At 37.7% G+C, this 57,671-nt stretch carries 59 protein-coding genes, 1 riboswitch and 1 other annotated feature (1 of these 61 running past the window's edge); of the genes, 38 read left to right on the forward strand and 21 right to left on the reverse strand.

Annotated features, from left to right (window positions below; translation table 11 throughout):
- The 5 genes from KQI94_RS05280 to KQI94_RS05300 all read right to left on the reverse strand — a co-directional run.
- Positions 1-627, reverse strand: a 627-nt coding sequence (locus KQI94_RS05280) for a phosphomevalonate kinase (RefSeq protein WP_216454329.1), incomplete at its 3' end; no start/stop codon positions are given.
- A 2-nt stretch (positions 628-629) separates the two neighbouring features.
- A complete protein-coding gene (gene mvaD, locus KQI94_RS05285) occupies positions 630-1,625 on the reverse strand; it encodes a diphosphomevalonate decarboxylase (RefSeq protein WP_002355778.1) in 996 nt (331 codons plus the stop codon).
- A complete protein-coding gene (mvk, locus tag KQI94_RS05290; protein ID WP_002368154.1) occupies positions 1,625-2,569 on the reverse strand; it encodes a mevalonate kinase in 945 nt (314 codons plus the stop codon). Before mvk ends, mvaD begins: the two co-directional genes overlap by 1 nt.
- A 269-nt stretch (positions 2,570-2,838) precedes the next feature.
- Positions 2,839-3,474, reverse strand: a complete 636-nt coding sequence (locus tag KQI94_RS05295) for a pentapeptide repeat-containing protein (RefSeq protein WP_002355781.1) — start codon at positions 3,472-3,474, stop codon at positions 2,839-2,841.
- Positions 3,471-4,544: an FUSC family protein gene (locus KQI94_RS05300; protein WP_002355782.1), complete on the reverse strand. Its 1,074-nt coding sequence runs from the start codon at positions 4,542-4,544 to the stop codon at positions 3,471-3,473. Before KQI94_RS05300 ends, KQI94_RS05295 begins: the two co-directional genes overlap by 4 nt.
- A gap of 243 nt (positions 4,545-4,787) precedes the next feature.
- Here KQI94_RS05300 and opp1A point away from each other — a divergent pair, with 243 nt between their 5' ends.
- On the forward strand, positions 4,788-6,458 hold the full coding sequence (gene opp1A / locus KQI94_RS05305; RefSeq protein WP_002390393.1) for an oligopeptide ABC transporter substrate-binding protein Opp1A: 1,671 nt from the start codon (positions 4,788-4,790) through the stop codon (positions 6,456-6,458).
- A 78-nt stretch (positions 6,459-6,536) separates the two neighbouring features.
- Here the strand turns inward: opp1A and KQI94_RS05310 are convergent, their stop codons facing one another.
- Positions 6,537-6,887, reverse strand: coding sequence for a DUF3899 domain-containing protein (locus KQI94_RS05310; protein ID WP_002355784.1), 351 nt, complete (start codon positions 6,885-6,887; stop codon positions 6,537-6,539).
- Positions 6,888-6,977: 90 nt separating this feature from the next.
- Between KQI94_RS05310 and opp1B the strand changes: the two genes are divergently transcribed.
- From opp1B to rplT, 8 genes are all read left to right on the forward strand, one after another.
- Complete coding sequence (gene opp1B, locus KQI94_RS05315; RefSeq protein ID WP_002381304.1) at positions 6,978-7,919, forward strand: oligopeptide ABC transporter permease Opp1B; 942 nt, start codon at positions 6,978-6,980, stop codon at positions 7,917-7,919.
- Positions 7,919-8,971, forward strand: coding sequence for an oligopeptide ABC transporter permease Opp1C (opp1C, locus tag KQI94_RS05320; protein WP_002355787.1), 1,053 nt, complete (start codon positions 7,919-7,921; stop codon positions 8,969-8,971). Before opp1B ends, opp1C begins: the two co-directional genes overlap by 1 nt.
- A gap of 9 nt (positions 8,972-8,980) precedes the next feature.
- Complete coding sequence (gene opp1D, locus KQI94_RS05325; protein WP_002355794.1) at positions 8,981-10,039, forward strand: oligopeptide ABC transporter ATP-binding protein Opp1D; 1,059 nt, start codon at positions 8,981-8,983, stop codon at positions 10,037-10,039.
- Positions 10,039-10,995 carry an oligopeptide ABC transporter ATP-binding protein Opp1F gene (gene opp1F, locus KQI94_RS05330; protein ID WP_002361357.1) on the forward strand — a complete coding sequence of 319 codons (957 nt, stop codon included), beginning with the start codon at positions 10,039-10,041 and terminating at the stop codon, positions 10,993-10,995. The genes opp1D and opp1F overlap by 1 nt, the downstream gene beginning before the upstream one ends.
- Before the next feature lie 40 nt (positions 10,996-11,035).
- Positions 11,036-12,106, forward strand: coding sequence for an RNA-guided endonuclease TnpB family protein (locus KQI94_RS05335; RefSeq protein ID WP_002368159.1), 1,071 nt, complete (start codon positions 11,036-11,038; stop codon positions 12,104-12,106).
- A 214-nt stretch (positions 12,107-12,320) separates the two neighbouring features.
- Positions 12,321-12,452 (forward strand) — a sequence feature (ribosomal protein L20 leader region).
- Positions 12,453-12,506: 54 nt separating this feature from the next.
- Positions 12,507-13,028 (forward strand): translation initiation factor IF-3, encoded by a 522-nt coding sequence (infC, locus tag KQI94_RS05340; protein WP_002355797.1) that lies wholly within the window; start codon positions 12,507-12,509, stop codon positions 13,026-13,028.
- 113 nt (positions 13,029-13,141) lie between these two features.
- Positions 13,142-13,342, forward strand: a complete 201-nt coding sequence (rpmI, locus tag KQI94_RS05345) for a 50S ribosomal protein L35 (RefSeq protein WP_002355798.1) — start codon at positions 13,142-13,144, stop codon at positions 13,340-13,342.
- 60 nt (positions 13,343-13,402) lie between these two features.
- A complete protein-coding gene (rplT, locus tag KQI94_RS05350; RefSeq protein WP_002355799.1) occupies positions 13,403-13,762 on the forward strand; it encodes a 50S ribosomal protein L20 in 360 nt (119 codons plus the stop codon).
- A gap of 47 nt (positions 13,763-13,809) precedes the next feature.
- Here the strand turns inward: rplT and KQI94_RS05355 are convergent, their stop codons facing one another.
- Positions 13,810-14,190 carry an MmcQ/YjbR family DNA-binding protein gene (locus KQI94_RS05355; RefSeq protein WP_002390392.1) on the reverse strand — a complete coding sequence of 127 codons (381 nt, stop codon included), beginning with the start codon at positions 14,188-14,190 and terminating at the stop codon, positions 13,810-13,812.
- A gap of 67 nt (positions 14,191-14,257) precedes the next feature.
- Here KQI94_RS05355 and KQI94_RS05360 point away from each other — a divergent pair, with 67 nt between their 5' ends.
- The 3 genes from KQI94_RS05360 to KQI94_RS05370 all read left to right on the forward strand — a co-directional run bounded on the left by KQI94_RS05360 (position 14,258) and on the right by KQI94_RS05370 (position 15,712).
- Positions 14,258-14,617 carry a DUF1304 domain-containing protein gene (locus KQI94_RS05360; RefSeq protein WP_002368163.1) on the forward strand — a complete coding sequence of 120 codons (360 nt, stop codon included), beginning with the start codon at positions 14,258-14,260 and terminating at the stop codon, positions 14,615-14,617.
- 67 nt (positions 14,618-14,684) lie between these two features.
- The gene (locus KQI94_RS05365) at positions 14,685-15,179 is read left to right on the forward strand and encodes a GNAT family N-acetyltransferase (RefSeq protein WP_002368164.1); all 495 of its coding nucleotides are present in this window, start codon (positions 14,685-14,687) and stop codon (positions 15,177-15,179) included.
- Between the two features lie 17 nt (positions 15,180-15,196).
- Positions 15,197-15,712 (forward strand): GrpB family protein, encoded by a 516-nt coding sequence (locus KQI94_RS05370; RefSeq protein ID WP_002361365.1) that lies wholly within the window; start codon positions 15,197-15,199, stop codon positions 15,710-15,712.
- 15 nt (positions 15,713-15,727) lie between these two features.
- Here KQI94_RS05370 and KQI94_RS05375 read toward each other — a convergent pair whose 3' ends face one another.
- A complete protein-coding gene (locus KQI94_RS05375) occupies positions 15,728-16,903 on the reverse strand; it encodes a SulP family inorganic anion transporter (RefSeq protein WP_002368165.1) in 1,176 nt (391 codons plus the stop codon).
- Between the two features lie 93 nt (positions 16,904-16,996).
- Positions 16,997-18,025, reverse strand: coding sequence for a putative sulfate exporter family transporter (locus tag KQI94_RS05380; protein ID WP_002368166.1), 1,029 nt, complete (start codon positions 18,023-18,025; stop codon positions 16,997-16,999).
- Positions 18,026-18,137: 112 nt separating this feature from the next.
- On the opposite strand from KQI94_RS05380, the gene KQI94_RS05385 reads away from it, so the two are divergent.
- The 9 genes from KQI94_RS05385 to KQI94_RS05425 all read left to right on the forward strand — a co-directional run bounded on the left by KQI94_RS05385 (position 18,138) and on the right by KQI94_RS05425 (position 27,221).
- Positions 18,138-18,968, forward strand: a complete 831-nt coding sequence (locus KQI94_RS05385; protein ID WP_002368167.1) for a LysR family transcriptional regulator — start codon at positions 18,138-18,140, stop codon at positions 18,966-18,968.
- Between the two features lie 64 nt (positions 18,969-19,032).
- A complete protein-coding gene (locus KQI94_RS05390) occupies positions 19,033-19,905 on the forward strand; it encodes a VOC family protein (RefSeq protein WP_002368168.1) in 873 nt (290 codons plus the stop codon).
- Positions 19,906-20,179: 274 nt separating this feature from the next.
- Positions 20,180-20,404: a hypothetical protein gene (locus tag KQI94_RS05395; RefSeq protein ID WP_002368169.1), complete on the forward strand. Its 225-nt coding sequence runs from the start codon at positions 20,180-20,182 to the stop codon at positions 20,402-20,404.
- Positions 20,405-20,492: 88 nt separating this feature from the next.
- Entirely contained in the window at positions 20,493-21,167 is a 675-nt protein-coding gene (locus KQI94_RS05400) for a response regulator transcription factor (protein WP_002358841.1), read from the forward strand.
- 13 nt (positions 21,168-21,180) lie between these two features.
- Positions 21,181-22,206 (forward strand): sensor histidine kinase, encoded by a 1,026-nt coding sequence (locus tag KQI94_RS05405; RefSeq protein ID WP_002361370.1) that lies wholly within the window; start codon positions 21,181-21,183, stop codon positions 22,204-22,206.
- 147 nt (positions 22,207-22,353) lie between these two features.
- Complete coding sequence (locus KQI94_RS05410) at positions 22,354-23,217, forward strand: GRP family sugar transporter (RefSeq protein ID WP_002355811.1); 864 nt, start codon at positions 22,354-22,356, stop codon at positions 23,215-23,217.
- A gap of 40 nt (positions 23,218-23,257) precedes the next feature.
- Entirely contained in the window at positions 23,258-24,649 is a 1,392-nt protein-coding gene (locus KQI94_RS05415) for an amino acid permease (RefSeq protein ID WP_002355812.1), read from the forward strand.
- Between the two features lie 187 nt (positions 24,650-24,836).
- On the forward strand, positions 24,837-26,846 hold the full coding sequence (gene metG, locus KQI94_RS05420; protein WP_002355813.1) for a methionine--tRNA ligase: 2,010 nt from the start codon (positions 24,837-24,839) through the stop codon (positions 26,844-26,846).
- Between the two features lie 99 nt (positions 26,847-26,945).
- Positions 26,946-27,221: a hypothetical protein gene (locus KQI94_RS05425; protein WP_002361374.1), complete on the forward strand. Its 276-nt coding sequence runs from the start codon at positions 26,946-26,948 to the stop codon at positions 27,219-27,221.
- Between the two features lie 58 nt (positions 27,222-27,279).
- Here the strand turns inward: KQI94_RS05425 and KQI94_RS05430 are convergent, their stop codons facing one another.
- Together KQI94_RS05430 and KQI94_RS05435 are read right to left on the reverse strand one after the other, a co-directional pair.
- Positions 27,280-27,885, reverse strand: a complete 606-nt coding sequence (locus KQI94_RS05430) for a hypothetical protein (protein ID WP_002390389.1) — start codon at positions 27,883-27,885, stop codon at positions 27,280-27,282.
- A 120-nt stretch (positions 27,886-28,005) separates the two neighbouring features.
- Positions 28,006-30,228: a UvrD-helicase domain-containing protein gene (locus KQI94_RS05435; protein WP_002368170.1), complete on the reverse strand. Its 2,223-nt coding sequence runs from the start codon at positions 30,226-30,228 to the stop codon at positions 28,006-28,008.
- A 134-nt stretch (positions 30,229-30,362) separates the two neighbouring features.
- Between KQI94_RS05435 and KQI94_RS05440 the strand changes: the two genes are divergently transcribed.
- The 4 genes from KQI94_RS05440 to KQI94_RS05455 all read left to right on the forward strand — a co-directional run bounded on the left by KQI94_RS05440 (position 30,363) and on the right by KQI94_RS05455 (position 33,365).
- On the forward strand, positions 30,363-31,133 hold the full coding sequence (locus KQI94_RS05440) for a TatD family hydrolase (RefSeq protein ID WP_002358846.1): 771 nt from the start codon (positions 30,363-30,365) through the stop codon (positions 31,131-31,133).
- The gene (gene rnmV, locus KQI94_RS05445) at positions 31,130-31,714 is read left to right on the forward strand and encodes a ribonuclease M5 (RefSeq protein WP_002368172.1); all 585 of its coding nucleotides are present in this window, start codon (positions 31,130-31,132) and stop codon (positions 31,712-31,714) included. The genes KQI94_RS05440 and rnmV overlap by 4 nt, the downstream gene beginning before the upstream one ends.
- Positions 31,715-31,732: 18 nt before the next feature.
- Positions 31,733-32,620: a 16S rRNA (adenine(1518)-N(6)/adenine(1519)-N(6))-dimethyltransferase RsmA gene (gene rsmA, locus KQI94_RS05450; RefSeq protein ID WP_002358849.1), complete on the forward strand. Its 888-nt coding sequence runs from the start codon at positions 31,733-31,735 to the stop codon at positions 32,618-32,620.
- Between the two features lie 127 nt (positions 32,621-32,747).
- Positions 32,748-33,365: a hypothetical protein gene (locus KQI94_RS05455; protein ID WP_002368174.1), complete on the forward strand. Its 618-nt coding sequence runs from the start codon at positions 32,748-32,750 to the stop codon at positions 33,363-33,365.
- Between the two features lie 49 nt (positions 33,366-33,414).
- Here KQI94_RS05455 and ugpC read toward each other — a convergent pair whose 3' ends face one another.
- The gene (ugpC, locus tag KQI94_RS05460) at positions 33,415-34,518 is read right to left on the reverse strand and encodes a sn-glycerol-3-phosphate ABC transporter ATP-binding protein UgpC (RefSeq protein WP_002355822.1); all 1,104 of its coding nucleotides are present in this window, start codon (positions 34,516-34,518) and stop codon (positions 33,415-33,417) included.
- A gap of 185 nt (positions 34,519-34,703) precedes the next feature.
- Between ugpC and mgsA the strand changes: the two genes are divergently transcribed.
- Positions 34,704-35,126: a methylglyoxal synthase gene (gene mgsA / locus KQI94_RS05465; protein ID WP_002355823.1), complete on the forward strand. Its 423-nt coding sequence runs from the start codon at positions 34,704-34,706 to the stop codon at positions 35,124-35,126.
- A gap of 66 nt (positions 35,127-35,192) precedes the next feature.
- Positions 35,193-35,360, forward strand: a riboswitch (THF riboswitch).
- Positions 35,361-35,390: 30 nt separating this feature from the next.
- Positions 35,391-35,939: a folate family ECF transporter S component gene (locus KQI94_RS05470; RefSeq protein ID WP_002385065.1), complete on the forward strand. Its 549-nt coding sequence runs from the start codon at positions 35,391-35,393 to the stop codon at positions 35,937-35,939.
- Positions 35,940-35,990: 51 nt separating this feature from the next.
- Here the strand turns inward: KQI94_RS05470 and KQI94_RS05475 are convergent, their stop codons facing one another.
- Together KQI94_RS05475 and KQI94_RS05480 are read right to left on the reverse strand one after the other, a co-directional pair.
- Positions 35,991-37,757: an ABC transporter ATP-binding protein gene (locus KQI94_RS05475; RefSeq protein ID WP_002368175.1), complete on the reverse strand. Its 1,767-nt coding sequence runs from the start codon at positions 37,755-37,757 to the stop codon at positions 35,991-35,993.
- Positions 37,747-39,474 (reverse strand): ABC transporter ATP-binding protein, encoded by a 1,728-nt coding sequence (locus KQI94_RS05480; protein ID WP_002368176.1) that lies wholly within the window; start codon positions 39,472-39,474, stop codon positions 37,747-37,749. The genes KQI94_RS05475 and KQI94_RS05480 overlap by 11 nt, the downstream gene beginning before the upstream one ends.
- A gap of 125 nt (positions 39,475-39,599) precedes the next feature.
- Here KQI94_RS05480 and KQI94_RS05485 point away from each other — a divergent pair, with 125 nt between their 5' ends.
- The 3 genes from KQI94_RS05485 to KQI94_RS05495 all read left to right on the forward strand — a co-directional run bounded on the left by KQI94_RS05485 (position 39,600) and on the right by KQI94_RS05495 (position 42,496).
- Positions 39,600-40,367, forward strand: a complete 768-nt coding sequence (locus KQI94_RS05485) for a putative ABC transporter permease (protein ID WP_002387023.1) — start codon at positions 39,600-39,602, stop codon at positions 40,365-40,367.
- 248 nt (positions 40,368-40,615) lie between these two features.
- A complete protein-coding gene (locus KQI94_RS05490; RefSeq protein ID WP_002390388.1) occupies positions 40,616-41,836 on the forward strand; it encodes a 3D domain-containing protein in 1,221 nt (406 codons plus the stop codon).
- Positions 41,837-41,932: 96 nt separating this feature from the next.
- Positions 41,933-42,496: a GNAT family N-acetyltransferase gene (locus KQI94_RS05495; protein WP_002355832.1), complete on the forward strand. Its 564-nt coding sequence runs from the start codon at positions 41,933-41,935 to the stop codon at positions 42,494-42,496.
- Between the two features lie 45 nt (positions 42,497-42,541).
- On the opposite strand, the gene KQI94_RS05500 is transcribed toward KQI94_RS05495, so the two are convergent.
- Together KQI94_RS05500 and KQI94_RS05505 are read right to left on the reverse strand one after the other, a co-directional pair.
- Positions 42,542-43,066 (reverse strand): hypothetical protein, encoded by a 525-nt coding sequence (locus tag KQI94_RS05500; protein ID WP_002355833.1) that lies wholly within the window; start codon positions 43,064-43,066, stop codon positions 42,542-42,544.
- Positions 43,067-43,117: 51 nt separating this feature from the next.
- Positions 43,118-43,987: a Cof-type HAD-IIB family hydrolase gene (locus tag KQI94_RS05505; RefSeq protein WP_002383369.1), complete on the reverse strand. Its 870-nt coding sequence runs from the start codon at positions 43,985-43,987 to the stop codon at positions 43,118-43,120.
- A gap of 133 nt (positions 43,988-44,120) precedes the next feature.
- On the opposite strand from KQI94_RS05505, the gene KQI94_RS05510 reads away from it, so the two are divergent.
- The 5 genes from KQI94_RS05510 to KQI94_RS05530 all read left to right on the forward strand — a co-directional run bounded on the left by KQI94_RS05510 (position 44,121) and on the right by KQI94_RS05530 (position 47,468).
- The gene (locus KQI94_RS05510; protein ID WP_002368179.1) at positions 44,121-44,801 is read left to right on the forward strand and encodes a uracil-DNA glycosylase; all 681 of its coding nucleotides are present in this window, start codon (positions 44,121-44,123) and stop codon (positions 44,799-44,801) included.
- Between the two features lie 154 nt (positions 44,802-44,955).
- Positions 44,956-45,939, forward strand: a complete 984-nt coding sequence (pta, locus tag KQI94_RS05515; RefSeq protein WP_002355836.1) for a phosphate acetyltransferase — start codon at positions 44,956-44,958, stop codon at positions 45,937-45,939.
- 141 nt (positions 45,940-46,080) lie between these two features.
- Positions 46,081-46,575, forward strand: a complete 495-nt coding sequence (tsaE, locus tag KQI94_RS05520; RefSeq protein ID WP_002387026.1) for a tRNA (adenosine(37)-N6)-threonylcarbamoyltransferase complex ATPase subunit type 1 TsaE — start codon at positions 46,081-46,083, stop codon at positions 46,573-46,575.
- Entirely contained in the window at positions 46,568-47,089 is a 522-nt protein-coding gene (locus KQI94_RS05525; RefSeq protein WP_216454330.1) for a GNAT family protein, read from the forward strand. Before tsaE ends, KQI94_RS05525 begins: the two co-directional genes overlap by 8 nt.
- A 169-nt stretch (positions 47,090-47,258) precedes the next feature.
- On the forward strand, positions 47,259-47,468 hold the full coding sequence (locus KQI94_RS05530; RefSeq protein ID WP_002368185.1) for a hypothetical protein: 210 nt from the start codon (positions 47,259-47,261) through the stop codon (positions 47,466-47,468).
- A gap of 73 nt (positions 47,469-47,541) precedes the next feature.
- Here the strand turns inward: KQI94_RS05530 and bopD are convergent, their stop codons facing one another.
- Genes bopD through KQI94_RS05550 form a run of 4 tightly spaced genes read right to left on the reverse strand, consistent with a single transcriptional unit; the run spans position 47,542 to position 52,528 of the window.
- Positions 47,542-48,552, reverse strand: a complete 1,011-nt coding sequence (gene bopD / locus KQI94_RS05535) for a LacI family transcriptional regulator BopD (RefSeq protein ID WP_002358859.1) — start codon at positions 48,550-48,552, stop codon at positions 47,542-47,544.
- 23 nt (positions 48,553-48,575) lie between these two features.
- On the reverse strand, positions 48,576-49,583 hold the full coding sequence (locus KQI94_RS05540) for an aldose epimerase family protein (RefSeq protein ID WP_002368186.1): 1,008 nt from the start codon (positions 49,581-49,583) through the stop codon (positions 48,576-48,578).
- On the reverse strand, positions 49,573-50,241 hold the full coding sequence (gene pgmB / locus KQI94_RS05545) for a beta-phosphoglucomutase (RefSeq protein WP_002355844.1): 669 nt from the start codon (positions 50,239-50,241) through the stop codon (positions 49,573-49,575). Before pgmB ends, KQI94_RS05540 begins: the two co-directional genes overlap by 11 nt.
- Positions 50,234-52,528: a glycoside hydrolase family 65 protein gene (locus KQI94_RS05550; protein WP_002368188.1), complete on the reverse strand. Its 2,295-nt coding sequence runs from the start codon at positions 52,526-52,528 to the stop codon at positions 50,234-50,236. Before KQI94_RS05550 ends, pgmB begins: the two co-directional genes overlap by 8 nt.
- Before the next feature lie 280 nt (positions 52,529-52,808).
- On the opposite strand from KQI94_RS05550, the gene KQI94_RS05555 reads away from it, so the two are divergent.
- Together KQI94_RS05555 and mapP are read left to right on the forward strand one after the other, a co-directional pair.
- Positions 52,809-54,977 (forward strand): PTS transporter subunit IIBC, encoded by a 2,169-nt coding sequence (locus KQI94_RS05555; protein WP_216454331.1) that lies wholly within the window; start codon positions 52,809-52,811, stop codon positions 54,975-54,977.
- A 214-nt stretch (positions 54,978-55,191) separates the two neighbouring features.
- On the forward strand, positions 55,192-56,016 hold the full coding sequence (mapP, locus tag KQI94_RS05560) for a maltose 6'-phosphate phosphatase (RefSeq protein WP_216454332.1): 825 nt from the start codon (positions 55,192-55,194) through the stop codon (positions 56,014-56,016).
- Positions 56,017-56,075: 59 nt separating this feature from the next.
- Here the strand turns inward: mapP and proC are convergent, their stop codons facing one another.
- A complete protein-coding gene (proC, locus tag KQI94_RS05565) occupies positions 56,076-56,891 on the reverse strand; it encodes a pyrroline-5-carboxylate reductase (RefSeq protein WP_002368192.1) in 816 nt (271 codons plus the stop codon).
- Between the two features lie 126 nt (positions 56,892-57,017).
- Between proC and KQI94_RS05570 the strand changes: the two genes are divergently transcribed.
- On the forward strand, positions 57,018-57,671 hold the 5' portion of the coding sequence (locus KQI94_RS05570) for an AraC family transcriptional regulator (RefSeq protein WP_002390385.1). Its footprint extends 297 nt past the window's final position; the window shows 654 of its 951 coding nt (coding positions 1-654); it begins with the start codon at positions 57,018-57,020; its stop codon lies beyond the right edge, outside the window.

Consider the following 57,671-nt stretch of genomic DNA (forward strand, 5'->3'; position numbering starts at 1 on the left):
TTTTAACGGAAAAATCATTAATTCAGGCCAGTCCATTGCTAACAAATCAGTTAATGTTTCAGTGGCCACTTTTTGATTGACCCAATCATGATCGAAGGTTGAAAAGGCAATCCAGCCCCCGTAACAGCTTGCGGCGATATCTCCACAAGAACCATTTCCTTGAACTGCTAAGTGAGCTAATGCTGATAATTTGAAAATTTCCTCATTTTCCAAACCTAAGTCATAAAAAATATTCAAGGCTTTGACAGTTCCAACGGTTACCGCACCGCTTGAACCAAGACCATATTTTCGTCCATTTGAACTATCTAATTCACTCGTCACTTTTAAATGATAAAATGACAATTCTTTGTTTTGCTCTTGCGCATATTTTTCAGTTAGATGAATCGCCGCTAGAACATAATGAAAAGGATTTTCGCGAATATCTAATACGAGCTCACCATTTCGGCGTGTCCAACGAATAGGTAAAGAGCTGTATTGTGCAGATTGAATACTGCCTTCATCTGTTGTTTCTTCGACAGTTACAGTTACGAATTGATCCACAGCAACGATAATGGCAGGGTGGCCAGGTTCAACAACGGCATATTCTCCTGCAATAAATAACTTTCCTGGCGTAGTAACTTCAATCATGCTTATTTATCCATTCCTTTCGTTTCAAACAATTCAATTCCGGGACCAGCAAAAGCTGGGACTAACTGCTCTTTTGAAAAATGTTCACTTAAAAATGTTTTTAATGCTTCTAAGTTTTTCTTTTCGACTAAGACCTTGACATTCGGACCTGCATCCATTGTAAAGTAGCAAGGAATTCCTTTGGCCCGTGCTTGGCGAACTAAAGCCATCGCTTGTAAGCTGCCTGGGGACCAGTAAGTAAATGGAGGGACAGCGCCTAAGGTTGTTCCATGCATCCTTAACCCATTGGCTTCAATGATTTCTCCTAAACGAGGGAAGTCTTTTGTTTTAATTGCTTCATGAACTTGGGATAAATCTTTTTCCACATTGTCCAACCAACCTTGATAAAAGCTAGAAGTTTCTACTGTTCGTTTCATTCCATCACGGCTGGAAACATCTTTTTCGCCATCATTAATTAAGATAAAGAGCATGGCCAATTCGTTTTCCCAATTATTGGCTGGAATATTTTCAGCAAACGACGTTTCATCAGAGTGGCCTTTGTTCCATTGAGCAAAACCACCAAAAATACTACGACAAGCAGAACCTGAACCACGTCGCGCTAAACGTGATAAGTCTTTTGCTGAAAGATTTAATCCTAAGGCTACGTTACAGGCCCCTGCTAAAGCAGCTAGACCACTCGCTGAAGAAGCCAAACCAGCTGCAGTAGGCACAAAATTTTGACTTTCTACTTTTGCAAACCAAGTACAATCGGCTTGTTGACGAACAAGGTTCAAAAATTCTTTGACTTTTTTTGTTTGTTTTTCGTTTTGCAAGATACCATCTAAAATAAATACATCTTCTGAATAATGGGCATCAAATGTCACAGTTGTTTCTGTGTAAAAGGCATCTAATGTTAATGATAAACTACTATTCATTGGTAAAATGTATTCTTCATTGGCTTTTCCCCAATATTTAATCAGAGCAATATTTGTATGCGCTCGTGCTTTTCCTGAAAGCATTACTTTTTCACCTCTAATGATTGAATCCATGTAGCAACAGCTCCATTTTCTTCTAAAGTCTGTGCAATGGTTTGTGCGGTCTTTTTATTATCTGTTAAGGCAATCATACAGCCACCGCGACCGCCGCCGGTTAATTTTGCTCCTAGAGCGCCATGTTCTTGAGAGAGAGCCACTAGTCGATCCAGCATATCGTTGCTGACGGTTAATTGCTGGAGTTGCTCTTGCGCTAACGTCATTAGCTGACCTAATTTTTGTTTATCATCTTGTAAAATTGCCTGCTTCGCTTCTTTAGTAAAAGAACCTAATTGTTTCATTGTTTCAGCGATTGCTGTGGGATTATTTTGAGCTAGCTGCGCAATGTCTTTCACTGCTTCACGTGTTTGACCTTTAATTCCCGTATCAGCTACTACTAAGTAGGCATTAGATAAATTCATCGAGAAATGTGTGGGCGGAAATCCTCTAGTAAAAAATAAGGGATCAGCGCCGCTTGTTGCTGCGGCATCGATACCACTAGGATTGCCATGAGCAATTTTCTCACTTAAGGAAACAAGCTCAAACAATTCTTGATATGTATAAGCGTAATCAAAATAATCAAAAAGGCTTCGAACGATGGCCACAGCGGTTGCTGCGCTTGAGCCCATTCCTCGTTCAGCGGGAATCGTACTTGTTAAGGTCAAAGTGCCTTTAAACGTATCTTCCTTTAAAAAATGTAAGGTTTGCTGAACAACTTCCTTGATATTTGCTAGCTCTTGGGGCACGTCTTCAAGCAATCCTGTAAAATATGCACAATCAATCTGCATAGTTTTTGCTGGGGTAAAGACGGCTGTGATTTCTGTCGCTTGAAAAGGAAAGGCGATTGCTGGTTCGCCGTAAACAACGGCGTGTTCCCCCATTAAAATGATTTTTCCCGTCGCTTGACCGAGGCCTTGTTTTTTTATATTCATTCACTGACATTCCTTTTGAGTAGAATCGAGTATAGGACAAAAGACGTTCTTGGATTAGAAGAACGTTTGTCATAATCTCTTCATGATTTATAGGAAATGATTCCAAAAGTTTCTCTTGTTCCAAAAAAAGAGATTGCTTAACCTAAGATAGTTTACCTAAAAATAAGGCACAAGTAAAATGGTTCCGTTGGTTTTTCCAAAAAATTAATAACAATTTAATAAGAAAGAACCGACAGAACCAGTTATTCGGCTATTTTTTTAAAATTTTCTTAGGTAATCACCAAACCAAGGGCACTTGCCAAATAAATGGCTTGTTCAGGGGTGACTTTAAGACCTGATAAATAGTTTGGTGAGAAAGTCAAGCGTTCAAAGGTGTTTTGGGAAAAATCCAATCCTTTTAAAGAAGTATTTAACCAATTACTTTCGGTTAAATCGCAAGCTTCTAGAAGGAGTTTCTTCCAAGTGACCTCGAAAAATTCACTTTCGACTAAACGAGTCTGATTAAAGTGAACAAGATTAAAATTTGCAAAACGAAAAGAAGCATAATCGGCTTTGCAATCCTCAAATAGACAATCTTTTAAATAGCTATCTGCAAAATTCGTTCCTGTCAAATTGCAACGAAGGAAAGTCACTCGATGAAAACTGCCAGACAGCCATTCGACGTTAGAAAAATCGCAAGCTTCAAAACGCACATTACTACAATCAAAAGAAGCAAACTGGCCATTTGCTAATGAAAGATGATCGAAAACAGCATCCCGAAAGACTAAGTTACGAACTTCTTGATTCGGTAAATCAATCTGCTGATACAAATGATTTTCTAAGATTGCCTCATCTTCTAATTGACAGTTCGTTAATAGAGGAAGTTGTTCTGGTAGATTTGGTGGCAAGGGATAAGTTATTTTCATAAAACGCCTCTTTCTTCTTGTTGATTTTCAAAGGTTTCATCAATTGAGTAGGCCCGATTATAGAAACGTAGCGCAGTTGTGAAAACATAAGCGCCGGCAAAACCAAGTAAACTACCTAACACAATCCCGACTAATCGATAGTTTAAAAGATTACTAATGACTTGCTGTCGTGCAAGATTTGATAATAATAAGGACATCGGGGTAATAAAAAAGCTGGCAATCGCATAGTTTCTGTTAATGAATCCTTCAAAAGCTGCATATAGAATACTAATGATACCGATTGTTTGTAAAGGTGTAAAGGGAATCATTAATAAAATTGCAGAAAGCAACAAACCGAGACTCGTGCCTAGAATCCGTTGAACATTTCGCTGCATCACAGAATGTAAATTTTCCCCTTGTAAAATGGCTGCGCAAGTAAACGTCATCCAATAGGCGTTGACTAAATGAAGCGATTGACTTAAATAAGCTGCTAAAAATAAAATGGCCGCATAATGCAAAGCATCTAATAAAGAAGCGGGATCGATATAAAGACGTTCTTGAAGAGACATCCGTTTTTGAAAAACGTAGGGGCGCTTGTCGATGAAATGAAGCACAATGCCCATGATAATGCCGGTCACTACTCCTAAAAGAACAAAACTGGCCATGATGGGAATCTTATGTAAAGGAAAATTGTTGCTTGTTCCCATTGCGGTTGACATGATAACTAACAAAGCACCAGGCTTCTCAATGCCATACAATCTAAAAAGTAAGCGTGCAAGAAAAGCGACGATGGCAATTGTAATGGGAATCAACCAAGGTACATGGTGACTTAGCATTCCTAAGCTGTTGCCCAGAACAATAAAAAAGCCAACAATATTCAGTCTGCGCAATAATTGGGGCAAAGGAAGCGGCTGATAATAAATAAACGTATAAATGCCCATCGAGCCAAAGGTCCCAATGAGTAAATTATTGGAAAAATAACCAATTAATAATGGAATTGCCATACAAATTGCGACACCAACTAACCGAAATAATTCGTCATTTGCTTTATCGATAGCAAACAAATCCTTTAAAAACGTAGAATTTTTCATATTTTGTCACTCCTTTACTTCCTAATTTACCATAATGTTTAGAAAACTGACAAAAGAATTGCAATAAAAGACAGGAAGAAAAAGAGTGGTTTCTGATAGGAAGAGAAGAAAAATTAAAAAAAGTTAACATTTTGACTTGCAATTTTAATATGAAAAATGTAAGATATATTCCATAGCAATAAATAATTATTAAATTCTGATTTTTCAGAAAATACAGATTGTATTATTTTAGGAGGCAACACTATGAAATTGAAAAAGTCATTAACATTCGGTGTGATTACATTATTTAGCGTAACAACTTTAGCGGCTTGTGGAGGCGGCGGAACGTCAGATAGCTCAAGCGCGTCTGGTGGCGGTAAGGCAAGTGGCGAACAAGTTTTACGTGTCACAGAACAACAAGAAATGCCAACAGCTGATTTATCACTAGCAACAGACAGAATTAGTTTTATTGCATTAAATAATGTATATGAAGGAATTTATCGTTTAGACAAAGATAACAAAGTCCAACCTGCAGGTGCAGCGGAAAAAGCAGAAGTTTCTGAAGATGGACTAACATACAAAATTAAATTAAACAAAGATGCAAAATGGTCAGACGGTAAACCAGTGACTGCTAATGACTATGTTTACGGATGGCAACGAACAGTTGATCCAGCGACAGCTTCTGAATATGCTTATCTGTATGCCTCTGTAAAAAATGGTGATGCCATTGCTAAAGGGGAAAAAGATAAATCAGAATTAGGAATTAAAGCAGTCAGTGATACAGAATTAGAAATCACTTTAGAAAAAGCAACACCATACTTTGATTACTTATTAGCTTTCCCATCATTCTTCCCGCAACGTCAAGATATTGTGGAAAAATATGGTAAAAATTATGCATCAAACAGCGAAAGTGCTGTCTACAATGGTCCATTCGTCTTAGACGGCTTTGATGGTCCTGGTACAGATACAAAATGGTCATTCAAGAAAAACGATCAATATTGGGATAAAGATACTGTGAAACTGGACTCAGTAGATGTGAATGTCGTGAAAGAATCACCAACCGCGTTGAACTTGTTCCAAGATGGACAAACAGACGATGTCGTTCTTTCTGGTGAATTAGCCCAACAAATGGCCAATGACCCAGCTTTTGTTAGTCAAAAAGAAGCATCAACACAATATATGGAACTAAATCAACGTGATGAAAAATCACCATTTAGAAATGCGAACTTACGTAAAGCAATTTCTTACTCAATCGACCGTAAAGCGTTAGTTGAATCAATCTTAGGGGATGGTTCTATCGAGCCAAACGGTTTAGTACCAGCAGATATGGCAAAAGACCCAAGTGGCGGCAAAGACTTTGCTAAAGAAGCAGGTAGTCAAATTGAATATGATACGAAAAAAGCTAAAGAATACTGGGAAAAAGCGAAAAAAGAATTGGGGATTTCAACTTTAACAATGGATATTCTTTCTTCAGATGCAGATTCTTCTAAGAAAACAGTTGAATTTGTTCAAGGGTCAATTCAAGATGCTTTAGATGGTGTGAAGGTAACGGTTAGTCCGGTTCCATTCTCTGTTCGTTTAGATCGTTCAAACAAAGGCGACTTTGATGCAGTAATCGGTGGTTGGAGTGCTGACTATGCTGATCCAAGTAGTTTCTTAGACTTATTTGCTTCAGATAACTCATATAACCGTGGACGTTATAACAATTCAGAGTTTGACAAGTTCGTGAAAGCAGCAAGTAGTGCAGATGCGACAGATCCTGAAAAACGTTGGGATGATATGTTAAATGCAGAGAAAACGATTATGGGAGACATGGGTGTGGTACCTTTATTCCAAAAATCAGAAGCGCATTTACGTGCTGAAAAAGTCAAAGATGTCGCAGTTCATCCTGCTGGCGCAACGTATGACTACAAATGGGCATACATTTCAGAATAACCTGACAAAAGATCGATAGCAAACAAAAAAGGACCTTTGCCATGGAATAAAAGGCAACGGTCCTCTTGCTATCTTGTCTTAGACCAAGTAAAATAGTAGAAAGCCTAAAGACAGAATCAGTAAGATGCCCCCAGTTTTTAGCCAGAAAGAGCGATGTGCATCGCCAATGACTGAAAGCGGGATAAACTCTTTCGGTTCATTTTTCTTTTTAAAACGAAACGCGTTTTTCATTGAGCGCTGAAAGTTATCGAAAAAGCCAGAGGACATAATCCATAAAGCAATGCCGATAATTAAAAAGAAAAGCGAAACGATAAAGAAGGTATCTGATAATGAGGAGGTAGTGATAGGTTCTTTACTTATTAATAAGTAAAGAAAAATGCCGATACTGGAAATAACGGCTGTAATAATTGGCCATTTAAAAGTTTTCATGTGTTCACCCTATCTATTATTGTGGTCTATCTAGTCATTACTTTAACGAAAATAACTGAGGAAGTCAAAAAAATCTCGGAGGTGTCATTATTGAATAGTTTTGGAAAATATTTTCTTAAACGGATCTTTTTCATGATTATCACTTTGTGGTTAATCGCAACGATTACGTTTTTCTTAATGCAATTATTACCAGGTACGCCTTATACCAACCAAGAAAAACTTAGTCCAGAAACAATCGCTATGTTGAATAAACAATCTGGCTTAGATAAACCAGTGATTGTTCAATACGGAATTTACTTAAAGAACCTGGTTACAGGGGACTTTGGTATTTCATTCCAATTTAAAAACCAACCGGTTGCTAAGTTATTAGCTGGTCGAATTGGACCATCCCTTCAACTGGGAGGACAAGCGATTATCTTTGGTACGTTAGTCGGTATTTTATTGGGGATTATCGCAGCGATGCGTCAAAATACTTGGGTAGATACGTTGGCAACATTGTTAGCCATTTTAGGTCGTTCTATTCCAAACTTTGTTTTCGCGGTATTATTACAATACATTTTTGCAATGAAATTAAGAATCTTACCAATTGCTATGTGGAATGGTTTTGCCTACACAATCTTGCCAACTATTGCCTTGGCAATGAGTCCCATGGCCGATTCGGCTAGGTTTATTCGAACCGAGATGGTAGAGGTCTTGCATAGTGATTATGTCGAATTAGCCAAAGCAAAAGGCTTGAGTCGCTGGCAAGTTGCATTCCGCCATGGGTTAAGAAACAGTTTAATTCCATTGATTACCTTATTAGGACCTTTAGCCGTTGGTTTAATGACAGGTTCTTTAGTAGTAGAAAATATTTTTGCCATCCCTGGAATTGGGGAACAGTTTGTAAAATCAATTATGACAAACGACTATCCAACAATTATGGCAGTAACTATTTTGTATTCAACAATGTTAGTTGTTGTAATTCTGATTGTTGATTTACTTTATGGTTTAATTGATCCAAGAATTCGCGTATCAGGAGGTGCAAAAGGCTAATGGAAACAGTCAATAAAAATAATCTACCACAAGCGATTAAAGATATTCCGGCAGATGAGTTTCAGCCTCTAAACACTTCAACTCTAAAAGAAAGAGAGCGTATTGCCACACCGTCTTTAAGTTTCTTACAAGACTCATGGCGTCGTTTGAAAAAGAATAAAGCTGCAGTTATCTCAATGAGTTTCTTAGCAGTTATTATCTTTATCTCTATTATTACCATTTGGGTTTCACCACATAACCCAACGAAACAAAATGTTTCTTACATTAACTTACCACCACGAATTCCTGGCTTGGAAAGCGTGAATGGTTTAAATGGTAAAACAACAGTTGCTGGTCAATTAGTTGATAAATATGCACAAGCAAACGTTCCAGATAACGTAAACTTTTATCTAGGAACAGATGGTTTAGGTCGTGATGTCCTAAGTCGTTTATTTATGGGAACACGTATTTCCTTATTAATTGCGTTTATTGCGGCAATTCTAGATATTACGATTGGGGTAACGTATGGACTGATTTCCGGGTTAGTCGGTGGTCGTGTCGATACAGTAATGCAACGTATTTTAGAAGTTCTTTCTGGTATTCCTAACTTAGTTGTTATGATCTTGATGCTAACAGTCTTTGATCCAGGGATTGTTTCGATTGTTTTAGCCATGGTTATTACAAACTGGATATCAATGGCCAGGATTGTGCGAGCCCAGACCATGAAACTAAAAGACCAAGAGTTTGTCATGGCAGCAGAAACATTGGGCGAATCTCGTTGGAAAATTGCTATTAAACATATTTTACCGAATATCTCAAGTGTCATTATTGTCCAAATGATGTTCAGTATCCCATCGGCAATTTTCTTTGAAGCGTTCCTAAGTTTTATTGGGTTAGGCTTACGCCCACCAACCGCATCTTTGGGAACCTTGTTAAACGAAGGATACAAAACTTTCCGTTTCCTTCCATATTTAATGTGGATTCCAGCGGCAACACTTTCAGTTATCATGATTTGTTTCAACTTGTTAGCTGATGGTTTACGTGACGCATTTGATCCTAAGATGAAAGAGTAAGAGTGGTGAATGACTATGGAAAAAGTATTAGAAGTTAAAGACTTAAGAATCTCCTTTGATACATTTGCAGGTAAAGTCAACGCCATTCGTGGTGTGAGTTTTGATCTTTATAAAGGTGAAACGTTAGCCATCGTAGGTGAATCAGGGAGTGGTAAATCTGTTACAACCCGCAGTATTATGCGTTTGTTGAGCAGTAATGCCAATATTGATAACGGGGAAATTTTGTTTAAAGGGCAAGATATTGTTCATAAAACAGAAAAACAAATGCAAGCCATTCGTGGTAAAGAAATCGCAATGATTTTCCAAGATCCGATGACTTCATTAGACCCAACGATGCCAATTGGCAAACAAGTGGCGGAATCATTAATCAAACATAATAAAGTCTCAAAAAAAGAAGGCTTAGCGCAAGCATTAGAATTACTAAAATTAGTCGGCATTCCTAATGCTGAAAAACGTTTGAAAAACTATCCACACCAATTTTCTGGTGGACAACGTCAACGGATTGTCATTGCAATTGCTTTAATTTGTTATCCAGAAGTTCTAATTGCAGATGAACCAACTACAGCGTTGGATGTAACCATCCAAGCACAAATTTTAGAGTTATTAAAAGATTTACAAGAAAAAATTAGCACTTCGATTATTTTCATTACCCATGATTTAGGGGTAGTAGCGAACGTGGCTGACCGTGTCGCTGTCATGTACGGTGGACGTCTGGTTGAAGTGGGAACAGCAGAAGAAATTTTCTATAATCCACAACATCCATATACTTGGGGACTTTTAGGGTCAATGCCAACGATGGAAGGAACAGAAGACAAACTTTATGCGATTCCAGGTTCACCTCCAGATTTATTAGATCCACCAACTGGAGATGCCTTCTATCCACGGAATGAGTTTGCTTTAAAAATTGATACAGAAAAAGAACCACCTTATTTTGAAGTATCACCGACACACAAAGCAGCAACGTGGTTATTAGCACCACAAGCACCAAAAGTTACGCCTCCAGCAGAGATTGTTCGTCGTTGGGCAATTTATGCAGAGCGTCAAAAAAATCCAGGAGGTAGTAATTAATGGCAGAAGAGAAAAAAGTCCTATTAGAAGTCACTGGTTTGAAACAGTATTTCAATGTTGGTCGTAAAGACGAAGTAAAAGCCATTGATGACATTAGTTTTCATATTTTTGAAGGCGAAACCTTTGGATTAGTTGGCGAATCAGGAAGTGGAAAATCAACAACTGGTCGCAGTGTCATTCGTTTATATGATCCAACTGCTGGTGAAATTCTTTTCGATGGAAAAGACATTAGCAAAATTAAATCAAAAGCGGACATGCAAGCATTCCGCCGCGATGTTCAAATGATCTTCCAAGATCCATATGCTTCATTGAATCCAAGAATGAAAGTCAATGATATTATTGCTGAAGGAATCGATGTCAATGGATTAGCTAAAACACCAAAAGAGCGGGAAGAAAAAGTCAATGAACTTTTAAAAACGGTGGGATTAAATCCAAGTCACAGTACGCGTTATCCTCATGAGTTTTCTGGTGGGCAACGTCAACGGATTGGGATTGCTCGTGCTTTAGCGGTTAATCCACGTTTCATTATCTGTGATGAGCCGATTTCGGCTTTGGATGTGTCGATTCAAGCCCAAGTAGTAAACTTATTACAAGATTTACAAAAAGAACAAGGCTTAACTTACTTGTTTATCGCACATGACTTATCGATGGTAAAACATATCAGTGACCGAATTGGCGTAATGCACAGTGGGAAATTATTGGAAATGGGCACAAGTGATGATGTCTATAATTTCGGCGTTCATCCTTATACAGAAAGTTTACTTTCTGCGATTCCATTACCAGATCCAGACTATGAACGCACACGTAAACGGATCGTTTACCAGCCTGCAGCAGCAGATGGAAAAGATCGTGAGCTCCGTGAAATTCTCAATGGACACTATGTTTATTGTGCTGAAGACGAAGTTGCAATGTACCGTGAAAAAATTGAAGAGAAGAAAAGAAAAGCTGGTTTATAACCAGCTTCTTTTCTAACTATCTTGGTAGGGTGGTTATGAGATGAAGGCTCTGAAAGCTTATAAATACAGACTTTATCCAACCTCAAAACAAGAAGAGTTTATTCAAAAAACATTTTCTTGTGTTCGCTTGGTGTATAATTTAATGTTACAAGACCGGATTGATATCTACAAAGAGATGCGAAAAAATCCTCAACAAACGTTTAAAATGCCAACGCCAGCTAAATATAAGAAACAATACCCTGTCCTCAGAGAAGTTGATAGTTTAGCCTTGGCAAATGCACAAGTTTATTTGGATCGAGCCTTTAAAAATTTTTATCGGGAAAAAGGGATGGGCTTTCCAAAAAAGAAAAAGAAAGAAACGGTGCATTCCTACACTACGAACAATCAACATGGGACGGTCAAAATTTTGGATAATCGTTATTTGAAAGTACCTAAATTGAAATCTTTAATTAAAATGAAGGTACACCGCCAACCGCTGGGGGAGATAAAATCTGTAACTATTTCTATGAGTGCGAGTCACAATTATTATGTTTCCATTTTGTGTGAAGCGCCGATTGAAACGAAAACAAAGCAACAAAAAATGGTGGGAATTTGTAGCAGTAGGGAAAAATTTGCGCTGCTTTCGAATGGTGAAAGCTTCGAAAAAAGCTATTGTTCAAAGCATTTAAAGCAAAAACTACGTCAAGAAGAACGAAAATTAAACAAGCGTAAAATGATTGCTTTAGAAAAAGGTGTCGATCTTTCGCAAGCAAAAAATTATCAAAAACAAAAAATAAAAGTCGCAAAAATTCGCGAAAAAATAGCCAACCAACGAACGGATATTTTAAACAAAATTACAACGGAATTGGTTTCAAGTTACGATGTTATTTGTATTGAAAAAGCCCATCACAGTAATGAGCGGCCGCCAAAATATGATCGTTCTGAACTGGCTTGGTCTTTATTTTTAGCTAAACTGTTGTATAAAGCACAATGGTATGGCAAAGAACTCATTTGTATTGAGTCAGAGGAGATAGAAACAGAGTTGTCTTTTTCTGAAAGTACAGAAAATTCAGAGTATCTTAGAAGTCAAAAAATCTTAGAACGTGGCTTGTCTAAACGAGAAACCTTATAAATAGAAGAACTGTAGGGACTACAGGGATCGCCTAGGGGATAGAAAATGCACACCATGTGTTGAACCATTTGTTTCTAGGAAGTCACATTGGGACAGTCCACTAATTATTAATGATCAAAATACGAGTTCAAACGAATCTAGTGCTAGATTCGTTTTTTTTTTGAGGAAATATATTGACAACTAGGATAAACTAAGGTAAACTAGTGAAGTTGAGAAATGAAAGCAGAAGCACCCGCTTCTCGCCTTAGTTGAGTATATCGCTGGGCTAGATAAAGTATTCCTTATTTTTTTAAGTAAGGCAGACTGTTGGCGGGTTCTGGATAGGAACCTGTTTTTTTATTGCATTTAGCAAACAAAGCAGACTTCCGTTAGGATTTTCTCTTAAAAATTTTGGAGGTGAATGACCATAGCAAAGGATATGATGGTTAACGACGGCATTCGTGCACGCGAGTTACGTTTGATCGGACAAGATGGTGAACAATTAGGTGTAAAAACCAAAGCAGAAGCATTACAAATCGCTGAATCTGCAAACTTGGATTTAGTACTTGTAGCGCCAGGAGCGAAACCACCAGTTGCGCGAATTATGGATTATGGAAAATTCCGTTTCGAACAACAAAAGAAAGAGCGTGAAGCTCGCAAGAAACAAAAAGTGATCAACGTCAAAGAAGTTCGTTTAAGTCCAACAATTGACGTAAATGACTTCAATACAAAACTTCGTAATGCACGTAAGTTCTTAGAAAAAGGAGACAAAGTGAAAGCTTCTATCCGTTTCAAAGGCCGTGCCATTACCCATAAAGAGATTGGTCAGAAAGTTCTTGATCGCTTAGCTGAAGAAACTGCGGACATCGCCACAGTGGAACAAAAAGCGAAAATGGACGGACGCAGCATGTTTCTAACGCTGGCACCGAAAAACGACAAGTAAACGAAGAGACCGAGCATTCGGACTTTTGGTAATTTCTACAAGAAGGATATTCGACAGTTGTGACTGTTAGAGTCTTTCACTTGAAGCAAAGATTTTGAGGAGGAAAATTAGTCATGCCAAAACAAAAAACACACCGCGGATTAGCAAAACGTGTAAAACGTACTGGTGGAGGCGGCTTAAAACGTGGCCGTGCCTTTACATCTCACCGTTTCCACGGTAAAACTAAAAAACAACGCCGTCAATTGCGTAAAGCAAGCATGGTTGCAAAAGGCGATTACAAACGTATCCGCCAACAATTAGCAAGAATGAAATAAAACAACTCGGTGACTTTTAGATTACCGTCAAGAGAAACAAGATATTAGGAGGAATTCAACATGGCACGTGTTAAAGGTGGAACAGTAACCCGTAAACGTCGTAAAAAAGTCCTTAAGTTAGCGAAAGGCTACTACGGATCAAAACATACTTTATTTAAATCAGCAAAAGAACAAGTAATGAACTCTTATTACTATGCATTCAGAGACCGTCGTCAAAAGAAACGTGACTTCCGTAAATTATGGATTGCACGTATCAACGCGGCAGCTCGCATGAATGGCTTAAGCTATTCTAAATTAATGCACGGTTTGAAATTGGCAGAGATTGATATCAACCGCAAAATGTTAGCTGACTTAGCCGTTAACGATGCAGCAGCATTTACAGCGTTAGCTGAACAAGCAAAAGACGCTTTAAGCAAATAAGCTTAAATAATCTTTCACACCCTACTCCTTGAGTAGGGTGTTTTTTTTTAATAACTCCGTTGGTAACTTTCATCTATAAATGAAAAAACTTGTGAGAGCGGAATTTCTTCAGAAAGACTTAACCAATGCTCTTTATTCATATGATAGGCAGGAAAATAGCCAGGTTGGTTCTTTAATAAGGCAATCAATTCAGGCGCAAGTTTAACGGTTAAAATAGTGAGCTGCTTATTCTCGGTAGCGCCGAGCAGTTGTGCATCCAGTGGCATAATTAAAGCAAACCATTTCGCATTTCTAGGATGACGAAAGACGAGATAGTCTGGGTGTTTTTTAAAAGGAAAATCGGGCGTTATCTGATAACGTTCTTGGATATAGGCGCTAATAGTTTCTTGAAAAGTCATAGGTTTCTTCCTTTCGTTAATGCTAGGCATATCTATTTACATCATAGCAAAAATTACATAAAATTACTTCGTTCAAAGGAATGGGAGGAGGGAGCAGATGACATTAATTTCAACAATTTTAGTAACCTTGGTGGCGGTAGAATTTTTCTACATTATGTATTTAGAAACGATTGTACCAACATCTGAGACAACAAGCCGTGTTTTTAAAATGGATAAGCAAGAGTTACAAAGAAAATCAGTGACTACATTGTTTAAAAATCAAGGAATCTATAATGGACTAATCGGTGCAGGACTTATTTATAGTGTCTATTTTGCGCAAGCAACGATGGAGATGACAAAATTTTTATTGATTTATATTATTTTAGTGGCGGCGTACGGTAGCTTAAGTAGTGATAAAAAAATCATTTTAACACAAGGCGGTTTAGCTATCGTGGCTTTGCTTAGTTTACTCGTTTAGCCATCAGAGTTAATAGAGAGAGACAGTCAAATCGACAGAAAAAACACGGTTGATTTGACTATTTTTTATGGAATTGAGAGAGACAAAATGTGGTATACTTTGTTTATTAGATAGGGAGGAATTAAAAATGCTGAACCAAAAAGAAGTAAAAAAAACCGATTATCCTCAATTAATTTCTCTATGGCGTTCTTCAGTAGAAGCTACCCATTTGTTTTTGAGTCAGGCAGATATTGATAAAATCGAAGTAGTTTTACCTGATTATTTTCAACAAGTTCAATTAAGTATGTGGTTAAATGAAGAACAGAAATGCGTGGGCTTTAGTGGAACAAACCAACAAACTTTGGAAATGTTATTTATTGACCCAGTCTATTTTCGTAAAGGCTATGGTGGAGAAATTATCAAAAAATTAATAGAGCAAGAATCAATTGTCTTTGTTGATGCCAATAAACAAAATGAAGGGGCTGTGAAGTTCTATCAATCTCAAGGGTTTCAAGTAATTGGTGAATCAAAGGAAGATCCTCAAGGAAATCCGTTTCCTATTTTACATATGAAACGGATATAGAAAAGAGGGAAGAAATCATGCGGGTAATCGTTACTGAATACCAACCAGCCTGGGTGGAACAGTTTGAAGAAGAAGCCCAAGCGTTGAAACAGATTCTAAAGGAAAATTGTCTTAAAGTTGAACATATCGGTAGCACATCTGTGCCTAATTTAGCAGCCAAACCAATTATTGATTTTTTGGTCATTGTTGAAGAAATTGAAAAAGTAGACCTGTTACAAGGGGAATTTGAAAGAATCGGTTATGAATATATGGGGGAATTTGGACTATCAGGACGTCGTTATTTACGAAAAGGCCCGATAAAAAGAACACATCATGTGCATATTTATCAGTTTGACAATACGCAAGAAATTTTGCGCCATCTTGCTTTTCGAAATTATTTACGAGAAAATCCGGCAATTGCTACAACATATGGTACATTAAAAAAGCAATTGGCCCAAGCACACCCCGATAGCATTGATAAATATATGGATGGCAAAGATGCGTTCATTAAGAAAATAGAAAAAGAAGCGTTGAAGAAATATTGGGAAAAATAAAAAAAGTTGCTAAAGCTAGCAACTTTTTTTTGGTTCTTTTTTGAAAAAATGATAAAGAAGACCACTTAAAAGAACACCTAGAATAATTCCAATCGCTAAATTATGCGTATAGACGATCACACCCACTGTCACGAGTAAAATAACAATTTCAGTAATTTCAAAAGTTCGGAAAAGCTGCAAACTTTCCCAATCAAAGGTGTCGACTGCCACCGTCATCATGATCCCAATCAATGCAGCTGTAGGAATGGCTACCATCACAGATTTAAAAACAAAAATGAATAGAAGGAGGGTAATACCTGAAATCAAAGTAGAAAGCCGTTTTCGTCCCCCTGATTTAACATTAATGACCGCTTGCCCAATCATCGCACAGCCAGCTTGACCACCAAAAAAGCCGGTAATTATATTAGCGAATCCTTGCGCCTTAACTTCTCGTTGGCTATCACTTTGGCTCGCTGTCATTTTGTCCACAATGGGGATCGTCAATAAAGATTCAATTAACCCGACCATTGCTAAGGCAACAGAGCTAGGTAAAATAATCCGCAACGTTTCTAAGTTGACGGGTACATTAGGCCAACGGATCGCTGGATGAAACTGACTCATTTCACCAAGATCACCTACCGTTTGTAAATGACCTTTTAAAAAATAGGACAGGATAGTCATGAATAAAATAACAATTAAAGCAGGAGGCACAATTGTAATAAACTTAGGTAATAGATAAATAAGTAAGATACTACAGATAATCATGCCGTAGGACCACAGTGTTTGATGAGGCAATTGTTGTACTTGCGCCATGAAAATTAAAATGGCTAACGCATTGACGAATCCGTACATCACTGTCTTGGGAATAAAGCGCATTAATTTATGGATACCTAAATAACCTAAAATAAATTGTAGAAAGCCTGTTAAAATAGTCGCAGCAAGCATGTATGACAAACCGTGTGCTTGAATTAAGCCTGCAAGGACTAAGGCCATTGAACCAGCAGACGCCGAAACCATTGCCGGACGGCCGCCCGTAAAAGTAATCACAAGTAAAGTAACTGCTGAAGCAAACACTGCAGAAAGCGGGTGAACACCAGCAATAATCGCAAACCCGATTACTTCTGGTAAAATGGCGACAGAAGAAACGAGACCGGCAAATAGATCATTTCGTTCATTGCCTAACCATTCGTTTTTTTTAAAACTAAATAACATCGAAAAACTCCTTTAAGTTAATAAAACCTTATTCATAATAGCATGAATAAGCTGAAATAAAAAAGTTTGACGTGTTAACGTCAAACTTTTTTATTAGAACTGTAGCAGTGCCAACAACAAAATGGCTAGGCCGACTTGAACAGTTCCTACTGATAAACCATAGATTAAGAAACGTTTGCCTTCTTGGAAAAACTTTTTAAAATCGAGTCGTAACCCGATTGCTGCCAAGGCAGTAATTTCAAACCAAGAACTAAAGAAATGAGCAGTCTCACTGATCACGACGGGGAAATGAATCAAACTATTAAAGACACAGGCAATGAAAAAGCCAACTACATACCAAGGTAGGGCGCTACTTTTTTTGGTGACTTCTACCAACTCAGCCTCTGATTCTGCCGTCTTACTTTGCTTGAAACGTCCAAATAAATAGACAACTGCTACGAGTAGGACAATTCGCATAATTTTAAAGAGCATCGCAAGTTGAACTGCGTTCTCATTGACCATATTGGCACTGGCGACAACCTGACCAACTGATTGTAAAGTCCCTCCGATTAGTGCGCTACGAGCCAACAAATTGGTACCATAGAGAATCCCACTTAAAATGGGTAAGGTCAACATTAAAACGGTTCCTAATAAGTTTACTAAAGTAATGATTTGGCCTTTTTCTTCCTCATCTGCTTGAATTGCTGGAGCAATCGAAGCAATGGCAGAGGATCCACAAACGGCATTACCACCAGCCATCAATAAAGACATATTATCAGAAAAAGCCAGTTTTTTACCGATCAAATAGGCAAAAATAATGGTCAGCGACATTTGAATGAGAATAAATGCGACACCTTGTAAGCCAATTTGGGCAATCGTTTGAAAGGTCACGGTGGTTCCCAATAAAACAACAGAAAATTCTAGTAATTTACTTTCGGCTACTTTGGTTCCGCGATTTAAATTGGCACCGCGAACAAAGGTATTTCCCAAAAAGATTCCTAGTAAAATAGCTATCGTTGCGGCGCCTAAGCTAGGTAACCAGATGGCAAGAAACTTGCTAAGGCAGGCGACAAGGAAAGCTGTTAGCAAGCCGGGAAGAATTTGGAATAAAGATTGGATATAATCATTTTCTGAATTTTTCATTGAAAAAATCTCTCTTTCTTGTTCATTACTTCCAGTATAACGAAATTTTTTACATTTGAGAAATAAATAGTTAAAATAATATTTATAATAGAAAGTTATCGAAAGGATACCTATGTTTAAATTATTAAAGACTTTTCAAATTGTGTATGAGCAAATGAACTTTTCCAAAGCAGCTACCTGCCTATATATCTCACAACCAGCCGTTTCTAATCAAATCAAACAATTAGAAGAAGAATTAGGCTGTTCATTGTTTTTAAGAAATGGTCGACAAGATGTAGTCCCTACTAGGCAAGCAGAAGTCTTGTATAATCGTTTGCTAAATTTAGCTGATGATTGGCAAGAAACATTAACAGCTCTTCATCAGGCGAGATTACCTAAAGAAACTTGCCGAATTGCTGCGTCTAATACTTTTGCAGTTTATTATTTGCCGCAACTGATGCAACATTTACAGACAAAGTATGCAACGATCAATTTTGTTTTAGAAATGAACAATTCAGAAGAAGTAGTGGAAAAAGTTGAAAAACATCAAGTTGATTTTGGCTTTATCGAAAAACCATTAATTACGAAAGGCGCCTCTCGTGAAGAAATTATTCAGGATCAATTGGTTTTAGCTGGGGACCCTGCCAATCAGAATTGGTTGGTACGTGAAAAGGATTCTGGGGTCTTTCATTATACCCAACAGTATTTAGAAGAAAGTAATCAAAGCCCAACACTCATGACGGTTAAAAATAATGAAATGATTGTTAAAATGTTGGAATTGGGCATGGGGCAATCGTTGCTCTCAAGAAAAGCGATTACTGAAAAAATTCCTTTCCAAACGTTAGGTGAAAAGTATTGGCGTTCCTTTTATTTTTTGACACGGGGACATTTAAAATCCTCCTTGCTTCAAGAAGTAAAACAAGCAATTTATCGATTCTATCAGAAGGAAATGAATAAATACTAAAACGTTCTCTTTGTTTATTTATCAATCTTTGACTACACTAAAGAAAACGAAGGAGGGAACCACAATGCCTAAATTTTCACCTTGTTTATGGTTTGACACACAAGCGGAAGAAGCTGCTAACTTCTATACAACAATTTTTGAAAAAGGTGCGATTCTAAGTAAAACGAACTACGTTAATGAGGAGCATCAACCTCAAGGAACATCATTAATGACCATTGAATTTACCTTGGCGAACCAAACAATCATTGGTTTAAATGGCGGACCAGAATTTTCCTTTACGCCAGCTAGTTCATTTTTTGTTGAATGTAAAACATTATCACAAACAGAAACGTTGTGGAAAAATTTAACAGCAGATGGACAGATATTGATGCCTTTTGGGGAATATCCTTTTAGTCCTTTATATGGTTGGGTAGTGGACAAATTTGGTGTCTCTTGGCAAGTGTCTTTTTCAGGAAAAGAACAAACAATTGTACCAACCTTTATGTTTGCTAATGAAAAATATGGCGAAGCAGCCAAAGCTCTATCAGAATGGTTGGCGATTTTCGGTCCAGGCGAAATAATTGAAAAAGTTGAATATGAAGATGGGAACGTTGCGCAAGCACTTTTCACATTACAGGAGCAACCGTTTCGAGTAATGGATGCACGAGATAAACATGATTTTGATTTTACCATGGCTTTCTCCATTTATATTGATTGTGAAAATCAGGAGGAAATAGATCGGCTATGGCAACAAGTGACTGCTAAAGGGAAAGAATGGCCGTGTGGCTGGATGGAAGATCAATTTGGAGTCAGTTGGCAAACAGGCAATCCTGAACTGAAATGTTATTTATCTGACTCAAATCCAGCTAGAGCAAATGAAGTGACCAAAAAATTGTACCAAATGAAAAAAATAGATTTAAACCAGTTAAAAGAAGTGTATGACAAATATAATCATTAGAAAAACTGAGGTTGTCTGATCGACTACACTTCGTTACGTTGGTATCAATTCCAATACATGGAACATACTAGAGTTGAAGGACTTGTCTTTTAAGGATTGAGACCTTCAACTCTTAAAAAAGGCTCGATTCTTGCGAGTTCCAAAGAGGCTGCTTCTATTCTGTTGTTTATCTTAAGGGTTAGGACTCTGCCGATTTTTTTATAAGATTATGCTATAATTAAGAGTAGTAAATTATTGAAGGAAAAATGAAAAGTCCGAAATAGGAAGTGGTAAAATGATTGAGTTAATTGTGTTGTTAACAGTTTTTACTTATGGAACGAACTTTGTTTTATATCTTATTTTGAAAAATAAAAAGTCCATGCCAATTGTCGAAAAAGCTTCTATTATATTAGGAATTAATATGTCTGTGTTATTATTAGATGGTATTTTTGCTTTCGTTGGCAAATTCATCATGTTATCAGAATGGGAATTATTAGCGCCTATTTTTGAAATAGTGTAAAAATCATCATAAAGTCCTATATCCAAAAAGAATGAAGTTTGTTAGGATAAGAAAGATGAAAATTTAGAAATAAAAGAGGTGGGATTGCATGGCTAAAATCATGATTGTCGAAGATGAAACAACCATTCGAGAATTAATTAGCGAGGAATTACAAAAATGGCAATTTGAAACGATTGGAACAACCGATTTTAATGATGTATTGGATGATTTTCAAGAGGAGAATCCCCAATTAGTTTTGATGGATATTAATTTACCTGTGTACGATGGGTACTATTGGTGTCAAAAAATTCGTGAAGTTTCTAAAGTACCAATTATTTTTATTTCGAGTCGTAGTACCAATATGGATATGATTATGGCGATGAACATGGGCGCGGATGATTTTGTCACAAAACCGTTCCAGATAGATGTTTTAATTGCTAAAATCAATGCTTTGTTGCGTCGCTCTTATAACTATTCCGATACGGATAGTGAAGTGCTTTCACATAATGGCATTACTTTAAATGTGGACAATGGACGAATGGAAATCAGAGGTGAAATGATCGATTTAAGTAAAAATGAATACCGATTACTGTATCTTTTAATGAAAAAGCACGGAAAAATTTTAACACGTGAAAAACTATTGCGCGCTTTATGGGACGATGAACGTTTTGTGGATGACAATACGTTGACGGTAAATATCAATCGTTTACGAAAAAAAATTGAGCAAGCAGGGATTGCTGGCTATATTGAAACCAAAGTGGGCGTCGGTTATATGGTGCCCTAGATAGGAGTAGACAATGACCATTCTAAAGTATTTAAAAGATCGCTGGTTATTACTAATTGGTTGGTTATTTTTTCTGTTCTTAACTTGTTTTATTTTATGGTTGGCTCCTAATGTCCGCTTAGATTGGACAGTGGTTGGCTATATCTTTTTACTGCAAAGTGTTTTTTTATCGCTATTTTTAACAATTGATTATTATTTAAAACGTAAGTGGTGGCTTTCGTTGGCAACGGAAAAAGAGCCGCCTTCTTTACAAGAATATTTGAATACAGCAGAAAAAGAAGAAGAACTACTTGTCCAAACGTATATTAACGGTTTATTGCAAGAGCACCAACAAACCATGCAGCAAGCAATTAACAACCAACAGGACCAAAAAGATTACATTGACTCTTGGGTTCATGAAATCAAAGTCCCCCTAGCGGCTATCACGTTACTGGTACAATCTGTCGAAGATGATATTCCAGAGAAAAAATATTATCTATTGGAAAATGAGTTAGGTAAAATTGATGAATATGTCGAGCAAGTCCTATATTATGCTAGACTGGACAGCTTTTCTCGAGATTATTTACTCCAAGAATATTCTTTAAAAGAAATTGTGCAATCTGTTGTTCGTACGCAAGCAAATTATTTTATCCAAAAAAGATTGCAATTCTCAATTGAAGGGGAAGATGAAGCGGTTTTAACCGACCGAAAATGGGTCATTTTTATTTTCCGCCAATTATTAAGTAATGCAGTCAAGTATACGCCAGAAGGCGGCACGATTACGGTCCTAATTTCCAAAAATAAACAAGGTATTTATTTATCTTTAAAAGATTCTGGGATTGGCATTCCGACACAAGATCAACGACGCATTTTCGATAAAGGATTTACTGGTGAAAACGGGCGAAAAAGCGAACAGCATTCGACTGGTCTTGGCCTGTATTTGGCCCATAGCTTAGCGAAAAAGTTAGGTCATGATTTAACAGTCGAATCGACAGAAGGGCAAGGTACGACGATGACATTGTTTTTCCCTTCCCTCAGTTATTATAATGAAGTGAAATAAAAAGTAGGTCTATCAGCAAATTAAAGAGGTGATAGGCCTTTTTTTATTTATTAAAACTTTCTTGCTAACTTCTCTTACTCTTCTTAGTTGTTTAGAAAACGTTTTTATTGTTAGAATGAAATGAAATAAATTTGTTAGGAGAATATTATGAGTTTACTTATCGCTTTAGTGCCCATGATTGCGTGGGGCAGTATTGGTTTAGTCAGCGGTAAAATTGGTGGAAGCGCCAATCAACAAACGTTAGGTATGACAATCGGCGCATTACTATTTTCAATTGTTGTCTTTTTTGTCATCCAGCCTACGTTGACGACAGCCACATTAATTGTTGGATTTATATCTGGTTTATTCTGGAGTTTGGGACAGAATCAACAATTTCATAGCATGAAATATATGGGCGTTTCAGTTGGCTTACCAATTTCAACTGGGATGCAGTTAGTTGTTAATACCGTTGCAGGGGCTGTTTTTTTCCATGAATGGACAAAAACAAAAGACTTTGTTGTGGGCTTTATCGCTTTAGCCTTTTTAGTTTTTGGGGTGTATTTAACAGCTCGACAAGATGATGATAGTCAACCGAAAACCTCAAACAGTATGTTAGATTTTAATAAAGGGATTCGGGCGTTGATTTTCTCAACAGTTGGGTATGGTGTCTATACCATCATTATTAATGCCACTGGTTTAGATCCGTGGGGAATTATTTTGCCACAAAGTATTGGTATGTTAGTGGGGGCTAGTTTCTTTGCTTTCAAAAAAGTCAAAGTTGATCGTTTTGTTTGGATGAATATGACGACGGGTCTGCTTTGGGGCTTAGGAAATATTTGTATGTTATTAACCATGCGTGAAATTGGCTTAGCTATTAGCTTCTCTTTATCACAAATGGGGATTATTATTTCGACTCTTGGGGGCATCTTCCTTTTAGGCGAAAGAAAATCAAAAAAAGAAATGTTTTATGTTATTTTTGGTTGCATTTTTGTTATTCTAGGTGGTATTCTTTTAGGGTATATGAAAGCGTAAATAGTTTATTTACGCTTATTTTTTTTACGGGGGTAAACACATGTCTATTTTCAGAAAAAAAGAAATCACTGTGCCTGTCAATGACAGTGGTGGGATGAAAAAAAATCTTAAGACGATGGACTTAATTTTTCTAGGAATTGGGGCTGTAGTAGGAACAGGGATTTTTGTTGTGACAGGTGTCGCAGCGGAACGCTATGCAGGTCCAGGGCTCGTCTTATCATTTCTGGTAGCAGCAGCCGCGATTATTTTATCTGGTTTATGCTATGCAGAATTTGCATCACGTATTCCGGTCATTGGTGGGCCGTATGCCTACATGTATGTGGTCTTTGGAGAAATTGTGGCTTGGATGACTGGTTGGATGATTATTTGTGAGTTTTTCTTGGCGGTTTCATCCGTTGCTTCAGGTTGGTCAGGCTATGTTCATGGCTTTTTGGATAGCTTAGGTTTTTCTTTACCGCAAGCGTTAAGTGGCGCTTATAATCCAACAAATGGTACATATATTGATTTGATTGCCATGTTGGTCGTTGTAGCCGTAACTTTTTGGGTATCTTTAGAAGCGAAAACAGCGTTACGTTTAAATAACTTAATGGTTTTCGTGAAGTTTGGGATTATTTTATTATTTGTTCTCGTGGGAATCTTTTATGTGAAACCAACGAACTGGCAACCATTTATTCCTTATGGTTTTTCAGGCGTTTTCAGTGGTGCTGCTTTAGTTTTCTTTGCCTTTCTAGGGTTTGATGCGGTCAGCATGGCCGCGGAGGAAGTGAAGAATCCGAAAAAAGATATTCCAAAAGGGATTATTGGTTCCATTATTATTTCAACATTGTTATATATTGTTGTTACGTTAGTTTTAACTGGGATTGTTCCATTTACGGATTTAGGGGTCAAGGATCCGGTGGCTTTTGCGATGCGCTTCATTAATCATGGCGCAATCGCGACAATCATTTCAGTTGGTGCTATTTTAACCTTATTAACAGTGACGATTGCGATGATGTACAGTTTAGCCCGTGTGATTTATGCGATTAGTAAAGATGGATTATTGCCGCAGTTTATGAGCAAAATCGATGAGAAGCGGCACACACCTAAGAATGCAACCTATGTAGCTGGATTTTTAGCAATGGTTTTTGCTGGGATTGTTCCAATGGAGATGTTGGCTGAACTTACAAATATCGTGACACTCTTTTATCTGATGTTTCTCGCTTTAGGAATTATCAAATTACGGACAATGAAAGGAGAACCGCAAGCAGGTGAATTTAAAGTACCACTTGTGCCGGTTCTACCATTAATTTCAATCGTGGTTTGCGCGGCTTTGATGTTCCAATTGTCTTTAGCTACTTGGCAAGTATTTGGCATAGCCGTAGTGATTGGTTTGGCTATTTATTTCTTTTATGGACGACACCATAGTATCGTTCGTTTCGAGACAAAAGAATAAAAATGAACGAAAAAAGAGAGGAATACTTGTCAAATAGACAGGTGTTTCTCTCTTTTCTTTCTGGCATTTTCTTCATTTTCAAGAGAAAACCGACAAGAAATATAGTTTAATAATGTCTAATTATGGTATACTGTTTAGGAGTAAATCCTGAGGGTTTAGGAAAATGACTAAAGGAGGTTTTTTCTGTATGTCACAGAAAGAAACATTTTATATTACCACCCCAATTTATTACCCAAGTGGGAAATTACATATTGGGAATTCATATACAACAATCGCCTGCGATGCAATGGCCCGTTACAAGCGTTTAATGGGTTTCGATGTATTTTATTTAACAGGTGTGGATGAACATGGCCAAAAAATTGAAAAAAAAGCTGCTGAGTTGAATGTGACACCAAAAGAGTACGTTGATAAAATGGCAGCAGATGTTCAAAAATTATGGAAAACATTAGATATCAGCTATGATAAATTTATTCGGACAACGGATGATTATCACATGGCAGCCGTGCAACAAATTTTTGATCGTTTAGTAGAACAAGGAGATATCTACCTTGGAGAATATGAAGGTTGGTATTCAGTTTCTGATGAAGAATTTTTCACTGAAACACAATTAGCTGAAGTATATCGTGACGATGAAGGCAATGTCATTGGTGGGAAAGCACCAAGTGGTCACGAAGTCGAATTAGTTAAAGAAGAATCCTATTTCTTCCGCATGAGTAAATATGCGGATCGCTTGGTACAATATTACGAAGAACATCCAGAATTTATTCAACCAGAATCTCGTAAAAATGAGATGCTAAATAACTTTATCAAACCAGGATTAGAAGATTTAGCCGTTTCAAGAACGACTTTCTCTTGGGGAATTCCATTAAAAAATGATCCAAAACATGTGGTTTACGTATGGATTGATGCGTTATCAAACTATATTACAGCACTAGGTTATGGTTCAGAAGATGATTCATTATTCCAAAAATATTGGCCTGCGAACGTGCAAATGGTTGGGAAAGAAATCGTGCGTTTCCATACGATTTATTGGCCAATTATGTTAATGGCCTTGGATTTACCATTACCGAAAAAAGTCTTTGGACATGGTTGGTTATTGATGAAAGACGGAAAAATGTCTAAATCTAAAGGAAATGTTGTTTACCCTGAAATGTTAGTAGAACGCTACGGTCTAGATGCGTTACGTTATTATTTATTACGAGCAATTCCATTTGGTAGTGACGGCGTCTTTACACCAGAAGATTTCGTTTCTCGCTTAAATTATGATTTAGCTAATGACTTAGGAAACTTGTTGAATCGAACAATTGCGATGATTAATAAATATTGTGATGGCAAAGTACCAGCCTATGCTTCAAAAGTTACCCCATTTGATAGTGAACTATCGACAACTGCGGCTAATGTTATTGGAAAATATCATGAAGCAATGGAAAAAATGGAATTTAATACGGCCATTGCAGAAATCTGGACGCTAGTTTCTCGTGCCAATAAATATATTGATGAAACAGCGCCTTGGGTATTGGCTAAAGAAGAAGAGAAACGCAATGAATTAGAAAGTGTCATGATCCATTTAGCGGAAAGCTTACGAATTGTGGCAATCTTATTGCAACCAGTCATGACAGAAACACCAGGGAAAATTTTCGAACAATTAGGCTTAGATCCAGAAACAATGAACATGGAAAATATTCATTTTGGTGAGTTCCCAACAGACGTAACAGTAACAAGTAAAGGAACACCTATTTTCCCACGTTTAGAAATTGAAACAGAAGTAACGTATATTCAAAAGAAAATGTCCCAAAGCGAAAGTGCTACAGAAGAGGATATTAAATGGAATCCAGAAGAAACAACGTTGGTTTCAACGAAAGAAAAACAAATTAAGTACGATGATTTCGATAAAGTGGAATTAAAAGTTGCCGAAGTTATTGACTGTAAAAAAGTCAAAGGAGCAGATAAATTATTGCAATTCCGTTTAGATGCTGGAGATGAAAACCATCGTCAAATTCTTTCAGGTATTGCTGAATTTTATCCAGATCCAGCTGCGCTAATTGGCAAAAAAGTAGTCATTGTGGCTAACTTAAAACCAAGAAAAATGCGTGGTCAAATTAGCCAAGGAATGATTCTTTCAGCTGAATCACCAGAAGGGAAACTTCAAATTGTTGAAGCACCAAAAGAAATGCCAAATGGTGCAGGAATCGCATAAAAGCATAAGTAGTAAAGATAAAAGGTGAATTGTAACCTTTTATCTTTACTACTTTTTTTGTATACTAGAAGAAAAGTGATTTGATGTGAGGGAAGTTTGATGGCTTATCATAAATTTAAATTTTATGAGCAACGAAAAAATGATCCTAAATGGCGTCCGTATTATTTAGAAGCTATGAGAGTAAGGGAACAAGCACGGCTAACAGTTCAACGTAGAAAAAGAAGGGCAAGAATTAGAACCTTTTTAGTGGTTGCGATACTGGTTATTTTAGTTTTTCTGTTATTGGCTCATTGGACTTATTCACAAACAAATGAACTCTCTTTCTCCAGTTTTATCGACGTCCTAAAATCGAAAATCAACGAATTTTTAAATTAAAAGAATCGAAGAAAAGCCTAGAAAAAATCATTTGCGATTTTTCCTAGGCTTTTCTATTTTAGAGCTTCACTTTTTTAGGTATTCGTTTTTTACCAAAACGGCCTTTCGTTAGGCGACTTGGTAAAATGATCAGTAAGAGTGAAAAAGGGACACTAATAATTTGCCACGTGAGTAAACGGCCTAAGCTATTATTTTTATAGAGCCACTCTAATATAAAATGCAGCCCTAAAATACTTAACAAAGCCAAGCCTGTCAGGAAATAAGGCGTTGATACCCAGTCGGTCGTTTTCAAGAGACTAAAACCTAAAGGAATTAGATAAAAGTAAGCACTTGTTAAAGTAATACGCCAACTTTTCATAACGGTGCCTAAATTAATTATAAAAAAAAGTAAAGATAGGACTAAAGCAAAAGGTGGAAACAAAGCCACTAACGCCGAATAGATGGTTCCCCAGACGAGCATTAAGGGACCTTTAACAATAGCGGCAATAAGTGTAAACAAGCCAATTAGGAGTAACTGCTGTGTCAGTGAGCCAAAGGTTAGCAAGCCAAATAAAATAAGCAGTAGCCAGTGCCAAATGGTTTGGTTTTGTTGTTTTCGCTCAATAGTTACAATTTTTTGGATAGAGGTTTTTAAAAAATTTTCTAAATCAGGTGATTGTTTCACCTTCTCACGCTCCTCTCAACTTAAGAGACAACAAACGAGTAGGTCTGCTAACTAAAAAGCAGTACCTACTCGTCTATTATAAGTGGTTTTTCTAAAAATAAAATCCGCCTTAAGTCTCAGTTACTGGGCTGCCAAGTAAGGTGTAAACCATTCAGAAAGTGTGCCGGTATAAGGTAAAACGACCCGTTTCATTCCACGAGAAATAGCAGTATACTGGATTTTTTTATCTCGTTTATTGTCGGAATAACGATTAACATTTGGGTTATGAAGAATTACATTATCAAATTCTAGACCTTTTGCCATATCAATTGATAAAACTTGCAGTGACGGATGCTCTTCCAGTGAAAGAGAAGCACTAAGTTCTTTTGTTAATTGTTCTTTTTCTGCAAATGTTTTAGTAATAATGGCGGTGCTTTCTTTCGGATCAAAAGTTGTAATGGAAGTGACGATTGCTTTAAGATAGTCAGACGCAGAGTCACAAGGAATAAATGTCGGCTTTTCTCCATCATGCCGGATGGGCACAATGGTTAATTGCTCTGGTTGAGTGCCTAATGTTTGGAAGAGTCGTGTAATTTCTTTACTTGAACGGTAACTGTTTAATAATTGATACGTTCCAACAGAACGGCTGGTTTCGTTAACCAATAGATCATGGGCTTCAGAAAATTCAATGGCTGTATTAAAAATGGCTTGATTTTCATCACCAGCTAAAGTAAAACTAGCTTTAGGGAAAAGTGTCAGCAGTAATAATAATTGGGCTTCTGTATAATCTTGGACTTCATCGACTAGGATAAAAGCCATTTGCTGGTTGGCGAGGTTTTCAATAAATGCATGTTTCACCAAAATAAGGGCCACAATTTCATCGGCTGTGAAAACAGCTGTCTCTTTTTGATACGATTTTTCAGTGAATAAAGAATAAAACGTTTCAAAAAAGGCCCATTGATCTAGCCAAGCATCATTTTTGATAGCGGCAGTGATGGAGCGATATTTTTTCTTCAAACGTTTTAAAGCAAAATCAGCCAGATGTTTTTCATTATCTTCGGTAATCACTGTGCCAAAATAACGAACTTGTTCAGCTTCTGTTAAATCTTGGAATTGATCCAACATTTTTTTAGAATGGGCTTGTTTTAATAAGTACCGTGTCCAAAGACTGGTTAATTTTTCTTTTGTGGCTGAAATTCGTTGGCGAATACTCAAGTCAGCTGGTGTTTCTTGATAAAGTTTAAAAATTGTTTCTGAAGTAAATAAGGTCTGCTTTTTAAAAGTTAAAGGACGGAAAAAATGTGGCTGCACAACTGCTTTTTCAGGATTGCTTAAAAGAAACGTTGCAAATTCTTTTGAACGAATAACGTGCTCTTGCTCCGTTGCCTCAGAGCGAGTAATGCGTTCGAAATAGTCCGTTTCTTCTTCCATTGGCCATGCTTCTTTGGTAGTGAAGCGCAAAAATTGTAAAAGAGTCAAATTCAAGGGATTTCGTTCGCCTAAATTCGGTAAAACTTGAGAAATATAATCAATAAATGTTGAATTTGGTGAAAGTAATAAAATATTATCCGCTGTAATTTCTGCTCGATGTTGATAAAGTAAATAAGCAATCCGTTGCATAATCGCAGACGTTTTCCCACTACCAGCAATCCCATTGACTAGTAGGAGTGGCTGCGTTTCGTCACGAATTATTTGATTTTGTTCTTGTTGAATGGTTGTCGTAATGTCCTTCATATAAGGAGAAGCATCTTCTTCTAAAGAATGCAATAACACATCATCTTGAATCGCAATGGTTGTGTCAAAATAGTTGATTAATTGATCTTTTTCAATAATTAACTGTCTTTTCAAATCAAGTTGTACAGGAATGGTTTGTTGATGTGCCGTGTAGGCTGTTTTCCCTAAAACATTGTCATAAAATAACGAAGCAATCGGTGAGCGCCAATCGTGAATGCGCGTTTCTTCTTCTAAAGAAGTAAAATCGTTTACGCCAATATAAAAGTTTTCTGGCTCTTCAGGGCTGTCTTCAAAAGTCACGCCAATTTTGCCAAAATAAGGAACTTGTAATAGGCGTTTCACTTTGTCTAAATTTTTAGCCGTTGCTTCATTTTTTAAGTTCCACTGATCAATTTCACGGTTCTTCATTTCCAACATGGCAAACGTTTCTAGATTATCGGCATAACTATCAAAATTCAGCTTAGAATCGCGACCAAATTCCTCTAGCATATGTTTGCCATCTTTCATTGTGTTCGCCAATTGCTCTTCGTAAACTTTTTTAGCCGCTTGCAGCTCATGATAAACCGTTGTTAAATGCTGTTGTTCAAAAATTTTTTCATCGGTCATGGAGATTCCTCCTTTTAATAACATGACTGAATAGTATACGTTACTTTTAGCATAAATGCAAGCGCTGTTTATGAGGAAATGGCGAATCTTGTCGCCTAGTCATTCAGATTTTTCAAGAAATATGATAAAGTAGAGAGGAGATAAAGGAGGCAATCATAATGATTTTTGATACACATACACATTTGAATGCAGAACAATTTAATGATGATATTCCAGAAACGATTGCACATGCCCAAGAATTGGGTGTTACAGAGATGGCCGTGGTCGGTTTTGATGAACCAACGATTGAAAAATCTCTTTTACTTAGTCAGGAATATGCCAATATTTATAGTATCATTGGTTGGCATCCAACAGAAGCGGGTAGCTATACGCCAGAGGTTGAACGACGATTACAAGAACAATTAACGTTGCCAAAAATTGTCGCATTAGGTGAAATCGGTCTTGATTATTACTGGATGGAGGATCCTAAAGAGGTGCAAGAAAAAGTCTTTCGCCGTCAAATTGCGATTGCTCGGGAAATGAATTTACCGTTTAGTGTGCATACGAGAGAGGCATTAGAAGATACCTATCGAATTTTAAAAGATGAAAAAATTTCAGATATTGGTGGAATCATGCATAGTTTCAGTGGTGATGCCGAGTGGATGAAGAAATTTTTAGATTTAGGTTTGCATATTTCTTTTAGTGGAGTCGTAACGTTTAAAAAGGCGTTGGATGTTCAAGAAGCGGCGATGGCGGTACCACTTGAACGAATGTTGGTGGAAACAGATGCACCCTATTTAGCCCCGGTTCCTTATCGTGGTAAACGGAATGAACCAGGCTATACACGATACGTAGTGGAAAAAATTGCTGAATTGCGTCAACTAACCTTTGAAGAAGTGGCAGAACAAACGAGAGTCAACGCTCATCGCTTGTTTCGGATAGATAAATGAAGGAAAAAATGAAAGTTGCAGAAATCATTGTCGTTGAAGGAAAAGACGACACACGCCGCATTCAAGAGGTAGTTGCAGCGGATACGATTGAAACGATTGGCTCTGCTATCAATGATGAAATTTTGACACAAATTGAACACGCACAAGAAACGAGAGGCGTGATTATTTTTACAGATCCAGACTATTCGGGCGAAAAAATTCGTAAAACAATAATGGAAGTTGTCCCTGATGCAAAGCATGCTTTTTTATCAAGAAAAGTCGCAGTGCCTAAAAAAAATGGCGGTAGCCTAGGGGTTGAACATGCTAGTGATGAAGCAATTATTGAAGCATTAAAAAAAGTCGTAACACCTGTTCAAGCTGGTGAAGACTATCAAGAAATTCCTAGACAAACACTAGTTGAATATGGTTTAATAGCGGGAGCAAATGCAAAAAAATACCGTGAATTATTAGGAGATGACCTAAGAATTGGCTATACAAATAGCAAACAGTTAGTCAAACGGTTAAGCATGTTTCGGATTACAGAAGCAGAATTGAAAGAAAGCATGACACGTATTTTAAAAGAACTTGCAAACGAAGAATAACTACATGGAGGAACAAGCGTGACGGACTATAAAGAAATTGCCACACCATCCAGAACCAAAGAAATATTAAAAAAGCATGGATTTTCATTTAAAAAGAGTTTAGGTCAAAATTTTTTGACAGAGCCTAATATTTTAAGAAAAATTGTAGAAACAGCGGGAATTAATCAGCAGACAAATGTTGTCGAAGTCGGGCCTGGAATTGGTGCATTAACAGAGCAATTAGCAATGAACGCAGCCCAAGTTGTGGCCTTTGAAATTGATGATCGCTTGATACCTGTCTTAGCGGATACCTTAAGTCGCTATGATAATGTGACAGTGGTGCATCAAGATGTTTTAAAAGCTGATTTGGTCGAGACAACCAACCAAGTTTTTCAAGAGAAGTATCCGATTAAAGTGGTGGCTAACCTACCTTACTATATTACTACGCCAATTATGATGCATTTTTTAGAATCTTCTTTAGATGTAGCCGAAATGGTTGTGATGATGCAAAAAGAGGTCGCTGATCGAATTGCTGCTAAACCTGGAACGAAAGCTTATGGCTCATTATCAATTGCTGTCCAATATTTTATGGAAGCAAGTGTCGCCTTTATTGTGCCAAAAACGGTTTTTGTGCCGCAGCCCAATGTTGACTCGGCGATTATTAAATTGACGCGCCGTGCTACACCAGCAGTGACAGTGACCAATGAAAAAGAATTTTTCAAATTAACCAAAGCCAGTTTCCAATTAAGACGTAAAACATTGTGGAATAACTTAACGCATTTTTATGGGAAAGATGAACAAACGGTGGCTTGGCTAAAAGAGAGCCTAGCTGAAGCAGAAATTGATCCTTCTAGACGTGGTGAAACATTGTCTTTAGAAGAATTCGCTCGTTTAAGTAATGCTTTAGAAAAAAATAAACCAGTATAAAAAAGAACTTTCTGTTATTTATGAGAAATAACAGAAAGTTCTTTTATGTGTCTTGACACATTGCGGCTGTTCAGCTACACTTGAGAAAAACAAAAAGGTGTCATGACACCTTTAGGAGGCAGTTTTAATGAAAACAAACTCAGTAAAACGTTTAACAATTTCAGCACTTTTAATTGCAATGGGGATTATCATTCCAATGGTTATGCCAAGAATTACCATTGGTCCAGCCAGTTTTACATTAGCAAGTCACGTCCCAGTTTTTATTGCCATGTTTATTTCTCCAGTGGTGGCAATTGCGGTTAGTCTAGGAACAGGTTTTGGTTTTTTCTTATCCGCAACACCGATTATTGCTTTGCGGGCCTTATCTCATTTGATTTTTGCAGTCATTGGCGCAGTGATTTTACAAAAGCATCCAGAAATTTTAATTAATAAAGAGGGGAAATTCACTTTATTAAATGGGAAATTACAGTTGTTTAACGTGGGAATTGGAGTGATTCATTCCGCTGCCGAGCTAGTGGTTGTTTCTGTATTTTACACAATGGGCAACTTGCCAGGAACCTATTATGCAGCCGGCTTCATGTATTCTATTTTTCTTTTGATGGGCGTTGGTGGATTAATTCATAGTTTGGTGGATTTCAGTATTGCCTACTTTTTAGCAAGTACCTTAAGTAAACATGTAGATATTCCAACTTTTACAGAAGCGAAACAACCCAAAGTGATAAAGAAGAAGGTTAAATTAGCATAAAGAGAAACAATCGAGGCATCCGTCATTGTGACGGATGCCTCGAGATTTTTTATTTAATGACTTCTTCTGTTTGAGGGTCGAAGAAATGTCCTTTGTTAATATCAAAAGCTAAGTCAATCATTTCACCAGGATGGTGGAAGTCACGAGCATCTACTTTTGAGATAAACTCTGTATCACCAATTTTTGTATAAAGCATGGATTCAGCCCCTAATAATTCAGAAACAACGACTTCAGATTTAATCACCGCATCTTTCATTGCTGTTAAAGCCACTTGTTCGCTATGAATATCTTCTGGACGAATACCGAAAATTAATTCTTTGCCTTCATAACCATGTTCAACAAGCTCTTTGTTTCTTCCTTCAGGAATTGCTAGTTTTAAGCCATGTTGGTTAGAAATAACCCCATTGTTTAAGGTAACTTTGAAGAAATTCATGGCAGGTGAGCCGATGAACCCAGCTACGAACATATTTTTAGGTGTATTGTAAACTTCTTTTGGTGAACCAATTTGTTGAATAAAGCCATCTTTCATAATTACGATTCGATCAGCCATGGTCATCGCTTCGGTTTGGTCATGTGTCACATAAATTGTCGTAGTTTCTAAACGTTGGTGTAGTTTAGCGATTTCAGCACGCATGGCTACACGTAATTTTGCATCCAAGTTTGATAAAGGTTCATCCATTAAAAAGACTTTGGCATCACGAACAATTGCCCGGCCAAGTGCAACACGTTGGCGTTGTCCACCAGAAAGCGCCGCAGGTTTACGTTGTAAGTACTCTGTTAAGCCCAGAATATCCGCAGCATTTTCCACCCGTTTTTTAATTTCAGCTTTATCATATTTTCTTAGTTTTAAACCAAAGGCCATGTTATCAAAAACAGTCATATGCGGGTAAAGCGCATAGTTTTGGAAAACCATGGCAATATCACGATCTTTCGGTGCAACGTCATTCATGACTTTGTCCCCAATTGATAATTCACCTTCAGTAATATCTTCTAAGCCAGCAATCATGCGCAATGTTGTTGATTTACCGCAACCAGAAGGTCCGACAAAGACGATAAATTCACGGTCTGTAATTTCTAAGTTAAAATCTGTAACAGAATAATGTTCTGCATTGTCATATTTTTTATACACATTTCTAAGCGCCATTTCCACCATTTGATACGTCACTCTTTTCTTTTTGATTTGTTACTTACAGTTTAAATGAAAACGCTATCTTTCAGCAAGGGAGAGTTGCACAAGAAAAAGAAGACTTTTTCGTCAAGATGACAAAGGACAAACACTCTCAGCGGATTTATCGCTAAACTTTTGTTATAATATAACAAAGACAGGAGTTGGATAACATGAAAATCGCTTTAATCGCTCATGATCGTAAAAAAACATTAATGATCAAACTAGCAACCGCTTATAAACATATTTTAGAAAAACATGAATTGTATGCAACAGGAACGACAGGCATGAAAGTGATGGAAGCAACTGGCCTACCCGTGCATTGCTTTAAATCAGGGCCATTAGGAGGGGATCAACAGATTGGCGCAATGATATCAGAAGACAACATTGATTTAGTTATTTTTTTAAGAGATCCTCTTTCCGCGCAACCGCATGAACCAGACGTGACGGCTTTGATTCGTCTAAGTGATGTCTATGAAATTCCTTTAGCGACCAATATCGGCAGTGCTGAAATTCTTTTGAGAGGTGTCGAGGCGGGGTTTGCGGACTTCCGTGAGGTTATCCATGAAGGGGATCGTCGACCGTTAGCTTTTTAGAGAACCTTAATGGTTATTTTGACTATTTTGTGGTATATTTTATGAGGACTTTTGTCCAAATAAAATAACAGAGTAGGAGACAAAGCGTTAAGTGCTAAAAGGATGGGATGTTGCCTTTTGGACGAAGAACATAAACAGTGTGTTGCTAGAAAGCAAAGGTTCTTATTTTGCTTATCATCAGAACAACACGTTCAGCTTTTTGATGTTCGCGGTTTTGTTTTCGCATTCGCTGCATGGTTCGTCATGTAGCAGCTCTTAGAGGAGATGCTAAAAATGACAAAGAAAAAATTTGGCACAAAATCCATTGCGTTAATGGGCGTACTCATTGCGGTGGTCGTTGTCTTTTCACGCTTTTTTGCGTATGAAACAACGTTTTTAAAAATCAGTTTCACGTTTATTCCAGAATCATTGATTGGGATGATTTTCGGACCTTTTTGGGCTGGAATCGGCACGGCGGTGGCTGATGTGGTAGGAATGCTGCTTTTTCCAAAGGCAGGCTATTTTCCTGGGTTTACTTTAAATGCCTTTTTGGCTGGTGCTATTTATGGTTATTTCTATTATAAGAAAGAAATGACATGGCAACGAGTGATTTTGGCGACATTGTTGGTCACCGTTTTAATTAATATCATTTTAACTCCTTTGTGGTTAAGTTTAATGTATGGAGTCAATCTAGCAAATTTTGCTTGGTGGGTGCCACGCTTAATTAAAACAGTTATTTTCTTTCCCATTCAAGTAATTGCCACTTATTATTTAGGCAATAAAATTCCCTTTAAACGTTTATTTGGGAAACCATTATCTGAATTAGATCAATAAATTTAAAATTAAAAGAGTCACTTTTCATCATCCCAGAAAAGTGACTCTTTTTTATTGTGCTTTTTGATTAAACTGCGCTTCGTAAAGGTCACGATAATAACCCTGTTCTTTTTGCAATAATTCGTCATGGGTGCCAATTTCAACTACTTGACCGTTGTCCATAACTAGAATTTTTTCAGCACTTTTGATTGTTGCTAAGCGATGGGCAATAACAAAACTGGTCCGGCCAGTCATCATTTGTAAAAAAGCATCCTGAATTTTTTGCTCGGTCAATGTATCAACTGAACTGGTCGCTTCATCTAAAATAAGCATCGGCGGATTACTAATCATCGTGCGTGCAATAGTCATTAATTGTCGTTGTCCTTCAGAAATTTTAACGCCTTGGGAACCAATCTGAGTATCTAGTCCTTGAGGTAAACGCATGACGAAATCAAAAATATGGGCTTTTTTCATGGCTTCTATAATTTCTTCGTCAGAGGCTTCAGGATTCCCGTACGTTAAATTTTCCCGAATGGAACTATCGAATAGCCAAGTATCTTGGAGAACCATACCAAAACTTTTTCGTAAGCTGTCCCGAGTAATTTGAGTAATGTCGTGAGTATCAACCGTAATTTGATCATGGTCGACCTCGTAAAAGCGCATTAACAAATTCACTAATGTTGATTTACCCGCACCAGTTCGCCCAACAATGGCAATTGTTTCTCCTGGTTCAGCAATTAAATTAAAGTTTTCGATTAAAGGTCGCGTCGGCGTGTAAGAAAAATCAACGTCTTTAAATTCAACACGGCCTCGCGCTTCTTTCAAAACAATTGCGTTCGGGACATCAGGACGTTCAACTGGTTGATCCATCATATCAAAGGTACGTTCCAATCCAGCTAAGGCTGCTTGGATTTGGTTGGTGATTCCTGAGAGTTCAATAAAAGGTTTAGAAAATTGACTAGAGTAAATGGTGAAACTGGAAATAACACCAACTGTGACTAAAGGATTGCCACTTAAAACTAACAAGCCACCGACTAATCCAATCGATAAATAAGATAAATGGTCGATAAATCGAGAAAGTGGGTTGGTTAAGGAGGAAGAAAACTGAGCCTTCTGTCCTTTTTCATACAACGTTTGATTCAATGCTTCAAATGTTTCTTGCGTAGCTTGTTCTTGTTGAAAGGCTTTAACAATTTTTTGGTTGCCAACCATTTCTGAAACGAAGCCGGAAATTTCACCAACAATCGTTTGTTGTGCAGCAAAGTTTTTTTGTGAAGCTTTTGCAACAAGCCAGTTTACAATAAAAATAATCGGCGTACTGATAAGAACCACTAATGTGAGCAGGGGACTTAGCCGAATCATAAAGAGCAAAGCAACAACGACGGTGGCCATGCCGGAAAATAATTGGTTGAAGACAGCCGAGCAAGCCATTGAAATATTGTCAATATCGTTGGTAAAGCGACTGACGATATTTCCGTGTGACGTTTGGTCATAATAACTTAACGGTAATTGATTTAAATGGGCAAAGGCATCTTTTCTCAGCTGTGTGGTCGATAAATAAGACACGCGATTACCGAGACGTTGAATCAGCCATTGACTTAGAACGGTTACGAGTAAAATCCCTGCTAATAAACCTAAAATTTTGATGAGTTGTGCAGCATTGACTTGTCCTTTACCAACCATTGTATCAACGGATTTACCTATATAATAAGTCATGAGGACAGTCGAAAAACCACTGAGAATTCCTAGGATTAAGGCGCCGATAATTTCTTTTGGATAGCGTAGTAAATACGGCTTAAAACGTGAGAAGGCACCAAAATGAATTTTTTTAGTTTGCATGGGTATCCTCCTCCTGTGACGCAACGATTTCTTGATACTCTTTAGAAGAAGTAAGTAATTCTTCGTGGGTGCCAAGGCCAGCGACTTTTCCACTATCTAGGACTAAAATTTGATTCGCCGTTGCAATCGAACTCACGCGTTGTGAAATTAAAATAACGGTTGTCTCTGCTCGTTCTTTTTGTAAAGCACGGCGCAGGTTCAAATCTGTTTGATAGTCGAGGGCACTCAAGGAATCATCTAAAATAAGTAAATGCGGTTTCCTAATCAAGGCACGGGCAATGGTCAACCGTTGTCTTTGTCCACCAGAAAAGTTTTTTCCGCCTTCGTTAACAGGCGTGTCTAACCCTTGGTCTAATTGTTCAACAAATTCTTTACATTGGGCGATAGCTAATGCTTCCCAACAGTCTTCATCAGTTGCATTTGGTTTGCCCCATTGTAAGTTTTCTCGAATAGTCCCTGTAAATAAGACGGCAGTTTGTGGGACACTTGCCACTTGTTGGCGTAAAGTAAAGAGCGGCCAATCGCGCACATTTATACCATTAATAAAAAGGTTTCCTGCACTCACATCATAAAATCTGGGAATGAGTTGGGTTAAGGTACTTTTCCCGCTGCCGGTAGGTCCTGTGATGCCGAGAATTGAGCCTTTAGGAATCGTGAAATTGATATTTTCCAAAGCCAAACCGGCCTCTGGTTCATAGCGAAAATCTACATGGTCAAAGGTAATATCACCAAATTGTGGAGATGTTTTTGCTGATTCTGGTGTATCTGTTAACTGGCTTTCTACAGTTAAAACCGCATTGACACGGTTTGCGGAAGCGGCGGCTCGCGTAAAAATTACCACGAGATTAGAAGCAACAATTAAAGCGAGCATCATTTGATTCATATAATTGATCAATGCTAAAACTTCCCCTTGTTGCAAGGAACCAAAAGAAACTTTTAAGCCACTAAAATAAAGTAAAAATAAAATTCCAACATTCATAATCAAAGTGGTTAAAGGCGTTAATAAAGCAGAAACATTCGATACGCGAATGTAAATATCGCCTAAATCATCTGAAGCTTTATCAACATGTCGTTGCTCTGTTTCCTTTCTAGCAAACGCACGGATTACACGGACACCGCTTAAGTTTTGACTAATTTGACGGTTTAACCGATCCAAATATTCTTGGACTTTTTGATATAAAGGCACAGTCACTTTAATGATAATAAAGAGAATAAGGCTGAAAATTGGTAAAAGTAATAGGAAAAGAAAGCCCATCTGCACGTCAATGTAAAAAGCCATGACCACAGAACCGATACTTAAAAAAGGTGTCCGAATGACCAACCGAATAAACATCGCTAAAGCCAATTGAAGCTGGTTGATATCGTTTGTGATCCGGGTGATGAGGGTATCTGTACCAAAACTATTCAATTCTTTGTGTGAAAGCTGATTAATTTTCTTCATTAATTGATTTCTTAGCTCTGTCCCAAAGCCTTGCGAAGCGACTGAAGCATAATATTGACAAATCATGACAAAAAATAAACCAACTAACGACATAACAAGCATCCAGAGGGCCATTTCTATGACAGTCTGTCGGTCGTTTTGACGAATACCGACATCGACTAAGTGAGCCATGAATAAGGGCAAGACTAACTCGAAACAAGCTTCTAAAAATTTGAAGACTGGACCGAGGATAATTTGTTTTCGATAATTTTTTGCGTATTTCAATAAACCAAACATAAGATTCCTCCCTTTGCTGCTCTCATTGTAGCTTAATCTTTCAATGAAAGAAAGTTGTTCGCTACATTTTCTCAACTTCTGTTAAAATAGAAGAAAAGCGCAAAGAAGTGGAGTGTGACAGAAACGTGGAAAAAATGAGTCAGGTTATTTTGTTATTTTTTATTTATTCCTTTATCGGTTGGTTATGGGAAACGGTGTATTGTTCATTAAAAGCCAAAAAATTTGTTTATCGAGGATTTTTGGTAGGGCCCTATTGTCCTATTTATGGATTTGGGGTCTTAAGCGTTCTCTATTTTGTGGAACCCTTTGAGAACAATCTCTTGGTATTGTATGTCGGATCGGCTGTTTTAGTGACGATTTTAGAATATGTCACTAGTTATGGCTTGGAAAAATTGTTTCATGCCTCTTGGTGGGATTATCATGATGTACCTTTTAATTTAAACGGTCGCGTGGCTTTACCGGTTTCTCTTTTTTGGGGATTGGGTTGTGTCTTGATTGTCAAAGTTATTCAACCAGAAATCGCCAAAGTTGTCAGTTTTTTACAAGCAACCTTTGGCAACTACTTAGCACTTTGCATAGTGATTGTAATGGGGCTTGACTTAATTTATACGTTGCTGAACATGCAAGGTTTCAAAAAACTTATTACCGAGATGGGCCAAACGTTGGAAACGAACCAACAAGAATTTAAGCAACGGTTGAACACAAAAATGGAAATCGCTACAGCTGATTGGCAGAAGTTAAAAGAACGAACCAAAAAAGAGCATTTCCAAAATCGGTTAAATTTCCAACAACGTCGTTTTATTAACAATTACCCAAAACTAACTTTAAAAAACATTAAAAATTCCAAAGAAGTTCGGCATCTCTTAGAAGATTTGAAGAAAAAGGGCCAATAATTAACAAAAAATATTACAAAATATTTCAATCAATGGTCTAATGGGATGAAAAAAAGAAAAATCGTCAAAAGCTAGTTTTTAAGGCGTCTTAAGAAATTCTTAAAGAATTGAGATAGAAATGGACTAATGAATAAACGCAGGATAAAAAAAGAGTTGCATTTAAATTGTAACAAATTGTAACATGATTGAAATAAAACAAGCCCTCCTGACTAGTATAATGAGTAGGTGTTTTAGATAAGTTAGGAAAGGTGTTGGATTTAGTGAAGGTTAAAAAGTTGATACCATTTTTAACAACAATGATGCTTATCAATTTTGGACTTCCAGTCGCTGCGGCAGCAGAATCACTTGATTCGTTGCAAGAAAAAGAAGCGCAAGCGAAACAATCTGGGGAGTTAATTAGTAAAGAAATCAATTCAGCCTTAGACGATGTAAATGCTAAATATGCGGAAATCGAACGTTTAAAAACGCAAATTTCAAAAGCGGAAGATACGTTGAAAACTTCGAAAGAGGAAATAGAAAAAACAGAAAAAAATATTTCTCGTCGTAAAGAAGCTGTTGGCGATCGTATGAAGGATATTCAATTAAATGGCGACCAACGTACTTGGCAAGCCTTATTAGATGCAGAAAATTTATCAGATTTCTTTAATCGGGCCTACGCCATGACCGTTTTACAAAACTTTGAACGGGAAAAGATTGAAAGCTTAACTAGCGAAAAAGAAAAATTAGCTGCATTACAAGAAAAAGTTGAAAATACGCAAACAACTTTAAAACAAAATGAAGAGAAATTACAAGTTGAAGCTTCTTCAATGAATAATAAAGTCTCTGAGTTAAAAGAAAAAATGGCGAATAATGAAGAATTATTGGCTCAAATTTCGACAGACAAACAAAAAGAGCAACAACGCTTAGTCAGCGAAAAAGCAGCAGCTGAGGCACAGAAAAAACGTGCGGCAGAAACTGCCAAAGCAGAAGCAGCGAAGAAACAAGCAGCTGCCGACAAACAAGCGCAAGCAGATGCGGCGGCTAAACTAGAAGCCGAAGCTGCTGAAAAGTCAAGCAGTCAAGCATCAAGCTCTTCTACAAGTACGGAAAGCAGTAGCACTGAATCTTCAAGTTCTGCTAGTTCATCCGAATCGTCATCAACGCCAGAATCATCGACAGGTGAATCATCAACACCAGGAACTGGCTCTGGTCGTGTGCTTCAGATGGAATCGACTGCTTATTCTTGGCGCGAAGCTGGTGCGAGTAATCTAAGTGCTACTGGTATTGACTTAAGTAAACAAAGCAATGTAGTTGCAGTCGATCCAAGTGTAATTCCTCTAGGTTCATTAGTGAAAGTCTCTGGTTATGGCTTTGCTATTGCTGGGGATACAGGTGGCGCTATTCAAGGAAATATTATTGATGTTCATTTTGATTCAGTAGACCAATGCCGTCTTTGGGGACGACGTCAGGTTACAGTAGAAATTCAATAATAAATTTGTTATACTAAAGACAAGATAAAAGGAATTGGCTAAGTCAGTAATGATAGTAGCCAGTTCTTTTTTAGTTAAATGTAAAGGAGAATTACAATGATTCGCTCGGCAACAAAAGAAGACGGTCAAGCGATTGCTCGGCTGGTCTTAGTTATTTTAAAAGATATGGAGTTACCAATTTTAGAAGAAGTCTCAGAAGAACAAATGATTGACCTATTAGCAGAGGCAACGGCGTATCCAACCTATCGCTATGGCTATCAACGAATTTTAGTTTATGAACATGCAGGTGAAGTTGCAGGGATTGCTGTCGGCTATCCTGCAGAAGATGAAAAGATTATTGATGAACCTTTAAGAGAAGTCTTTAAAAAACATGGCTTAGCAGAAGATGTTCGGCTATTTATTGAAGAAGAAACCTTGCCTAATGAATGGTATTTAGACACGATCTCTGTGGATGAACGTTTCCGTGGAATGGGCATTGGTTCTAAGTTATTAGATGCTTTACCTGAAGTAGCCAAAGCTAGCGGGAAGCAAGCCTTGGGTCTAAATGTTGATTTTGACAATCCAGGGGCGAGAAAGTTATACGCAAGTAAAGGCTTTAAAGATGTCACAACAATGACTATTAGTGGTCACTTATACAATCATATGCAAAAAGAAGTGTAAAAATAACGAAGCTAAAGTCAATCACTTTAGCTTCGTTATTTTTCATTAATCCGTTAAAGGATCAAAATCTAATCCAAAATCATCGGAAGTTTTTTGTTTTTTCTTATTATATAACCAGTAGTCAAGGACAGCTGCTATACAGATGCACAACGGTGCGTCCTCATCATTGGCAACAGTTAAAACAAAATAGTCGCCTGTACAAAGCATGGTTTTATCCATTGACATAATTTTTTTATGGACTTGATAAATTGAATATTGATGCGCTTTGATATCACCAACAACTGCCCAGTGAAGGCCTTGAACATAATAGAAATCAGCATTCAAATTGAACAGTTTTCGTAGAGTACCCACTTTTTCAAAACGCTGATATAACTCAAATCGTGTACCAAAAGTCCAAGAAACTTGTTTAATACTGGCTAAAATTTCTCCGTTCATTGCATATAAAGAAAGCGCATCTCCTCGTGTACCCCAGCGCCCCACCAATAGAAAAAGTGAACGGCCTGCTTGGTCTTTCACGATGGTTCGCGTAACTTTTCCTAACTGTTGTTCTTGAATAAAAAATTCAGACACGACACGATCTCCTTTCTATATATAAATGAGTGCTGTAACTGGTAGTGCTTATTACAAATCTTCTCTTATTGCACGCAGGATGGCTTCGCCAACACCATTTTCTAAATTAGTGGCTGTTTCATATTTAGCGTATTCTTTTAATTCCAGTTCGGCATTGCCCATTGCAAAACTTACTCCGGCCCATTGAATCATGCTGACATCATTTAAATTATCACCAATAGTCATGACTTGTTCAGCGGGAATCCCACGTTCTTTAGCGACGCGCGCAACCGCAATCCCTTTTTGTGCTAGGCGGTGGTTAATTTCAATATTATTAAGCGCAGAAGAGGTAACAACCAAATCATCTAGTTCTTCTACTTCCATCCCAGCAGGACCTAATACTTTCGGCCCATCCATACTGAAGCCAATAATTTTAAGGACTTCAATCGAATCATCTTTTAAAATGTCGTCTAAACGATCAACATAGGTAATATGCAATAAAGATAGGTGTGCTGAAGCCATGGCAATCGCCACTTTATAAGTTAAATGGGGCATGGATTCTGCAATATGAGCGGCAAAGTTTTCAATTCTTTTTTCTTGATGTTCAGAAAAAATACCTTTATTTGTAGAGATTTCATAGTAAACATTGTGTTGACTCAAAATAGTTAGTACTTCTGTTACTGTTTCTTTTTCGATCCCAGCCGTGAAAAGTGAGTGTCCATCTTTGTCGAACACTTGGGCGCCGTTTAAAGTAATCATGGCGCAGTCAATTCCAGCTTCTTCTAACGCGGGTTTCGCTTCGGTATATGCGCGGCCAGTAGCAACCATAAATTCGATTCCTAAACGTTCCGCTTCGCGAATTGCTGAAGCGTTATCATTTGTGATGCTCATTTTTGCATCTAAAAGTGTTCCATCCATATCTGAAGCAATTAATTTAATCATCGATTCTCTACACCTCATTATCTATTTAAAGCTTACCTATAGTTTACCACGTTTTTCCAAGAGAAAGTACCCAGAAATTTCTTGTCAGGTTTGGAGAAATTCGTTATGCTTAGAGAGCGAAGGAGTGAGCATTATGAAAGAAATTATTCACAATAGTTGGCAAACCGTTTTATCTGCTGAATTTGAAAAACCGTATTATCAAGAATTGCGGGAATTTTTGAAAAAAGAATATCAGACACAAACGATTTATCCAGATATGTATCATTTATTTTCAGCGTTAGAACTAACCCCTTTTGAAGAAGTAAAAGTAGTAATTTTGGGACAAGATCCATATCATGGACCCAATCAAGCACACGGACTAAGTTTCTCTGTCCAGCCAGGTGTGAAAGTGCCGCCATCTCTTGCGAATATTTACAAAGAATTACAAGCTGATTTAGGGTACCAACCCGTCAACCATGGCTTTTTAGAAAGCTGGGCCAAACAAGGCGTGTTGTTATTAAATACTGTGTTGACCGTTCGGGCAGGTCAAGCCTATTCCCATCGAGGTAAAGGGTGGGAGCAACTGACAGATGTCATTATCGAAAAGTTGAATGCGCGTGAAAAACCCGTTGTTTTCATTTTATGGGGACGTCCAGCTCAAGAAAAAATTAAAATGATTGATACGACTCGTCATGTGATTATCAAATCGCCACACCCAAGTCCATTGTCAGCACATCGTGGTTTTTTTGGCTCACGTCCGTTTTCTCAAGCGAATGCTGCTCTAGAACGTTTAGGGGAAACGCCGATTGATTGGCAACTTCCTGAAACAGTGTAGTGTAACAGTGTATGCTGTTATAGTGTAGAAGAGTTAGTTTGTGAAAAGTTTATCGGAATATTGGTTTTTTGACTAATACAGCTAGAAAAAACTGTTATTTTCTTTGAGAATAGTGTATGATGGATTTTGTAAATATAAAACTGGAGGGTTTATCGTGGAATTATTCGATAGCTTAAAATTTAAAGTCGTACGCCGTAATATCAAAATTGTTTTCCCTGAAGCAACAGATCCTAGAATCTTAGGTGCTGCTGCCCGCTTAAAATCTGATGAATTAGTAGAACCAATCTTAATTGGTGATCCAACAGATATCGCAAATGCTGCTATGGCTCGTGGAATCAACACATCAAACTTTATTATTATCAACCCAAATGATTATGAAAAATGGGATGAAATGGTCGAAGCATTTGTTGAACGCCGTAATGGAAAAGCTACTAAAGAAGATGCTGAAAAAATCTTAAAAGATGTCAACTATTTCGGTACTATGTTAACTTACATGGGTATTGCTGATGGTATGGTTAGTGGTGCTATCCACTCAACAGGTGATACAGTTCGTCCTGCGTTACAAATCATTAAAACAAAACCAGGCGTGAGCCGTACAAGTGGTGCTTTCTTAATGATTCGTGGTCGTGACCAAGAAAGATATTTATTCTCAGACTGCGCGATTAACGTGAACCCAACTGCACAAGAATTAGCTGAAATTGCTGTTGATAGTGCTAAAACAGCTGAATTATTTGACATTGAACCTAAAGTTTCATTGTTAAGTTTTTCAACAAAAGGTTCTGCAAAAGCACCAGAAGTAACAAAAGTTGCTGAAGCTACAAAAATTGCGCAAGAATTAGCACCTGAATATGCGATTGATGGTGAATTACAATTTGATGCTTCTTATGTATCTTCTGTCGCACAATTAAAAGCGCCCAACTCAAAAGTTGCTGGAGAAGCAACAGTCTTTGTATTCCCAGATTTACAATCAGGAAACATTGGCTACAAAATTGCTCAACGTTTAGGTAACTTTGAAGCAATTGGCCCAATCTTACAAGGATTGAACAAACCAGTTTCTGATTTATCACGTGGTGCAAACGAAGAAGATGTTTATAAATTATCAATCATTACAGCTGCTCAAACATTAATGAACGACTAATTAACTATGTCGAAGCATGATAAATAAGCAAAGTAGAAGTTGAGGTTCCCAGGACACTTGGGCCTCAACTTTATTTTTTTGAAGCTGCCACTAGTCAACTTATTGAATTTTCGGTATACTTTCATACATAGATTCTTGCAGATGGGAGGCAAAAAAATGAACATTGTCCTGAACAATCCATTGGAAACAGAAGCAATTGCTAAAATCATTGGACAAAAGGCACAAGCTGGTGATGTAATTGTCCTGACTGGTGATTTAGGGGCCGGTAAGACGACAATGACGAAAGGGATTGCTTTAGGATTAGGCATTTCCCAAATGATTAAAAGTCCCACCTATACGATTATCCGCGAATATCCACAAGGACGACTTCCGTTATACCATATGGATGTTTACCGTGTTGAAGAGGGTGCGGATGAATTAGGGTTAGATGAGTATTTTGAAGGAGATGGGCTATCCGTTGTAGAATGGGGCAGCTTGATTGAAGAAGAATTGCCAGAAGATTATTTAGAAATTATTTTAAATAAAGATTCTCAAGAAGCTGACAAGAGAGTTCTTGAATTCCGCGGAACTGGTCCGTTGGCAGAAGAAAGAATAGCAGAGATTCTGAAAACGTGGGAGGCTCGCGAATATGACTGAACAAACATTTTCTATTCGAGAAGCAGTGCCTACTGATGCGGATCAATTACTATCTGTGATGTCAAAAATTGGGAGTGAAACGCCCTATTTGATAATGGATGAGCGAGGAATGGCCATGTCGACAACAGAATTGGCTGAAAATCTAGCAACACTCTATGAATCGCCAAATAATGTTTTATTGGTGGCATTAGCGGGAGAAGCGATCATTGGCACCGCTTCTGTGTCTGCTTCTTCTAAAAAGCGGATGGAGCATATTGGTGAAATTGGCATTAGTATTTTAAAAGAATACTGGGGCTATGGACTAGGCAGTATCCTAATGGAAGAACTTATTCGCTGGGCGCGTGAAAGTCATGTTATTCGTCGTTTGGAATTAACAGTACAGGATCGCAATCAACGAGCGATTCACGTCTATAAAAAAATAGGGTTTGAAACAGAAGCAATTATGCCTCGGGGCTCCAAAACAGACCAAGGTGAATTTTTAGATGTTCATTTAATGCGTTTGCTGATTGATTAATTATTGGTTAATAATTTTAATTTCTTAAATAATCGAACGATAATTGCATGAAAAAACAAAATTTTCGCAATTATCGTTTGTTTCATATTTATTTTTCTGATATTTTTGTTATAATTATAGAAGAATTTAACGAAAAAATGAAAATTTATTTTGGGAAGGAATGTAAGAAATGGCGAAGGCAACGAAAATGAATGTTAACTATCGAGAGTCGATCTTGGATCGTGCGTATCGTTTAGAGCTAATAAAAAAAGACGAATATGTAAAACATCAAGAAAAATTATCATTATTAAATGAAAAATTGTCTGACGGGGAACCAGCTCAATTTGATGCAAAAGAAGAAACGTTTTGGAAAAAAATTTCGCAAAAAGTTATTTTATAAAAGTAATACATACGAATAAGAGCGTACACATAGAAAGAAGCGTAAGCAGTGTTAAACTGCTTACGCTTCTTTTTTAATGAATAGGAATAACTGTTTCACGCTTAATTAATTTGTGAGGAATAACGAGACGGACACCATTCGTCAATTCTTCGTGGATTAATTCATATAATTTTTTCATCGCCATTCGCCCTAATTCTGACGTGTCGATGTCAATGCTTGTTAGATAAGGATGTGTCAATGTTGAAAAGATAGAGTTGTTGAAACTGATAATGGATAATGTTTCAGGAACTTGATAACCATAGATTTGCGCAAGTTGCATCGTCCGCAAAGCAAAAATATCATCAATCACCACCAACGCCGTGGCATTATTTTGATGAAGAATGTCATCGAAAGCCATGTAATCTTCAGGTTTTTCTAACGCAACGCTTGGTAAAACAGTTAATCCTTGCATCATCATTGCTTTTTGATAACCAAAGTAACGTTCAAAGTACAAACTTTCATGCGTTGTATTGGTCACAAATAAAATATTTTTATGGCCGTTTTCAATTAAAAATTCCGTCGCTTGTTTCCCTAATAATTGATTATCATTATCCACGTAAACTATTTCCGTTTCATGTTGGTAAGGTTGACCGATTAAAGTAAAGGGAATGTTGTTTTCATATAAGTAATCAATGACGGGGTCCTTACTATCTGAATACACAAGAATAAAACCGTCCACTTGTTTTTGAAGATGCATTCTTTTAACGTTTTCCAATAGTACATCAAAACTTTTGGCAGTTGCAATAGCAGTAGTCATATCATAAAGACGGGCTTCCTCGTTGATGGCTTCCATAATTTCTAAATAAAATGGATTCCCTAACCGTTCTTTCGAATCTAAAGGAGGTAAAATTACGCCAATGGCACTTGAAATTCGTTTACCCAAATTCCGTGCCGTCATATTTGGCACATAGCCTAAGTCATCCATGACTTTTCGCACTTTCTTTTTTGTCGATTCAGAAATACTTGGATGATCGTTAATGACACGCGAAACGGTTGAGGTTGCAACCCCCGCTTTCTTAGCGACATCTTTTACTGTAATTGCCATTTTTGCCACGCCTTTCTTAGTGATTATAGAAGGTTAAATTGATAAACCGTTTGGTAGGTTTGCTTTTTATTAGCTGGTAATAAAATAGAGCCCCACTGAGGATGATGAACAATGTCTGGATACTCTTGTGGTTCAATTGCTAAGCCATAGTTTGAATGCATCGCTTGTCCATTAATAGAAAATGGAGCCTCAAAACCAGTCGTAGAAAATAATACCATACTTTGGTTCGTTGTTGCTATCGTCATTTTTCTTCCAGAAGTAGGTTCTTGTAAGCATAATTGTGGCTGTCTTAAGTCAGAGCCAACTAAGGAGAAAACATCATCTAACCCGGTTGGATAGCGTTGGAGGATTGTTTCGATAGGTGTCAGTTCATTAAAACGTATGGATAGTTCAGAAGCTGGTAAAATCTGTCCAGTAGGCAGCTTATTATCGTCTAATTCTAACATACCTTGACAGTTCAAAGATAGCAAATGTGACAGAATGTCTAACTTTCCATCGCCAGATAAATTAAAGTAGGCGTGGTTCGTAGGATTAAAAAATGTTTCCTGTTTACTTCGTCCAGTACTGATCATTCGTAAATGATTATCCTCTAGCTGGTAGGTGATGGTGGCCTCAATTGGTCCAGGATAGCCAGAAGTGGTGTCGGTTAAATGAAAGGTAACGCCAATGATATCCTTTTTTTCAAAGGGTTCGACTGTCCAATATTGAAAAGACCATCCCTTTGAGCCACCATGGATATGATGACCGTCGCTATTTTGTTCTAATATTCCATTTTGCCAATGGCCATTACGAATGCGTCCAGCAACTGGTCCAACAGTGGCGCCAAAAAAGCTTTGATCCTTTAATACATCTTGATACGAATCATACGATAAAAGGATATTTTCCCAATGATTATTTTTATTTGGCATCAAAAGTTGATGGAGGCGCGCGCCATAATTGAGAAGAACGACTTCTAAAAAGTCGTTCTTCAAAGTAATTTTTTTTAAGTTTGTGTTTGGAATATCGGTTACGGTGATACGATTATCCTTCATGATCAAGCCACACTTTTTTTAAGTAATCAAACGTTAAAGCGCTCGTCTCTGGCACGATGGGCAACCCTTCGCCTAACTCTTCTTTGCGGCCAACGCCAACAGGTTGCGCTCCGCTAGCAAGAATCGCTTGAATCCCAGCTTTGGCATCTTCAATGCCAAGACATTCTGCTGGTGTCAAATCAATTTCTTTCGCAGCTAAAATGAAAATATCTGGAGCGGGTTTACCTGCCTGGACGTCTGCTGGATTAGCAATGGCATCAAAAAGGGGTGTCAATTGCATTTTTTCTAAAAGAAAAGGCCCATTTTTACTTGCAGAAGCCAAGGCGATTTTAATATTGGCTTCACGTAATTCCGTTAATAAAGAAAGAATTCCTGGATAGACATCTTCAGGCGTAATTGCTTGGATCATTTCCAAGTAATAATCGTTTTTCCGTTGCGCTAACTGGGCAAATTCTTCAGAAGAAAACGTGCCTTCTTTTTTTCCGTATTTTAACAGTAACTGCAGAGAATCTTCACGGCTTACACCTTTCAATTGTTCGTTGAAAACACGGTCAATGGAAATTCCAATTTCGTTCCCTAATTTTTTCCAAGCGTGGTAATGAAATTCTGCTGTATCAGTAATAACGCCATCTAAATCAAACAAAACGCCTTTAAACATGAACTTCTTCCTTTCTGATCGGTAAAACTAATCGATCTTTTAATGTGTATTTTTGATCGTAAACAGTTAATGGAATTGCAGGGCCGTCGAGTAAAGTGAAGGCCACTTGGTCTGCTGCAACTTCAACAAATAGTAAACGATTCCGATAATTAATGTGGAATGAGTAGGCTGTCCATGTCGCTGGTAAAAAGGGTGCAAATTTTAGTTGTTGATGGTCCGTTTTCATTTGGGCAAAACCTTGCACAATCGCTAGCCAACTACCAGTCATTGAGGTAATGTGTAAGCCATCTTCTGTATCATTATTGTAATTATCTAAGTCAAGGCGCGCTGTTCGTTGATACATTTCCACTGCTTTTTCTTCCATGCCTAATTCAGCAGCTAACACAGCATGAATGCTTGGTGAAAGAGAAGATTCATGGACAGTCATTGGTTCGTAAAAGTTAAAGTTCCGGCGTTTTTCTTCTAAAGAAAAGGCATCATTGAAGAAATAAATTCCTTGAAGAACATCGGCTTGTTTAATGAAACAAGACCGTAAAATTTTATCCCATGACCAATGTTGATTTAAAGGCAGCTCACTAAGTGGTAAATCAGAAACAGGCATTAAATCTTTATCTAAGAAAGTGTCATGTTGTACAAAAATGCCTAATTCGTTATCCACTGGGAAGTACATATTTTCTACAATGTCTGCCCATTTAGCTAATTCGTCGTCTGCAATTTTGAGCGTTGTTTCTTCTTGGAATTTTAAATAAGACTCACGGGTGTAACGTAGAACCCACGCAGCGATTGTATTGGTATACCAGTTATTGTTGATATTATTTTCATATTCATTTGGCCCCGTTACGCCATGAATCATATATTGGTTATGACGTTGGGAGAAGTGGACCCGATCCGCCCAAAAACGAGCAATTGCCACAAGCACTTCTAGACCAGCATCTTTGAGATAGTCTTCGTCTCCTGTATAGTTGACATAATTATAAATCGCATAAGCAATCGCACCATTTCTGTGAATCTCTTCAAAAGTGATTTCCCACTCATTATGACATTCGACACCAGTAAAAGTAACCATTGGGTAAAGCGCACCCTTTAACCCTTGTTGTTGGGCATTATGAATGGCTTGAGGCAATTGATTGTGGCGATATTTCAGTAGATTTTTAGTAACTTCGGGCTTAGCCAACGCCAAGTAAAGTGGGACAGCATATGCTTCGGTATCCCAGTATGTGGCACCGCCATATTTTTCGCCAGTAAAGCCTTTTGGTCCGATATTTAAACGATCGTCTTCACCATAGTAGGTTGAGAAAAGTTGGAACAGATTAAAACGGATGCCTTGTTGGGCTTCGTCATCTCCTTCAATAACAACATCAGCTAATTGCCAACGTTTTGCCCAAGCGGCAGCTTGCCCAGCTTTTGCTTCAGGGTACAAGGTAGTCATTTCTGCAAATAATTCGTTTACTCGTGTGATTTGTTGCGTTTCTGGCACATCACGACTGGTAACGACAAGCACTTCTTTTGTGATGGCGGTCGTTTCGCCTTCGTTTAAAGACACTGTCAATTCTGCGGTTAAGGCCAAGGGCTGTTGTGTATATGTAGGCACAACAGAGGCTCCATCGATGAAATGGCGCATGCCTGCAGTCACTGTGAAACGCTCTATTTCAAAGTTGTTAGGAATGGTCTTAGTCGTAACAAAGCCAAGTGTTTCTTGTGTTTCAATAGCCATTTCTTCCCAAAAATGTTCTTCATAATTGCTGTCTTCATTTTGAACATCGCCATCCAATTTTGAGTGAAGAGTGATTGTGCCTGTACCTTCCAACATTTCAATTGTTAAGTGGATGTAAGCTGCTTCTTTTTTTTCTAAGCTTAAAAAACGTTCAAAAGAGAAGCGCACTTTGTTCTTCGGTGTTTGGATGGTGAATTGCCGAGAAAGGACCCCATTTTGCATGTCTAATTCTAAAGAAAAATCTTCGTAAGGTGTAGTGGCTAAATCAATTGTTTGTCCATCAATTTGTAAGTCCATTGCGATGAAATTAATTGCGTTAATCACTTTGCCAAAATATTCAGGATAACCATTTTTCCACCAACCAACACGTGTTTTGTCTGGATACCAAACACCTGCTAAATAGGTTCCTTGATGATGGTCGCCAGAATAGTATTCTTCAAAATTTCCCCGCATCCCCATATAGCCATTGCCAATGCTTGTTAATGATTCTTGTAAACGTAAATTTTCTTTATCTAAGTGTGTAGTACGGATTTTCCAAGGATCAATTTGGAATAAACGTTTGATTTGTTTCATGAGAATCCCCCTCAGTGATTTTATTGATAGGTCTATCATAAACGCAACCGATTGCATTAGTCAATAGTCAATGCTTAAAAAGTGTAATCTTATGAATAAAAGCTGAAACAAAGGTAGGATAGAAGGAGCTTTATTTGCTTTATTAAAAGACAAAATAAAAAAGGAATAAGTAGTAGGGAGTTGTTTTCCACAATATTTTTGAAATTAAAGCATTTACAAAAAGGAAACAGGAGTATATAATGGCAACATAACGAAACCGATTGCGTAAGGAGTGGCAAGAATGAAAAAAATGTTTAGTTTTGAGTTTTGGCAAAAATTCGGGAAAGCTTTAATGGTCGTTGTGGCAGTAATGCCCGCAGCGGGTTTAATGATTAGTATTGGGAAATCGCTTCCTTTAATCGATCCTAATTTAGGCTTGTTAGTAACAACAGGCGGAGTTCTGGAGAGTATCGGTTGGGCAATTATTGGCAACTTACATTTACTATTTGCGTTAGCAATAGGTGGCAGTTGGGCCAAAGATCGTGCAGGTGGCGCATTTGCAGCGGGGATTTCTTTTGTTTTAATCAACCGTATTACTGGAGCCATTTTTGGTGTAACAAATGAAATGTTGGCAGATGAACAAGCTTTCACGCATACCTTATTTGGCACCAAGATTATGGTGAAGGGATTCTTTACAAGTGTCTTAGAAGCTCCGGCATTAAATATGGGTGTTTTTGTAGGGATTATTGCTGGTTTTGTCGGTGCGATGGCTTACAACAAGTATTACAATTATCGGAAATTACCAGATGCGCTATCATTTTTTAATGGTAAACGGTTTGTCCCATTTGTCGTTATTTTGTGGTCAACAATTGTCTCAATTGCATTAGCACTTATTTGGCCAAATATTCAAGCGGGAATTAATAATTTTGGGTTATGGATTGCGCAATCTCAAGACAGTGCACCTATTTTAGCGCCATTCTTATATGGAACGTTGGAACGTTTGTTATTACCTTTTGGGTTACATCATATGTTGACGATTCCAATCAACTATACACAATTAGGTGGAACGTATGAAATTTTATCTGGCGCACAAGCTGGAACCCAAGTCTTTGGTCAAGATCCTTTATGGTTGGCTTGGGCAACAGACTTAGTGAATCTTAAAGGCGCTGGTGATATGAGCAAGTATCAGTTTGTCTTAGAAAATTGGACACCAGCTCGATTCAAAGTAGGCCAAATGATTGGTTCTTCAGGGATTTTAATGGGGATGGCTTTGGCGATGTATCGTAATGTCGATGCAGATAAAAAAGCTAAATATAAATCAATGTATTTTTCTGCTGCTTTAGCTGTTTTCTTAACTGGTGTGACAGAGCCGCTAGAATTCATGTTTATGTTTGCTGCAGTGCCGCTTTATGTGATTTATGCCGTGATCCAAGGTGCTGCTTTTGCAATGGCTGATATTTTACCATTGCGTGTGCATTCGTTTGGAAATATTGAATTGTTAACAAGAACACCGCTAGCAATAAAAGCTGGTTTAGGTGGTGATTTAATCAATTTTGTTTTAATGGTCATCATTTTTGGTGTTGTCACTTATTTCTTAGCGAATTTCTTAATTAAAAAATTTAATTACGCAACACCTGGAAGAAATGGAAACTATGACAATGATAACGGCGAAGAAATCGCATCTGGCGCGGCTGGTTCAGGTGTCGTCGATCAGCAAATCGCGCAAATTGTCTACTTACTTGGTGGTAAACAAAATATCAAAGAAGTTGATGCGTGTATGACACGCTTACGTGTCAGTGTAAAGGATCGAGAAAAAGTCGGTTCGGAAGAGGCGTGGAAACGGGCAGGTGCAATGGGCTTGATTGTGAAAGATAATGGCGTTCAAGCCGTTTATGGACCAAAAGCCGATGTTTTAAAATCCGATATTGAAGATTTATTAGCTTCCGGCGTTGACATTCCAGAACCAGTTATAGCAGAAAGTACAGCAGGAGTGCCAACAACGTATTTCTTAGGCAAGAAAAAAGATTTCGTGGCTGTGGCGACAGGGGAAGTTATTCCAATGGCGCAAGTCAATGATCCTGTCTTTTCACAAAAAATGATGGGGGATGGATTTGCAGTTAAGCCTCTAGAAGGAGAGGTGGTGGCACCAATTTCGGGGAAAGTCCTAAGTGTTTTCCCAAGCAAACATGCGATTGGGCTACAAACAGAAGAAGGTATTGAAGTACTTGTCCATATGGGAATTGATACAGTTGAAATGGCAACACCTGCTTTTGAATCTTTTGTTAAAGAAGGACAATCATTGAAAGCTGGGACGAAACTAGCTAAAATGAATTTGGATGTGATTGAACAAGCTGGCAAAGAAACAACGATTATTGTCGCCTTTACAAACAGCGACAAAGTGGAACAAGTAGTTATTAATCAACTAGGAACCACCACTGCGGGGACTGTGATTGGACAGATTGAAATTTAAATGATTAGGTATGAGGTCGGGACAGAACCGTTTAACTCCGAGAAATAAGAAGGAATTTCCGGAAATTGCTTTTTAATTTTTGGATAATTTCGGTTTATTTCCGAAGGAGTTGGTTCTGTTCCCGCCGTTTATCAGGTTTTGCGCGTGAAGCAAAAATCCAAAGTGATTTTTGTCCCACTCACAGACCTAATCACATGTAAGAGAAGGGGAAAAGATGAATCTTTTAACAATCAATACTCATAGCTGGTTAGAAGAAGAACCATTAAAAAAATTAGAGGAGATTGCCAAGGTGATTTTATCTTCTGAAAGTGAAATAATTGCCTTACAAGAAGTGAATCAGAAAGTCGCTTCCAAGAAAGTGCCGTTAGAACAGTTAACTACTTTTTGTCCCATAGCGACCCAAACGCCAATCCATGAAGATAATTTTGCATATCTAATCGTTCAATATCTAGCTGAAAAAGGCCAAAACTATTATTGGAGTTGGGAAATGAGCCACATTGGTTATGCTATTTATGAAGAAGGGAACGCACTACTTTCGAAATGTCCGTTGACTAGTGAAGCTCTCCTTATTTCAGAAAGCCAAGAACCAACGAATTATCGAACAAGAAAAATCTTAGTAGCGGAGACAGAGAGTTCAAAAGGTACGCTTACTGTTGTCTCTGGTCACTTTTCTTGGTGGGAAACACCCTGTACAGGTTTTGCCTATGAATGGCTACAATTAGAGAAATACTTAGCGACGGGGCAACAACCGTTAGTCATTTTAGGCGATTTAAACAACCCAGCTGGTTCAACTGGCTATCAATTAGTGGAAAATAGTTACTTGCCGATTCAAGATGCATTTGTTGTAGCGGAAGAGACAAGCGGTGAAGCGACAGTAGAGAAAAAAATAGATGGCTGGGAAGAAAATGAAGCAGCCTTGCGGATTGACTACGCATTTGTTCCAAAACAGTGGCACGTACGAAAATATGAAGTAATTTTTGATGGTAGGAAAACACCGATAGTCAGTGATCATTTTGGCTTACTCATTCAACTAAAATAAGAAAAAGCGCTGAATTTTCAGCGCTTTTTCTTATTTATTCGCTCATGTAATTATTCTTATCAGTCTTGTTTGGCTAATTCTTGATCCCGAAGGATGGTGGCCTCAATCCCTTTGATGACTGTTGAAATAAACGCATTGTTTTCTAATTCGACAATCCCAGCAACCGTGGTTCCACCAGGAGAACTGACTTGGTCGATTAAAGTCCAAGGATTCTCTGTGCTATTTGCCAAAGTTTGAGCGCTGCCTAGTACAGCTTGTGTGGCAATTTCTAAGGCCAACTCTTTGTTCATACCATTTTTAACGGCTGCTCGGGCAATCGAATCAATAAATAAGAAAGCATACGCAGGAGTGCTACCTGCAATAGCAGTAAAAATCGAAAAATACTGTTCCTCTAATTCCCAGGCTTGGCCAACTGCTCGAAACAACGATAAAACAGTCTGGATGTCTTCAGGGGATGCAAAAGCGTTACCACAGACAGCTGCTGCACCCGCGCCAATCAATGCATTCATATTGGGCATCACACGAACAAGACGAAGCGGTTGGGTAGTCTCAAACAGTTGATACAATTCTGCAATAGTCGTACCTGCTGCAATGGAAACAATTAACGGTTGCTTGTCTAAAATTGCTTCTTTTGCTTCAAGTAAAGCCGCTTGAACGAATTGCGGTTTCACTGCTAAAATAACTAAGTCAGCTACTGTAATAGCTTCTTGAGGCAAAGCAACCGCGTGTGCACCAATTTCTTGTGCAAAAGCGGCGGTTTTTTCGACTTGAATATCATAAAAATAAAGGTTTTCTGCGGCAATAAATTGCTTTTTTAGCGCACCTTTGGCAATAGCGGATGCCATATTTCCAGCACCGATAAAACTAATCTTCATAAAAAATTCCTCCTAAAAACTGTTGAATCTCTTTTTTCGTGTTACCATGTATCTAGTATAGAAGGAAACGCCAAAGAAAAAAATAGAGGGAGTAAAGTAAAAAGTGTTGGATTATGAGGTGATTAATTGGCAAGCAAAGAAGAGCAATATGCAGCATTTTATCAGTTTTTAGAGACCTTAGATTGTTATTTAACCACTACCAATGCTCTTGAGAATGAAGTAGCGCAATTTAAGGAAAATCCACATCGAGAAATTGCGGGCTTTATGCTGGCATCTTCGGAAACCATTGACGTTCCGAAAGGATTTATTCGGATGCTCTATTGTTTAGAGCAAGACGGCTATGCTTATTTGGATCAACAAAGGTGTTCGTTTTCGGCTGGCCAAGTCATGATTGTCAATGAGGCCACCTCGGTTAGCTATCAGGGGCAAGGAATGTCTATGATTATATTTTATTTTAAAAAGCACTATTTTCTTGATACGCTCTTAAATCAGCTGGCGGAAGAACCAGTCATGTATCGTTTTTTTACAGAAATTGCTAGCAGTGAATTTGAAAACATTCCTCGATATTTCGTTTTTGCCAGCCAGCCAAATTCGGATGTTCACGTCTATTCGCTATTATTACTGAAACAAATTGTGAAAATGGCCTATTTTAATAATAAAGTGACCAAAGCGGCCTTTGTTTTGCTAGTGGTGGAACTAGGTCAACTGCCTAGAGAAGCTTTAAAGATGCAAGATAATTATTTGTCGAATCATCAACGTGTTGAGGTGATTTTAGCGTAT

It is taken from the genome of Enterococcus sp. S183_ASV_20 (assembly GCF_018919685.1).
GTDB lineage: Bacteria > Bacillota > Bacilli > Lactobacillales > Enterococcaceae > Enterococcus > Enterococcus faecalis.

Bases quoted from the DNA above. Each gene is read 5' to 3' on its own strand.
- mvaD (WP_002355778.1), bottom strand. From the start codon at position 1,625: ATGCTTTCAGGAAAAGCACGAGCGCATACAAATATTGCTCTGATTAAA.
- mvk (WP_002368154.1), bottom strand. From the start codon at position 2,569: ATGAATATAAAAAAACAAGGCCTCGGTCAAGCGACGGGAAAAATCATT.
- KQI94_RS05295 (WP_002355781.1), bottom strand. From the start codon at position 3,474: ATGAAAATAACTTATCCCTTGCCACCAAATCTACCAGAACAACTTCCT.
- KQI94_RS05300 (WP_002355782.1), bottom strand. From the start codon at position 4,544: ATGAAAAATTCTACGTTTTTAAAGGATTTGTTTGCTATCGATAAAGCA.
- opp1A (WP_002390393.1), top strand. From the start codon at position 4,788: ATGAAATTGAAAAAGTCATTAACATTCGGTGTGATTACATTATTTAGC.
- KQI94_RS05310 (WP_002355784.1), bottom strand. From the start codon at position 6,887: ATGAAAACTTTTAAATGGCCAATTATTACAGCCGTTATTTCCAGTATC.
- opp1C (WP_002355787.1), top strand. From the start codon at position 7,919: ATGGAAACAGTCAATAAAAATAATCTACCACAAGCGATTAAAGATATT.
- opp1D (WP_002355794.1), top strand. From the start codon at position 8,981: ATGACTATGGAAAAAGTATTAGAAGTTAAAGACTTAAGAATCTCCTTT.
- opp1F (WP_002361357.1), top strand. From the start codon at position 10,039: ATGGCAGAAGAGAAAAAAGTCCTATTAGAAGTCACTGGTTTGAAACAG.
- KQI94_RS05335 (WP_002368159.1), top strand. From the start codon at position 11,036: ATGAAGGCTCTGAAAGCTTATAAATACAGACTTTATCCAACCTCAAAA.
- infC (WP_002355797.1), top strand. From the start codon at position 12,507: ATGACCATAGCAAAGGATATGATGGTTAACGACGGCATTCGTGCACGC.
- rpmI (WP_002355798.1), top strand. From the start codon at position 13,142: ATGCCAAAACAAAAAACACACCGCGGATTAGCAAAACGTGTAAAACGT.
- rplT (WP_002355799.1), top strand. From the start codon at position 13,403: ATGGCACGTGTTAAAGGTGGAACAGTAACCCGTAAACGTCGTAAAAAA.
- KQI94_RS05355 (WP_002390392.1), bottom strand. From the start codon at position 14,190: ATGCCTAGCATTAACGAAAGGAAGAAACCTATGACTTTTCAAGAAACT.
- KQI94_RS05360 (WP_002368163.1), top strand. From the start codon at position 14,258: ATGACATTAATTTCAACAATTTTAGTAACCTTGGTGGCGGTAGAATTT.
- KQI94_RS05365 (WP_002368164.1), top strand. From the start codon at position 14,685: ATGGAATTGAGAGAGACAAAATGTGGTATACTTTGTTTATTAGATAGG.
- KQI94_RS05370 (WP_002361365.1), top strand. From the start codon at position 15,197: ATGCGGGTAATCGTTACTGAATACCAACCAGCCTGGGTGGAACAGTTT.
- KQI94_RS05375 (WP_002368165.1), bottom strand. From the start codon at position 16,903: ATGTTATTTAGTTTTAAAAAAAACGAATGGTTAGGCAATGAACGAAAT.
- KQI94_RS05380 (WP_002368166.1), bottom strand. From the start codon at position 18,025: ATGAAAAATTCAGAAAATGATTATATCCAATCTTTATTCCAAATTCTT.
- KQI94_RS05385 (WP_002368167.1), top strand. From the start codon at position 18,138: ATGTTTAAATTATTAAAGACTTTTCAAATTGTGTATGAGCAAATGAAC.
- KQI94_RS05390 (WP_002368168.1), top strand. From the start codon at position 19,033: ATGCCTAAATTTTCACCTTGTTTATGGTTTGACACACAAGCGGAAGAA.
- KQI94_RS05395 (WP_002368169.1), top strand. From the start codon at position 20,180: ATGATTGAGTTAATTGTGTTGTTAACAGTTTTTACTTATGGAACGAAC.
- KQI94_RS05400 (WP_002358841.1), top strand. From the start codon at position 20,493: ATGGCTAAAATCATGATTGTCGAAGATGAAACAACCATTCGAGAATTA.
- KQI94_RS05405 (WP_002361370.1), top strand. From the start codon at position 21,181: ATGACCATTCTAAAGTATTTAAAAGATCGCTGGTTATTACTAATTGGT.
- KQI94_RS05410 (WP_002355811.1), top strand. From the start codon at position 22,354: ATGAGTTTACTTATCGCTTTAGTGCCCATGATTGCGTGGGGCAGTATT.
- KQI94_RS05415 (WP_002355812.1), top strand. From the start codon at position 23,258: ATGTCTATTTTCAGAAAAAAAGAAATCACTGTGCCTGTCAATGACAGT.
- metG (WP_002355813.1), top strand. From the start codon at position 24,837: ATGTCACAGAAAGAAACATTTTATATTACCACCCCAATTTATTACCCA.
- KQI94_RS05425 (WP_002361374.1), top strand. From the start codon at position 26,946: ATGGCTTATCATAAATTTAAATTTTATGAGCAACGAAAAAATGATCCT.
- KQI94_RS05435 (WP_002368170.1), bottom strand. From the start codon at position 30,228: ATGTTATTAAAAGGAGGAATCTCCATGACCGATGAAAAAATTTTTGAA.
- KQI94_RS05440 (WP_002358846.1), top strand. From the start codon at position 30,363: ATGATTTTTGATACACATACACATTTGAATGCAGAACAATTTAATGAT.
- rnmV (WP_002368172.1), top strand. From the start codon at position 31,130: ATGAAGGAAAAAATGAAAGTTGCAGAAATCATTGTCGTTGAAGGAAAA.
- KQI94_RS05455 (WP_002368174.1), top strand. From the start codon at position 32,748: ATGAAAACAAACTCAGTAAAACGTTTAACAATTTCAGCACTTTTAATT.
- ugpC (WP_002355822.1), bottom strand. From the start codon at position 34,518: ATGGTGGAAATGGCGCTTAGAAATGTGTATAAAAAATATGACAATGCA.
- mgsA (WP_002355823.1), top strand. From the start codon at position 34,704: ATGAAAATCGCTTTAATCGCTCATGATCGTAAAAAAACATTAATGATC.
- KQI94_RS05470 (WP_002385065.1), top strand. From the start codon at position 35,391: ATGCTAAAAATGACAAAGAAAAAATTTGGCACAAAATCCATTGCGTTA.
- KQI94_RS05475 (WP_002368175.1), bottom strand. From the start codon at position 37,757: ATGCAAACTAAAAAAATTCATTTTGGTGCCTTCTCACGTTTTAAGCCG.
- KQI94_RS05480 (WP_002368176.1), bottom strand. From the start codon at position 39,474: ATGTTTGGTTTATTGAAATACGCAAAAAATTATCGAAAACAAATTATC.
- KQI94_RS05495 (WP_002355832.1), top strand. From the start codon at position 41,933: ATGATTCGCTCGGCAACAAAAGAAGACGGTCAAGCGATTGCTCGGCTG.
- KQI94_RS05505 (WP_002383369.1), bottom strand. From the start codon at position 43,987: ATGATTAAATTAATTGCTTCAGATATGGATGGAACACTTTTAGATGCA.
- KQI94_RS05510 (WP_002368179.1), top strand. From the start codon at position 44,121: ATGAAAGAAATTATTCACAATAGTTGGCAAACCGTTTTATCTGCTGAA.
- tsaE (WP_002387026.1), top strand. From the start codon at position 46,081: ATGGGAGGCAAAAAAATGAACATTGTCCTGAACAATCCATTGGAAACA.
- KQI94_RS05525 (WP_216454330.1), top strand. From the start codon at position 46,568: ATGACTGAACAAACATTTTCTATTCGAGAAGCAGTGCCTACTGATGCG.
- KQI94_RS05530 (WP_002368185.1), top strand. From the start codon at position 47,259: ATGGCGAAGGCAACGAAAATGAATGTTAACTATCGAGAGTCGATCTTG.
- bopD (WP_002358859.1), bottom strand. From the start codon at position 48,552: ATGGCAATTACAGTAAAAGATGTCGCTAAGAAAGCGGGGGTTGCAACC.
- KQI94_RS05540 (WP_002368186.1), bottom strand. From the start codon at position 49,583: ATGAAGGATAATCGTATCACCGTAACCGATATTCCAAACACAAACTTA.
- pgmB (WP_002355844.1), bottom strand. From the start codon at position 50,241: ATGTTTAAAGGCGTTTTGTTTGATTTAGATGGCGTTATTACTGATACA.
- KQI94_RS05550 (WP_002368188.1), bottom strand. From the start codon at position 52,528: ATGAAACAAATCAAACGTTTATTCCAAATTGATCCTTGGAAAATCCGT.
- KQI94_RS05555 (WP_216454331.1), top strand. From the start codon at position 52,809: ATGAAAAAAATGTTTAGTTTTGAGTTTTGGCAAAAATTCGGGAAAGCT.
- mapP (WP_216454332.1), top strand. From the start codon at position 55,192: ATGAATCTTTTAACAATCAATACTCATAGCTGGTTAGAAGAAGAACCA.
- proC (WP_002368192.1), bottom strand. From the start codon at position 56,891: ATGAAGATTAGTTTTATCGGTGCTGGAAATATGGCATCCGCTATTGCC.